Origin of the sequence: Bacillus australimaris (assembly GCF_001307105.1) — a bacterium.
GTDB lineage: Bacteria > Bacillota > Bacilli > Bacillales > Bacillaceae > Bacillus > Bacillus australimaris.
The window spans coordinates 1-57,671 of the sequence record NZ_LGYN01000028.1; the positions used below are offsets into that span (position 1 = coordinate 1).

The 57,671-nt window shown below is 42.0% G+C and carries 57 protein-coding genes, 5 tRNA genes and 2 riboswitches (1 of these 64 running past the window's edge); of the genes, 9 read left to right on the plus strand and 53 right to left on the minus strand.

Annotated features, from left to right (window positions below):
- Positions 1–34: 34 nt before the first annotated feature.
- From AKG37_RS15750 to AKG37_RS15800, 11 genes are all read right to left on the minus strand, one after another.
- A tRNA-Lys gene (locus tag AKG37_RS15750) sits at positions 35–110 on the minus strand.
- Positions 111–141: 31 nt separating this feature from the next.
- A tRNA-Gln gene (locus AKG37_RS15755) sits at positions 142–216 on the minus strand.
- Positions 217–236: 20 nt separating this feature from the next.
- Positions 237–308 (minus strand) — tRNA-Glu (locus AKG37_RS15760).
- A gap of 9 nt (positions 309–317) precedes the next feature.
- A tRNA-Ser gene (locus tag AKG37_RS15765) sits at positions 318–408 on the minus strand.
- A gap of 4 nt (positions 409–412) precedes the next feature.
- A tRNA-Asn gene (locus AKG37_RS15770) sits at positions 413–487 on the minus strand.
- A 223-nt stretch (positions 488–710) separates the two neighbouring features.
- On the minus strand, positions 711–2,558 hold the full coding sequence (locus AKG37_RS15775; RefSeq protein WP_060699677.1) for a sigma-54-dependent Fis family transcriptional regulator: 1,848 nt from the start codon (positions 2,556–2,558) through the stop codon (positions 711–713).
- A 103-nt stretch (positions 2,559–2,661) separates the two neighbouring features.
- Positions 2,662–4,041: a dihydrolipoyl dehydrogenase gene (gene lpdA, locus AKG37_RS15780; RefSeq protein ID WP_060699678.1), complete on the minus strand. Its 1,380-nt coding sequence runs from the start codon at positions 4,039–4,041 to the stop codon at positions 2,662–2,664.
- Positions 4,042–4,059: 18 nt separating this feature from the next.
- Positions 4,060–5,190, minus strand: a complete 1,131-nt coding sequence (locus tag AKG37_RS15785; RefSeq protein ID WP_060699679.1) for a dihydrolipoamide acetyltransferase family protein — start codon at positions 5,188–5,190, stop codon at positions 4,060–4,062.
- Positions 5,191–5,207: 17 nt separating this feature from the next.
- Positions 5,208–6,245, minus strand: a complete 1,038-nt coding sequence (locus AKG37_RS15790; RefSeq protein WP_060699680.1) for an alpha-ketoacid dehydrogenase subunit beta — start codon at positions 6,243–6,245, stop codon at positions 5,208–5,210.
- Positions 6,246–6,265: 20 nt separating this feature from the next.
- Positions 6,266–7,243: a thiamine pyrophosphate-dependent dehydrogenase E1 component subunit alpha gene (locus AKG37_RS15795; protein ID WP_060699681.1), complete on the minus strand. Its 978-nt coding sequence runs from the start codon at positions 7,241–7,243 to the stop codon at positions 6,266–6,268.
- Positions 7,244–7,444: 201 nt separating this feature from the next.
- On the minus strand, positions 7,445–7,918 hold the full coding sequence (locus AKG37_RS15800) for a SprT family protein (protein ID WP_060699682.1): 474 nt from the start codon (positions 7,916–7,918) through the stop codon (positions 7,445–7,447).
- A 99-nt stretch (positions 7,919–8,017) separates the two neighbouring features.
- Between AKG37_RS15800 and cmpA the strand changes: the two genes are divergently transcribed.
- Positions 8,018–8,152 carry a cortex morphogenetic protein CmpA gene (gene cmpA, locus AKG37_RS18885; protein WP_008346893.1) on the plus strand — a complete coding sequence of 45 codons (135 nt, stop codon included), beginning with the start codon at positions 8,018–8,020 and terminating at the stop codon, positions 8,150–8,152.
- Between the two features lie 19 nt (positions 8,153–8,171).
- Here the strand turns inward: cmpA and AKG37_RS15805 are convergent, their stop codons facing one another.
- From AKG37_RS15805 to acpS, 14 genes are all read right to left on the minus strand, one after another.
- Positions 8,172–10,331: a Tex family protein gene (locus tag AKG37_RS15805; RefSeq protein ID WP_060699683.1), complete on the minus strand. Its 2,160-nt coding sequence runs from the start codon at positions 10,329–10,331 to the stop codon at positions 8,172–8,174.
- Between the two features lie 76 nt (positions 10,332–10,407).
- Positions 10,408–11,007, minus strand: coding sequence for a PP2C family serine/threonine-protein phosphatase (locus AKG37_RS15810; protein WP_060699684.1), 600 nt, complete (start codon positions 11,005–11,007; stop codon positions 10,408–10,410).
- The gene (gene sigB / locus AKG37_RS15815) at positions 11,007–11,795 is read right to left on the minus strand and encodes an RNA polymerase sigma factor SigB (RefSeq protein WP_012009000.1); all 789 of its coding nucleotides are present in this window, start codon (positions 11,793–11,795) and stop codon (positions 11,007–11,009) included. The genes AKG37_RS15810 and sigB overlap by 1 nt, the downstream gene beginning before the upstream one ends.
- Positions 11,761–12,249, minus strand: coding sequence for an anti-sigma B factor RsbW (gene rsbW / locus AKG37_RS15820; protein ID WP_060699685.1), 489 nt, complete (start codon positions 12,247–12,249; stop codon positions 11,761–11,763). Before rsbW ends, sigB begins: the two co-directional genes overlap by 35 nt.
- The gene (locus tag AKG37_RS15825; RefSeq protein WP_060699686.1) at positions 12,246–12,575 is read right to left on the minus strand and encodes an anti-sigma factor antagonist; all 330 of its coding nucleotides are present in this window, start codon (positions 12,573–12,575) and stop codon (positions 12,246–12,248) included. The genes rsbW and AKG37_RS15825 overlap by 4 nt, the downstream gene beginning before the upstream one ends.
- Positions 12,576–12,634: 59 nt before the next feature.
- Positions 12,635–13,642: a PP2C family protein-serine/threonine phosphatase gene (locus AKG37_RS15830; protein ID WP_060699687.1), complete on the minus strand. Its 1,008-nt coding sequence runs from the start codon at positions 13,640–13,642 to the stop codon at positions 12,635–12,637.
- 10 nt (positions 13,643–13,652) lie between these two features.
- On the minus strand, positions 13,653–14,054 hold the full coding sequence (locus tag AKG37_RS15835; protein ID WP_060699688.1) for an anti-sigma regulatory factor: 402 nt from the start codon (positions 14,052–14,054) through the stop codon (positions 13,653–13,655).
- 2 nt (positions 14,055–14,056) lie between these two features.
- Positions 14,057–14,425, minus strand: coding sequence for an RsbT antagonist protein RsbS (gene rsbS, locus AKG37_RS15840; protein ID WP_003214235.1), 369 nt, complete (start codon positions 14,423–14,425; stop codon positions 14,057–14,059).
- 4 nt (positions 14,426–14,429) lie between these two features.
- Positions 14,430–15,260 (minus strand): RsbT co-antagonist protein RsbRA, encoded by an 831-nt coding sequence (locus AKG37_RS15845; RefSeq protein ID WP_060699689.1) that lies wholly within the window; start codon positions 15,258–15,260, stop codon positions 14,430–14,432.
- Positions 15,261–15,376: 116 nt separating this feature from the next.
- Positions 15,377–15,727: a type II toxin-antitoxin system endoribonuclease NdoA gene (gene ndoA / locus AKG37_RS15850; protein ID WP_024425388.1), complete on the minus strand. Its 351-nt coding sequence runs from the start codon at positions 15,725–15,727 to the stop codon at positions 15,377–15,379.
- Positions 15,728–15,731: 4 nt separating this feature from the next.
- Positions 15,732–16,013, minus strand: coding sequence for a hypothetical protein (locus AKG37_RS15855; protein WP_003214273.1), 282 nt, complete (start codon positions 16,011–16,013; stop codon positions 15,732–15,734).
- Positions 16,014–16,305: 292 nt separating this feature from the next.
- On the minus strand, positions 16,306–17,487 hold the full coding sequence (gene alr, locus AKG37_RS15860) for an alanine racemase (protein ID WP_060699690.1): 1,182 nt from the start codon (positions 17,485–17,487) through the stop codon (positions 16,306–16,308).
- 137 nt (positions 17,488–17,624) lie between these two features.
- Complete coding sequence (locus tag AKG37_RS15865; protein WP_149865102.1) at positions 17,625–18,641, minus strand: LolA family protein; 1,017 nt, start codon at positions 18,639–18,641, stop codon at positions 17,625–17,627.
- Between the two features lie 160 nt (positions 18,642–18,801).
- Positions 18,802–19,167 (minus strand): holo-ACP synthase, encoded by a 366-nt coding sequence (acpS, locus tag AKG37_RS15870; protein ID WP_060699692.1) that lies wholly within the window; start codon positions 19,165–19,167, stop codon positions 18,802–18,804.
- Positions 19,168–19,261: 94 nt separating this feature from the next.
- Between acpS and AKG37_RS15875 the strand changes: the two genes are divergently transcribed.
- On the plus strand, positions 19,262–19,867 hold the full coding sequence (locus AKG37_RS15875; RefSeq protein WP_060699693.1) for a rhomboid family intramembrane serine protease: 606 nt from the start codon (positions 19,262–19,264) through the stop codon (positions 19,865–19,867).
- Between the two features lie 54 nt (positions 19,868–19,921).
- Here the strand turns inward: AKG37_RS15875 and AKG37_RS15880 are convergent, their stop codons facing one another.
- The 7 genes from AKG37_RS15880 to AKG37_RS15910 all read right to left on the minus strand — a co-directional run bounded on the left by AKG37_RS15880 (position 19,922) and on the right by AKG37_RS15910 (position 27,378).
- Entirely contained in the window at positions 19,922–21,418 is a 1,497-nt protein-coding gene (locus AKG37_RS15880; protein WP_060699694.1) for a PH domain-containing protein, read from the minus strand.
- A complete protein-coding gene (locus tag AKG37_RS15885) occupies positions 21,408–21,887 on the minus strand; it encodes a PH domain-containing protein (protein WP_060699695.1) in 480 nt (159 codons plus the stop codon). Before AKG37_RS15885 ends, AKG37_RS15880 begins: the two co-directional genes overlap by 11 nt.
- Before the next feature lie 111 nt (positions 21,888–21,998).
- Positions 21,999–23,498 (minus strand): degradosome RNA helicase CshA, encoded by a 1,500-nt coding sequence (gene cshA, locus AKG37_RS15890; protein ID WP_060699696.1) that lies wholly within the window; start codon positions 23,496–23,498, stop codon positions 21,999–22,001.
- A 165-nt stretch (positions 23,499–23,663) separates the two neighbouring features.
- On the minus strand, positions 23,664–24,002 hold the full coding sequence (locus AKG37_RS15895; protein WP_060699697.1) for an avidin-fold protein: 339 nt from the start codon (positions 24,000–24,002) through the stop codon (positions 23,664–23,666).
- Between the two features lie 127 nt (positions 24,003–24,129).
- Positions 24,130–24,822 (minus strand): alpha/beta hydrolase, encoded by a 693-nt coding sequence (locus AKG37_RS15900; protein WP_060699698.1) that lies wholly within the window; start codon positions 24,820–24,822, stop codon positions 24,130–24,132.
- A 26-nt stretch (positions 24,823–24,848) separates the two neighbouring features.
- Positions 24,849–26,213 carry a UDP-N-acetylmuramoyl-tripeptide--D-alanyl-D-alanine ligase gene (locus AKG37_RS15905; protein ID WP_060699699.1) on the minus strand — a complete coding sequence of 455 codons (1,365 nt, stop codon included), beginning with the start codon at positions 26,211–26,213 and terminating at the stop codon, positions 24,849–24,851.
- 82 nt (positions 26,214–26,295) lie between these two features.
- A complete protein-coding gene (locus tag AKG37_RS15910; protein ID WP_060699700.1) occupies positions 26,296–27,378 on the minus strand; it encodes a D-alanine--D-alanine ligase in 1,083 nt (360 codons plus the stop codon).
- 184 nt (positions 27,379–27,562) lie between these two features.
- On the opposite strand from AKG37_RS15910, the gene AKG37_RS15915 reads away from it, so the two are divergent.
- Positions 27,563–27,883: a thioredoxin family protein gene (locus AKG37_RS15915; protein WP_060699701.1), complete on the plus strand. Its 321-nt coding sequence runs from the start codon at positions 27,563–27,565 to the stop codon at positions 27,881–27,883.
- A gap of 338 nt (positions 27,884–28,221) precedes the next feature.
- On the plus strand, positions 28,222–28,371 hold the full coding sequence (gene fbpB, locus AKG37_RS18660; RefSeq protein WP_003214266.1) for a Fur-regulated basic protein FbpB: 150 nt from the start codon (positions 28,222–28,224) through the stop codon (positions 28,369–28,371).
- 98 nt (positions 28,372–28,469) lie between these two features.
- Here the strand turns inward: fbpB and AKG37_RS15920 are convergent, their stop codons facing one another.
- From AKG37_RS15920 to AKG37_RS15955, 8 genes are all read right to left on the minus strand, one after another.
- Positions 28,470–28,805, minus strand: coding sequence for a hypothetical protein (locus AKG37_RS15920; RefSeq protein ID WP_008359528.1), 336 nt, complete (start codon positions 28,803–28,805; stop codon positions 28,470–28,472).
- Positions 28,806–28,922: 117 nt separating this feature from the next.
- Positions 28,923–29,690 (minus strand): ABC transporter permease, encoded by a 768-nt coding sequence (locus tag AKG37_RS15925; protein ID WP_060699702.1) that lies wholly within the window; start codon positions 29,688–29,690, stop codon positions 28,923–28,925.
- Positions 29,668–30,594 (minus strand): ABC transporter ATP-binding protein, encoded by a 927-nt coding sequence (locus AKG37_RS15930; protein WP_060699703.1) that lies wholly within the window; start codon positions 30,592–30,594, stop codon positions 29,668–29,670. The genes AKG37_RS15925 and AKG37_RS15930 overlap by 23 nt, the downstream gene beginning before the upstream one ends.
- 114 nt (positions 30,595–30,708) lie before the next feature.
- Positions 30,709–31,950, minus strand: coding sequence for a dicarboxylate/amino acid:cation symporter (locus AKG37_RS15935; RefSeq protein ID WP_060699704.1), 1,242 nt, complete (start codon positions 31,948–31,950; stop codon positions 30,709–30,711).
- A gap of 74 nt (positions 31,951–32,024) precedes the next feature.
- A riboswitch (cyclic di-AMP (ydaO/yuaA leader) is annotated at positions 32,025–32,160 on the minus strand.
- Positions 32,161–32,223: 63 nt separating this feature from the next.
- Positions 32,224–33,246, minus strand: a complete 1,023-nt coding sequence (locus tag AKG37_RS15940; protein WP_060699705.1) for an AI-2E family transporter — start codon at positions 33,244–33,246, stop codon at positions 32,224–32,226.
- A gap of 198 nt (positions 33,247–33,444) precedes the next feature.
- The gene (gene dctP / locus AKG37_RS15945; RefSeq protein WP_060699706.1) at positions 33,445–34,713 is read right to left on the minus strand and encodes a C4-dicarboxylate transporter DctP; all 1,269 of its coding nucleotides are present in this window, start codon (positions 34,711–34,713) and stop codon (positions 33,445–33,447) included.
- Between the two features lie 124 nt (positions 34,714–34,837).
- The gene (locus AKG37_RS15950) at positions 34,838–35,521 is read right to left on the minus strand and encodes a response regulator (protein WP_060699707.1); all 684 of its coding nucleotides are present in this window, start codon (positions 35,519–35,521) and stop codon (positions 34,838–34,840) included.
- Positions 35,518–37,137: an ATP-binding protein gene (locus tag AKG37_RS15955; protein ID WP_060699795.1), complete on the minus strand. Its 1,620-nt coding sequence runs from the start codon at positions 37,135–37,137 to the stop codon at positions 35,518–35,520. The genes AKG37_RS15950 and AKG37_RS15955 overlap by 4 nt, the downstream gene beginning before the upstream one ends.
- Before the next feature lie 67 nt (positions 37,138–37,204).
- Here AKG37_RS15955 and AKG37_RS15960 point away from each other — a divergent pair, with 67 nt between their 5' ends.
- A complete protein-coding gene (locus AKG37_RS15960; protein WP_060699708.1) occupies positions 37,205–38,302 on the plus strand; it encodes a DctP family TRAP transporter solute-binding subunit in 1,098 nt (365 codons plus the stop codon).
- Between the two features lie 28 nt (positions 38,303–38,330).
- Here AKG37_RS15960 and AKG37_RS15965 read toward each other — a convergent pair whose 3' ends face one another.
- Positions 38,331–39,161: an EcsC family protein gene (locus AKG37_RS15965; protein WP_060699709.1), complete on the minus strand. Its 831-nt coding sequence runs from the start codon at positions 39,159–39,161 to the stop codon at positions 38,331–38,333.
- Positions 39,162–39,315: 154 nt separating this feature from the next.
- Between AKG37_RS15965 and AKG37_RS15970 the strand changes: the two genes are divergently transcribed.
- The 4 genes from AKG37_RS15970 (at position 39,316) to AKG37_RS15985 (ending at position 42,079) form a co-directional block, all read left to right on the plus strand.
- Positions 39,316–39,576 carry a GlsB/YeaQ/YmgE family stress response membrane protein gene (locus AKG37_RS15970; RefSeq protein ID WP_003214275.1) on the plus strand — a complete coding sequence of 87 codons (261 nt, stop codon included), beginning with the start codon at positions 39,316–39,318 and terminating at the stop codon, positions 39,574–39,576.
- 221 nt (positions 39,577–39,797) lie between these two features.
- A complete protein-coding gene (locus AKG37_RS15975; RefSeq protein WP_060699710.1) occupies positions 39,798–41,075 on the plus strand; it encodes an Nramp family divalent metal transporter in 1,278 nt (425 codons plus the stop codon).
- Positions 41,076–41,147: 72 nt separating this feature from the next.
- Positions 41,148–41,717 carry a GNAT family N-acetyltransferase gene (locus AKG37_RS15980; RefSeq protein ID WP_060699711.1) on the plus strand — a complete coding sequence of 190 codons (570 nt, stop codon included), beginning with the start codon at positions 41,148–41,150 and terminating at the stop codon, positions 41,715–41,717.
- 98 nt (positions 41,718–41,815) lie between these two features.
- Positions 41,816–42,079: a hypothetical protein gene (locus tag AKG37_RS15985; RefSeq protein ID WP_003214365.1), complete on the plus strand. Its 264-nt coding sequence runs from the start codon at positions 41,816–41,818 to the stop codon at positions 42,077–42,079.
- A gap of 40 nt (positions 42,080–42,119) precedes the next feature.
- Here the strand turns inward: AKG37_RS15985 and AKG37_RS15990 are convergent, their stop codons facing one another.
- The 12 genes from AKG37_RS15990 to AKG37_RS16040 all read right to left on the minus strand — a co-directional run.
- Positions 42,120–42,344: a hypothetical protein gene (locus AKG37_RS15990; protein WP_060699712.1), complete on the minus strand. Its 225-nt coding sequence runs from the start codon at positions 42,342–42,344 to the stop codon at positions 42,120–42,122.
- An 88-nt stretch (positions 42,345–42,432) separates the two neighbouring features.
- Positions 42,433–42,603, minus strand: a complete 171-nt coding sequence (locus tag AKG37_RS18665; protein WP_237697817.1) for a hypothetical protein — start codon at positions 42,601–42,603, stop codon at positions 42,433–42,435.
- 313 nt (positions 42,604–42,916) lie between these two features.
- Positions 42,917–43,426 (minus strand): hypothetical protein, encoded by a 510-nt coding sequence (locus AKG37_RS15995; RefSeq protein ID WP_060699713.1) that lies wholly within the window; start codon positions 43,424–43,426, stop codon positions 42,917–42,919.
- Positions 43,427–43,440: 14 nt separating this feature from the next.
- Entirely contained in the window at positions 43,441–45,036 is a 1,596-nt protein-coding gene (locus tag AKG37_RS16000) for a ribonuclease YeeF family protein (protein ID WP_273700901.1), read from the minus strand.
- A gap of 192 nt (positions 45,037–45,228) precedes the next feature.
- Positions 45,229–46,950 (minus strand): pyruvate oxidase, encoded by a 1,722-nt coding sequence (locus AKG37_RS16005; protein WP_060699715.1) that lies wholly within the window; start codon positions 46,948–46,950, stop codon positions 45,229–45,231.
- A gap of 70 nt (positions 46,951–47,020) precedes the next feature.
- On the minus strand, positions 47,021–48,847 hold the full coding sequence (locus tag AKG37_RS16010; protein WP_060699716.1) for an APC family permease: 1,827 nt from the start codon (positions 48,845–48,847) through the stop codon (positions 47,021–47,023).
- 112 nt (positions 48,848–48,959) lie between these two features.
- Positions 48,960–49,104: riboswitch (cyclic di-AMP (ydaO/yuaA leader) on the minus strand.
- Positions 49,105–49,173: 69 nt separating this feature from the next.
- The gene (locus tag AKG37_RS16015) at positions 49,174–51,261 is read right to left on the minus strand and encodes a cellulose biosynthesis cyclic di-GMP-binding regulatory protein BcsB (protein WP_060699717.1); all 2,088 of its coding nucleotides are present in this window, start codon (positions 51,259–51,261) and stop codon (positions 49,174–49,176) included.
- Between the two features lie 4 nt (positions 51,262–51,265).
- Entirely contained in the window at positions 51,266–52,489 is a 1,224-nt protein-coding gene (locus AKG37_RS16020) for a glycosyltransferase family 2 protein (RefSeq protein ID WP_237697821.1), read from the minus strand.
- A 37-nt stretch (positions 52,490–52,526) separates the two neighbouring features.
- Positions 52,527–54,242, minus strand: coding sequence for a DUF2334 domain-containing protein (locus AKG37_RS16025; RefSeq protein ID WP_060699719.1), 1,716 nt, complete (start codon positions 54,240–54,242; stop codon positions 52,527–52,529).
- Positions 54,232–55,083, minus strand: coding sequence for a GGDEF domain-containing protein (locus tag AKG37_RS16030; RefSeq protein WP_060699720.1), 852 nt, complete (start codon positions 55,081–55,083; stop codon positions 54,232–54,234). The genes AKG37_RS16025 and AKG37_RS16030 overlap by 11 nt, the downstream gene beginning before the upstream one ends.
- The gene (locus tag AKG37_RS16035) at positions 55,064–56,146 is read right to left on the minus strand and encodes a glycosyl hydrolase family 8 (RefSeq protein WP_060699721.1); all 1,083 of its coding nucleotides are present in this window, start codon (positions 56,144–56,146) and stop codon (positions 55,064–55,066) included. Before AKG37_RS16035 ends, AKG37_RS16030 begins: the two co-directional genes overlap by 20 nt.
- Before the next feature lie 196 nt (positions 56,147–56,342).
- Positions 56,343–57,671: the 3' portion of a DNA topoisomerase III gene (locus AKG37_RS16040; protein WP_060699722.1), read on the minus strand. It continues 858 nt past the right edge of the window; 1,329 of the gene's 2,187 nt are visible here — the last part of the coding sequence; its start codon lies beyond the right edge, outside the window; the stop codon is at positions 56,343–56,345.

Sequence of the window (57,671 nt, forward strand, 5' to 3'; positions counted from 1 at the left end):
CGCGTCTGCCAATTCCGCCACACCCGCGTGACAATGGTGAGCCATGAAGGACTCGAACCTTCGACCCTCTGATTAAAAGTCAGATGCTCTACCGACTGAGCTAATGGCTCATCTGCTATGCAGAAAAACATATATAAAAGATGGCTGGGCTAGCTGGATTCGAACCAACGCATGACGGAGTCAAAGTCCGTTGCCTTACCGCTTGGCTATAGCCCAACGAATCAAAAAACAAAACATGACCCGTACGGGATTCGAACCCGTGTTACCGCCGTGAAAGGGCGGTGTCTTAACCGCTTGACCAACGGGCCATACAATAATGGCGGAGAAGGAGGGATTTGAACCCTCGCGCCGCTCGCGCGACCTACACCCTTAGCAGGGGCGCCTCTTCAGCCACTTGAGTACTTCTCCATTATGGCTCCGCAGGTAGGACTCGAACCTACGACCGATCGGTTAACAGCCGATAGCTCTACCACTGAGCTACTGCGGAATAATAAGACATGTTTCATTATATCTATGCCAGAAAAATGTGTCAAGAATTTTTAAGTGTTTCATTCCTGGTCCATTTGCGACGGCTTTTATAATTTAACATATACTAATATAACAGTCAAGCCTTTCTTCCTTCCTTTTTGTTTTCTGTTTAGACATGATGTAAAGACCCCGACCTCTAATTGAAAGACCAAGGTCTCCTTGCTACTGCTCTCCCTATGAGTTCATGACAGCTTATACTTCCGCATCCACTTGTAAAACGTGCTTCTCGGCACCCCTGCTGACCTCGCTGCTTCTGACACATGACCTTTCGTTTTGTGCAGTGCTTCTATCACTGTTTGCTTTTGAATGCATTCCCTAAGCGTGAGTTCTTTTGGATTCTCGGTATACTCTCGTAGATGCAGCTTCTGCTTTTTCTGATCCATCGTCTCTAGTACCTCGGCATATTGCGATTCACCAATCCAGCCTCCTTTAGGAAACAGTACCCTTATATGTTCAAACACATTAAAAAGCTCTCGTATGTTTCCAGGCCAATGATACGCTTCTAGCTTACGAAAGAATGATTCAGGAAAGTTCGCATTCCAGTGGTGTTTCTTTTGGTAATAGCGATATAAATCAACAATGTCTTCTTTTCTTTCTCTAAGCGGCGGGATGTTGATTGGATAGACATGAAGACGGTAATACAAATCTTCTCGTATCTTCCCTTCCTTCAGCAGTTCGTTCATATTCCGGTGTGTCGCCGTTATGATTCTCATATCCAAAGGGATTTCGTGTGTCCCGCCGAGCGGTACGACCTTCCTTTCTTCAATGACTCTAAGAAGCGCCACTTGCATCGCATAAGGGATTTCACCAATTTCGTCTAGAAAGAGCGTTCCTTTATGCGCCTGTTCAAATTTCCCCTTTGCTCCATGACGTTTTGCCCCTGTAAAAGCTCCTTCGGCATAACCAAATAATTCGCTTTCTAACAGGCTTTCAGGTATGGCTCCGCAATTCACAGCAATAAACGGTCCTTTGTGCCTTTCACTAGCTAAGTGAATCGCTTGAGCGGCCAGTTCTTTCCCTGTACCTGTTTCTCCCCAAATATATACATTTGCATCTGTTTGTGCTGCTCGTTTCATTTCACTGAGCGTCCGTTGAAAGACCTTACTTGTTCCTGATTCCCCCGGAAATTGAGTAAAAGAAACGGTGATTTTTCGCTTTGCTGCTTCTTCAAGAGAAAGAGACGTCCCCAGCAGCTTTCCATCTTGTTCTGACTGAATGATCCGCTTGTCCCGTGTAACAAATATATCGTCCATGAGCACCTCAACATCCATTCCGTACCAGTCTGAAAATCGGTCTCTAATCAGCTTGCTTGCAGAAACAATCTGCCTTTTCTCATTACAGACAACATAAGGCTCGTCCGCCTCCACCTGCTGGAGACAATGACTGATCAGCTCCATCTCTTTCCTTTTTTGCTCGACCTGAATTTCTCTCTCTATAGCATAAGCAACTGTTGAAGCCATCCCAAGCATAAAAGGATGCCTGTGATCCGCCATACAGGAGATATCAATGACTCCTATGATCGTGCCGTCTGCATCACGAATAGGGGCCGCTGAACAACTCCAATGATGGGAAGCGACTGAAAAATGCTCAGTTCCGTTGATCGCCACAGCTTCCCCAATGACAAGTGCCGTTCCAATAGCGTTCGTCCCCACATCGGCTTCGGTCCAGCGCGCGCCTTCCATAAAATTTATTTTTCTTGCCTCTACCATCGTCCTTTGGCTTCCCGTCAAACTTAGCACATAACCATCTGCATCGATGAGTAAGGCCATCATGTCAGATTCTTTTAATTGCTGACTGATTTTATTTAAGTAAGGAAGAGCGGTATTTAGGAATAATGAGTACTTCTTTTTTTGAGCACTGAATAATTCCTTTTCTAAAACCGACTGTCCTTTATCTAAATACGGATTCACATTTGCCTGTTTACATCTGTGCCATGACTCCATCACTCTCTTATCCAGACGAGACCTATCAAGTAAACCTTCACGAACAAAACGTTTCCAAGTATTTAAATAACAAGGCGTCGGATTCATTCCATCCTCTCCTCTGGGGGCTTTTTATCCATTATAGATAATTATAAAAGCGCTTTCAATTATTGACTGACCCAGGAATTCATTCGGATAAAATGTTTCTCTATCAGCAGTGCACCGCTCGTCCATTTGTTTGCAGCAAGGCTTCGTGTATCGCCTCAGAAAGTGTCGGATGTGCCGCAATAAACTGCTCTAATGTATCAGCGGTCAGCTCTGTATGCATCATCACCGCTGCTTGTCCAATCAGTTCTGTTGCATTCGGTCCGATGATGGATACTCCTAAAATTTCTTGATATTGCGGTTCTACAATGACCTTCACTTGACCCGATGGTTGATTTAAAATTAATGCTTTTCCATTAGCAGAAAAGGCAAATGTCCCTATTCTAATCTCCCCATATTGTTGTCTAGCACTCTCTTCATTTAAACCGACACTAGCGATTTCTGGAGATGTGTAGATGCACCTTGGAATCACTTGTTCGTTGACCTTTACATCTTCACCTGATGCATGTGATGCCGCAATCGTTCCTTCATGAAAAGCAGCATGAGCAAGCTGAACTCCACCTGTCACATCACCGCACGCATAGATATGCGGGAGATTGGTTTGCATATGCTCATTGACGAAGATGCCGTTTCTATCAAATTCAATGCCGATCTGCTCAAGATTCAGCTCCTCCAGCCTCGGCTTTCTGCCAATTGCGACTAAACAATGATCGGCCTGGATTTCACAGCGTTCCCCATGCTCCTTCTCAACCACCACTTTTTTTGAGATTGAATCAAGCTGTTTGACTGCTGCCGATGTCAAAATGTCCACACCTGCTTTTTGAAGCTGATCGTGAAGACACTTAGCCGTATCGCGATCTTCTTCAGGTAAAATGTGTTCTGCCTGCTCAACCATGACAACATTTGATCCCATTCTGCTAAAGATGCTTGCAAATTCACAACCGATCACCCCTCCACCTATAATACAAAGCGTATCTGGTATTGAAGAAAGCGACATGGCGTCCTTACTGTCAATGATCCACTCCCTATCAAATGGCGCGAAAGGTAAAGCAGCAGGTGCTGATCCTGAAGCAATAATGATATGTTTTACTTGAATGATGTCAGATCCCCCTTCACTTTCTACCAAAATCTCATGTGTAGAAAGAAATGATGCCTTCCCATTCAACACTGTCACTTTGTTTTTAGTCATTAAATAGCGAACGCCATCAGTCAGCTGCTTGACGACTGACCGTTTCCGTTTTTGCACAGCATCCCAATGGATGATAGGCTCCTTTTCTGAAAGTTCAATTCCAAAATGCACAGCTGATTTCACATGTTCGTACATATCGGCGCTTTGCAAAAGGGCTTTGGTTGGAATACAGCCTTCATTCAGGCAGGTACCTCCTAACAGGCCTTGGTCGATTAATACAACCTCCCTGCCAAAACGGGCGGCTGTTATTGCCGCCACATATCCTGCTGGCCCTCCTCCTATAATGACAAGCGTCATGTTCATTTCACCTTCTTTCTATAAAAGAATGGATACTGGTTTTTCTAAATAGGCTTTGACAGTTGATAAGAATGCAGATGCCGGCGCCCCGTCCAGCACGCGGTGGTCAAATGTCAGACTGAGTGGCAGGATCGTCCCTTTACATAGTTCATCCCCATGATAAACAGGCATGTGATCCGTTTTTCCAACGCCAAGAATACCTGCTTCCGGCGGATTCAAAATCGGTGTGAAATGCTCCACACCATAGGCACCTAGGTTTGTAATTGTAAAGGTAGAGCCTTCAATTTCATCGTGGAGAAGTGTGCCTTCACGTGCTTTCTTACCATACGATTTGATGCTCTTCGCCAGCTCAATAAGTGAAAGCTTTTCCGCATGCCGAATAACAGGTACTGCCAGCCCGTGATCTAAAGCAGCAGCGATTCCAAGATGAACATACTCAAAAGTTTGGACTCGATCATGTTGATATTGACTGTTCATTGTAGGATGCTCTAGCAGGGAAAGAATCACTGCTTTGGCTACAAAATCGGTTATGGTTAATTTAGTGTCGTGTTGTGCTGCGGCCGTTTCGTTCAGCTGAGACTGCAATTCTGTAAGTTTCGTTACATCCGCTTTCATCGTAATTGTTAATTGTGCGCTTGTTTGCAGGCTTTCCATCATTCGCGAAGCAATGGTTTTCCGCATCATGCTGACCGGCTGATGCTTTGGTTCATTTTGTTGTTTCTCTTTTTCATTAGGAAGTGCCCGCAGCACATCCGCTTTCGTGATTCTCCCATCTGGTCCTGTTCCCACAAGTGTATGAATGTCCAAATTTGCGCTTTGAGCAATTTTACGTGCAACAGGGGATATTTTCTTTCTCTCTTTCTTTGGTTTTGGTTGCATGTCTTTTTCTTTCTTTTCCTCCACCTGTTCGTTTCCTTCACCGATATAGCAGATGACCGTGCCAGGCGGTACACCTTCTCCCTCAGACACTTTTATATCCAATATCGTCCCTTCAGCAGGTGATTCGATCTCCATTTCTATTTTTTCAGAGTGGATGCTTGCTATGCTTTCCCCTTTATTCACGGTCTCTCCAACCTCTTTATTCCAAACCGATACCATTCCTTCTTTCATCGACATGCCTAATTTCGGCATCACAACCTCGACAGCCATCTCCCTCTCTCCTTTCTTTAGTTCAAGATCTTGTCATAACGCTGGCCAACCATCTCTAAGACAGTGTTCACAACCTTATCAGGTGTCGGCAAATATATGTCTTCAAGAGGTGGTGAAAACGGAACTGGTGTATGAGGAGCCGTCACTTTTTTGATTGGAGAGTCAAGTAAATCGAATCCTTTATCCGCAACCAAAGAAGAAATATCTGCAGCAATTCCGCACCTCGGATTTGCTTCATCCACTATGACAAGTCGATTTGTTTTTTCTACTGAAGTGAGAATGGTCTCTTCATCAAGCGGTGACAAGCTTCTTGGATCAATCACCTCTGCTTCAATTCCTTGAGCAGCTAATTGCTCTGCCGCTTCGAGTGCTGTATGAACTTGTTTGCCTACTGCAAAAATGGTCACATCTGAGCCTTCTCTCTTCACATCCGCTTTACCAAGCGGCAGTGTGTAATATCCCTCTGGAACATCTCCAGTGATATTGTAAAGCGTTTTGTCTTCAAAAAAGATGACTGGGTCCTGATCCTCGATGGCTGCCAGCAGCAGACCTTTGGCGTCGTATGGTGAAGAAGGCACCACCACTTTCAACCCAGGGATGCTTGTAAATAGCGCGTACAAACTTTGTGAATGCTGGGCAGCTGCTCTAAAGCCCGCACCATGTGTCGTTCTAATGGTGATCGGCACCTCTGCTTTTCCGCCAAACATGTATCGAAATTTTGCTCCTTGATTCAGCACTTGGTCCAGACAGGTACCGATAAAATCATTAAACATGAGTTCCGCAATGGGTCTTAGACCTGTGGAAGCAGCTGCCATGGCCGCACCTACATAGCCAGCTTCACTAATCGGTGTGTCAAGAACACGCTCACGTCCAAACTCCTGAACAATTCCTTTTGTTACACCAAGAACACCGCCCCATGCTTCATCATCCTGTAAATGATCAACCTGAGCGCCTCCAGCAACATCCTCTCCCATTAAAATGACATCCTCGTCTCTTCTCATGGCAAGTTTAATCGCTTCATTTAATGCACTAGACATGCTGATTTCTCTTGTCATTTTTCTCTCCCCTTTCTGATTTATTGATACGAAACATACACGTCGGTCAATAATTCGGTTTGATCTGGATATTCACTTTCTTCACTGAATTTAACGGCTTCATTTATCGCTTCTGCTACAGCCGCTTCAATATTTGATAGCTCTCCATTCGTAAGCAGCTGCTGCTTGACCAATTCATTTTTAAAAAGAGCGATCGCATCTCTCTCTTCTTGGTGTTCTGCTTTTTCTTGATTTGTTTTGTAACGCTGGGCGTCTCCTTCAAAATGGCCATAATTGCGATATGTCAAGCATTCAATCAATGTCGGACCTTCTCCATTTTTTGCTCGTTCAATCGCTTGTTCTGCGGCTTGATAAACGGCCATCACATCTTTTCCATCTACTTGAATCCCCGGAATGCCATAACCGGCGGCTCGATCCACGATTGATTTGCAGCTTGAAGCATAGGAAAATGGTGTTGCTTCCCCGTAGCCATTGTTTTCTGCGATAAAAATGACAGGCAGTTTCCAGATGGCCGCAAGATTGATTCCTTCGTGGAAAGTCCCTTGATTGTTTGCACCATCCCCAAAAAAGCAAACGCTTACATTTTCTGTCTTTTTATATTTAGCAGTGAGCGCTGCCCCACACGCAAGAGGAAAGCCGCCTCCAACAATTCCGTTGGCTCCAAGCATTCCTTTATCAAAATCTGCAATGTGCATGGAGCCGCCTTTGCCTTTACAGAGACCTGTGGCTTTTCCATAGATTTCAGCCATCATTCCTTTTAGATCACAGCCTTTGGCTATACAATGGCCGTGGCCGCGGTGGGTACTTGTAATACTGTCTTTTTCATTCAGATGAACACAGACTCCTACGGCAACAGCTTCTTCACCAGCATAAAGATGAACAAAACCCGGCAAAATCCCTTTCGAGAAAAGCGTGTGTACTTGATCTTCAAATTGGCGGATTTCCTGCATTTTTTGATACATCCAAACGGCTTTTTCTTTCGTTAATGCCATTTCCATATGATAAAACCTCCTATCCTTTTTTACTTGCACTTATATACAAGCAAAAATCGTGCCAACATCGTGACACACGAAGCTTAGGGGGTTGGACGATTCAAACCGATGAAAAAAGAGACAAAATGAGACAAGCGTCTCTATTTGTCTCAATATGTCCACACATCTATCGGAACAAAAAAAAGCATCCCTATAGAGGAATGCTTTTTACAATGAATGAATGGTACGCTGCCACTTTAATTTCCCTTTGCAGACGCCGCAAACATAACGAGAGGTATCAAACCGTCTTTTTCTTATAAAAGACCGCCCGCATCCTGTGCAAACATATTCATGGCGTTTTTGCACACGGCGCTTATTTTGTACGGTCTTTAGCGGGGTACAAAAACGCGGGGCTCCCACTTGTTTTAATAACTCTTTAAAATCACGGTCACGATGCTGATAGCCCTTTCCTTCAAGATGCAAATGATAATGACATAGCTCATGCTTGATGATCCCGATTAATTCTTCTCGTCCATGTTCCTCTAAATATCGGCGGTTCAGTTCGATATTGTGTGTTCCAAGTAAATATCGCCCGCCTGTTGTTTTCAGCCGGTCATTAAAAACAGCCTGATGGCGGAATATCTTACCGAAGAACTGCTGGGAAATGTGCTCTGTTAACTGCTGCAACTCTCTTTCGTTCAATCAAGATCGTTCCTTTCTATAAAAACCTCGAACGGGACAATTTCCCCTTTGCATACATTGAAGGTACATCCACTGTTTCGATTAAAGGAGGAATGGGCGATGCCCAACTGGCTGAAAAATCAGATGCAGAAGGCATTTTATGAGAAAAATCATTATCAAATCAAATTGCTCAATCAATGCTGGTACTTCTATAGAAAAAAACATTCAGTCACATCAAGGCACACCCCATCCTAAGGTGCGCCTCGTTTTTTGTTTACTCTGGTTTCAGCATGGAGAGGGCAACGCGGCCTTTTGCCTGGTCAACGGAGTCCACCCATACAGTCACAATGTCACCCACTGATACCACATCAAGCGGATGCTTCACAAAACGATTGCTCAGCTTTGAAATATGGACAAGGCCATCCTGCTTGACGCCAATATCAACAAATGCGCCGAAATCTACAACGTTTCTCACCGTTCCTTGAAGCTCCATTCCTTGCTTTAAGTCCTCCAATTTCAATACATCTGTTTTGAGCAGCGGCTTTGGTACTTCATCACGCGGATCACGCTCTGGTCTTGTGAGCTGATCAATAATATCGTGAAGGGTGATTGAACCAATCTCAAGCTGCTCTGCTGCTTCGTCCAGTTTGACTTCAGCAATTTTCTCTTTTAACCGCTCTGTGCCAAGATCGTCTGGTGTCATCTTGATCATGCGTAAAAACTGTTTTGTTTCTTTATAGCTTTCCGGGTGAATGCCTGTCCGGTCAAGCGGATCTTGTCCGTCTGCAATGCGCAGGAAGCCGATACACTGTTCATATGTTTTAGCGCCTAGCCTTGGGATATCCTTTAGCTCTTTTCTGCTTGTGAATCGTCCAATCTCTTCGCGTCGTTTGATGATATTTCCTGCAACGGCTTTTGAAAGGCCTGATACATATTGCAAAAGCGCCTGTGAGGCTGTATTGACGTTTACACCGACTTGGTTAACAACTGTTTCTACAACGAAGGTTAACGAGCTGTTTAATTGCTTTTGACTCACGTCATGCTGGTATTGGCCAACCCCGACAGACTTCGGATCAATTTTCACGAGCTCTGCTAAAGGATCTTGTAATCTTCTAGCGATTGAAATGGCACTTCGTTCTTCAACTTGCAGGTCTGGAAACTCTTCTCTCGCCAGCGCAGAAGCGGAGTATACACTTGCTCCTGCTTCATTCACGATCAAATAGGACACCGGCTGATCTAGCTCTTGAATCAAGTCTGCAATGAATTGTTCTGTCTCTCTTGATGCCGTTCCATTTCCAATCGCAATGACTTCAATGTTTGATGATTGAATGATCTCTTTGACCTTTTGTTTGGCTTCTGCTTTTTTCTGCACAGGCGGATGTGGGTATATGACGCCAATATGATGGACTTTACCCGTATCATCCACGACGGCTAATTTACAGCCTGTACGAAATGCAGGATCGACTCCAAGTACACGCTTCCCTTTCATCGGCGGCTGAAGGAGCAGTTTTCTTAAGTTTTCAGCAAAAATGTGAATCGCTTGTTCCTCTGCTTTTTCTGTCAGCTCTTTTCGTATTTCTCTTTCGATGGAAGGCTGGATGAGACGTTTATATGCATCATCAATTGCCTCTTCAATCAACGGTCTTGCCGTCGTCTGCTTGCCTTTTATCACTTGTTTGTCGAGGTAGAAGCGAATATTTTCAGCAGGTGGTTCGATGGCTGCCTTTAAAATGCCTTCTTTCTCTCCACGGTTGACCGCTAGTACACGGTGAGGCACAATCTTTTTGATTGGCTCTTGATAATCGTAATACATTTCATAGACGTTTTTTTCATCGCTTTCGACGTCTTTTCCCGATGTGACCAGACTGCCCTTTTGGTATGTTTCACTGCGAATCCATTTCCGCAAATCAGGATCATCTGCGAGCTGTTCAGCAATGATGTGCTGCGCGCCCTCAAGTGCCTCTTCTACACTTGTCACTTCTTTTTCTTCGTTGATAAAAGCAGCTGCCTTCTTCTCGATTTGATCGTTTGGCAGCGTGAGTACATATTCCGCCAGCGGCTCCAGCCCTTTTGCTTTGGCTACATTCGCCTTGGTTTTACGCTTTTGTTTGAATGGACGGTATAAATCTTCGACCTCTTGTAGTTTATGCGCTTGTTCGATTTTCTGTTTTAATTCATCGGTCAGTTTGTCTTGCTCAGCAATTAAGCGAATGACTTCTTCTTTTCGGTTCGTGACATTTTGGATATATGTATAGCGCTCTGAAATGGTTTGAATTTGCACCTCGTCCAGTGAGCCTGTCTGCTCTTTCCGGTAACGGGCAATAAACGGGACGGTGTTGCCATCCTCTAATAGCTTAATAACACTTTCAATTTGTTTCGTTGAAAGCTTTAATTCTGTCGCAATTTGTTTTAATAAAAAGTCAGATGTCTTCATTCTTTGCATCCTCTCACTGTGTCTTCTCTTTTAGTGTATCAAAAAAACCGGCAAAACAGAAAAATGGTCAGCTATTTTACATAAGCTGACCAAGTACATAGGTGAGATCGTCTTTTTTGTCTTGTGTGTATGTTTCAAGCTGTTTGGCTATGTCTTCAACTGATGTTCCGTGCTTTAAGCACATTCTCATGTTTGGCACATTCAGTCCGTCTGAATACATAATGAATGTCGATCCTTTTTCGTAGGAATAGGTGTATGTTTTATATTTTCTAGGTTTGCCTGATAAGTAACCGGAAGTTGGAAGTGGATAAATATAATCGCCAGAAGGTGCATTCAAGATAAATCGAATATTACCAACCGAACAATAGGTAAATTGCTGCTGGGAAAAATTCACCTTTAAAATCGCCGCGGTAGCCCCGCGTTTATTTTTCATGGCTTGATTGCATCTATCAATGAGGGTCGTCACATCCTCATGTCCATATTCATCGACAATTTCGCTGACTAAAGAAGATGATTCATTGGCGAACTGGCCGCTGCCTAATCCGTCTGCTACAGCACAAATTAGTTCTTCATCATCTGCTTTAATAAAAAAACTGTCCCCGCAGCATGATTTTCCTTCTTTATTCGATTGATAGATAATGGCATTCACATGTTCATGCTGTTCAAACTGCTTCATTACCCTAACTCCATAGACGCATCTTCTGATAATGCATCTCGCAGTTTTTTGACTGCCTTCCGCTGCAGTCTCGATACATGCATTTGGGATATGCCTAGTAAATCGCCGGTTTCTTTCTGACTCTTATTTTGCAAATAAGTCAGGTTGATAATCTCTTTTTCTCTATCCGTCAGCACATGAAGCACACTCTCAAGCATCATTTTTTGGTTTACACGTTCGTAGCCCTCTTCCTGTGAGCCGACAACGTCTAAAATTGTGACAGTACTTCCTTCAGAATCAGCCTCTACGCCTTGGTCAACAGACAGTGCTTGATAGCTTTTGCCCATCTCCATTGTTTCCAGTACTTCTTCTTCTGTTACATCTAGGTATTCTGCAATTTCTTGGACTTTAGGTGACTTCTGCGTCTCCGTTGTCAAATGATCGACTGCCATTTTGATTCTTGGTCCAAGTTCTTTGATCCGCCTTGGTACATGGACACTCCATGTCTTATCTCGTAAAAAGCGTTTGATTTCCCCGATGATGGTTGGGATGGCAAAGGCTTCAAATGATTTACCGACGAGCGGGTCGTATCGTTTTATTGCGCCAAGTAAACCAATCATTCCAACTTGTCTGAGGTCCTCATGAAAGCTTTTTCCTTTAGAATATTTTTTCGCCAGCATATCAACCAAGTTTGTATAGCATTCGACAAGCGTGAGCTGTGCCTGCTCGTCTTGATTGGATTGATAGCTTTGGATAAGGCGATCTACTTCATCTTTAGTTAGTTTCATAGTTTTGGATGGTTGTGTCATGGTCAACTCGCTCCCTGTTTAAAAACTTTGTCATCGCCACGGTAACTCCGGAGTTTGCTTGCACCTCGACTTCATCCATCAATGTTTGCATTAAGTATAAACCAAGACCTCCTTCTGCCAATTGATCCACCGTATGAGCAGATGTGTACGGTCCCAGGTCTTCCTGCTTTTGCTTAAAGTCAAAGCTGCCGCCCTTATCAGCGACAACGATCTCTAGACGATCCTCGTAGACTAGAAAGCGAACAGCTACCTCTCCATCTTCTCCGTCTTCACCTTTGTAGGCATGCTGAACTGCATTTGTGCAGGCTTCACTGACGGCAATTTTCAAGTCCTCAATCTCTTCGTAGGCATAGCCCATTCGGCTCGCTACGCCTGAAAGAGTCAGACGAATGATGCCTACGTATTCTGGTTTCGCTGGTATTTTCATCTCGATTAGATCTACTGATTCGTTCATTGTACCCCACCCTCTGACTTTGCAGAAATGTCAATGATGTCCTTTAATCCAGTGATTTCAAACAACCTTACAAGCCGTTCTGACAAGTTCTCAAGCTTTAATGTTCCACCTGCTTTTTGAGCCGCTTTAAACAGCCCAACGAATACACCTAAACCTGTACTATCCATGTACGTAACATCCTTCAGACAGATGTCAAGATGCTCTCCCGCCTCTGCTTTGGGCATAAGCGTTTCTCGCAGCTGAGGAGCGGAGTACACATCGATTTCTCCGCTGACACTGATTTTCGTTTTATGATCTATTTGATGCTCTTTTACAGACATATTCATTATGCATTCACCTCGAAATTCTTGTTTCCTAAAGTTTTATATACCCGCATATTCACTTTCTAAACCTTTCTTTTGAGGACAAGTAAAGTAAAGTCATCGTGCAGCTGAAAATCCTGCAGTTTGAGTAAGCTGGCGTAGATGGCATCGACCATTTCCTGAGCCGAATAGGATAGGTGCTCTGATATGAGCGCTTTGATATCCTCCCGCTCTAAGAAACCGTCCTCTGACTTAGATTCTGTGACACCATCAGAGAATAAGATCACCATGTCTCCTACGTCCAAGTGCTTCTCATACTGTCTGTAGTCAAAGTCTGGTGCGATCCCAAGGACAAGTCCTTTGGCGTCTAAATCGTAAAATGTATTCTCTTTTTTGCAATAGAAAAAGCCCGGCTCATGACCAGCCGATGCGTACTTAAATTCATGTGTTCCTGTATTATAGCTGCCATAGAACATCGTAATAAACATGCTTGGATCTACGTTTTGCTCGACCACTCGATTTAAGGTTTTCAGCACCTTTGTGGGGCCGCTCCCTGACTCAGGCAAGGAGTCCATCGCATATTTGATCATCGACATACAGAGCGCAGCTGGAATTCCCTTTCCAATGACATCTGCGATCGCGATATTAATCGTATCGTGATCAGTGACAAAATGGTAATAATCTCCACTCATCTGTTTTGCCGGTACACTAATTGCACCAATATCAAAGGTATCTCCTTCTGGAATTTTCGTTTCCAGAAGGGTTTGCTGAACATTTGCAGCAATTTCAATTTCGGATTTAATTTCTTGCTGAATGCCTCTTAGTGTTAAATGTTCCTGGTAGGCAAGTCCGTACCCAATCATGACTTCAATTAAGAAGTCGAGTGAATGAAAAACATCTTCCGGCAAATCAGGGTAAAGCTCCTGAATCACTTTTCGGTGAACACTCACTATTTCTTCAGGAGGTATTTGATGCTCAATGGTTTTACGGCTAAATTTTTGAGCTTGATAAAGCGATGTTTCAGTTAAATCACTGATATAACGACTGAGCAGCTGATGATACCGCTGCTCCATTACCTCCTTAAAATCCATGGTTTCCCTCCTAGCGAAGCCACTTAACAGCTTGTATCTCCGTTCCTTGTTCTGGTGCAGAATCTAATTTAAATTCATCCATCAGCCTTCTGACGCCCGGAAGACCTGCTCCGAGTCCGCCTGATGTTGAAAATCCGTCTTCCATTACTTTACGTATATCCGTGATACCTGGTCCCTCATCGGCTGCGATGACTTTAAGTCCACGCTTTCCGCGCTCCATCACTTCTTCTATACAAATTTGACCTTTACCAGCATATAAATAAATGTTTCGAGCTAATTCTGAAATGGCCGTCGTAATTCTTGCTTGGTCAACTGTTCCAAAGCCAAGTTCTTTTGCAACATTGCGCCCCAATTGTCTTGCTGCGACTATGTCCCATTCCGTCAATATTTTTACACAGGATTGGTCTTTCATATCTATTCCCCCAATTCCCGCTTCAGTGTCTCAAGCCCTTGTTCAAGATCTAGTGCTGTCTGAATTTCTTCAAGCGATATACCAAGTTCAATGAGCGTCACAGCGACTGCTGGCTGTATTCCTGTTAATACAACTTTTGCCCCCATGAGCTTGGACATCGTGATGACATCACCTAATACCTTGGCGATAAAAGAATCAATCATATCGACGGATGTTAGGTCAATGACAACACCGTTTGCTCCTGTTTCATGAATTTTATTTAGTAAGTCTTCTTGAAAGTGGAGAGCTGTTTGGTCATCAAGCTCCCACTGTATCGAAATCAGAAGACAGTTATATAATTTTAAGATTGGAATCTTCGGGTGATTTCTCACTGGTTTATCCCTCCAATGAAACAATTTTTCGATTTGTCATTTCCAAAGCAGTTTGAATTCCTTTTTGAAGGGTATTCTTTGTTGTAACTTGAGATAAATCAATTCCAAGGTTCACAATGGTTTGGGCTATTTCTGGACGAATACCGACAAGCAAGCACTTCGCACCTACTAATCTCACAGCCTCTGATGCTTGAATGATATGATGCGCTACCATTGTATCAACGACAGGGACACCCGTTATATCAATCAAGACGACCTGTGAACGATGTTTTACGACACCATTCAGCAAGTTCTCCATAATTTTTTTCGCACGTTCTGTGTCAATTGTTCCAACAAGCGGCATGACGGTGATATGCTCAAATACCGGAATGAGCGGGGCAGAAAGTTCCTGCAGCGCGATTTTTTGAAGGTTGACTGTTTTCTCCCATGAGATGGAGTACTGGTTTAAAATTTCGTTATGAATAGGTGTGATGAACCGGTCGATTTGCCAGATGAGGTCATGACTTTCTTCTGTTGTATCTTTGTCGTCGTTCATTTTTTGGTATAAATGTGTACGGATTTCCGTTAGACCATTTGCCAGTAACTTAAGTGATATACCCATTTGAACGATTTTTAAAGCAAAAGTTTGCACTTTTTCTTCAAAATCTTCAGCATATCCTTCTGAAAGAGATGTAATAATCAATTGAACATATTCCGAACAGATGGTTTCATACATTTTGTCGTTCAGCATCATGTCCGTTTCTTTTTCTCCGAGTCGTCTAAAAATGTCCGTCCACTCTTTTTGTAATTCCTCTCGATGCTCCCTTGCGAAAGCTAACACGATATGATTCGACATGTTTTACCCCCTACGTACATAAACAGCACTTCTTTTAATCTTTCTTCATTATAACGTTAAAAAAAATTGAACACAAAAAAAAGTTGCTCCCAAGAGAGCAACCAAATGTCACCATATTAAAAATCAATAAGAGCCAAACTAACTTGTAAGGCTTCATCAACCTTCTCCATCATCTCATCATCAAGATGTGTGATTTTATCTGTCAATCTTTGTTTATCGATTGTACGAATCTGCTCTAAAAGAATGACAGAATCTCGTTCAAAGCCGTAGCGCTTTGCATCAATTTCGACGTGAGTCGGTAATTTCGCTTTTTGTATTTGGGCTGTTATGGCTGCAACGATAGCAGTCGGGCTGAAGCGATTTCCAATGTCATTTTGAATCACCAATACTGGGCGAACCCCGCCCTGCTCGGAGCCAACAACAGGAGATAAATCAGCAAAGTAAACATCACCGCGTTTAACAATCAAATGTTTAACCCCCGCTGACTAATCGCTCAACTGTATTCTCAGCCTCAAATTCTGCGTATTGTGCCTCTGAAGAGATATTCAGATTAATTTTCGCCATCTCCATGTAGCCGCGTCTCATCGATTCACGATTTTGTCGAATATTACGTTCACGAATATACGTTTTTGTCGCTCGGTAGATCAATTCATTTCTTGTTACCTTATCCTGCTCTGCTACTCGTTCGATTTCAGACATCAAAGCCTCCGGTAGTCGAATCTTCATTTCGTTTGTTGCGCTGGATTCAGACAAAAAACATACACCTCCACAAAACTTACGGATACCGTATCGATCCATTCCAAGACTAATCATACCATTATTCAATGCACAAGCAAAGCTGTTTTTTCATGATTTCTTATTAGAACATGAAGCGGCTCGCCACCCGTAAATCAAGATGATAATGGAGTTCCTCTTTCCCATTATACGCTTTTTTCCGAAAATCATACGGTATTTCCAAAATCTCTAAAAAAGGGAGAATGTTTACCTCTTCTTTGTAGAATAAAAAAGAACGATGTCAGTTTGACCACCGTTCCTGTAAAAGCTGTTAGAAAAAGCTTGCCCCGCCTTGAAGCAGCGGATTCCGTACATGCACCCTTTTGCCATCCTCTAGATACACTCTTGGGACGCGGTAGCCAATCGAGCAAGTGACCTCATAGTTAATGGTTTCAAGCCTTTTTGCAATTTCATCGACCGATACCATTTCTTCACCTTGTCCACCAATCAAAACGACTGGTTCTCCTACTGGGAGATTCTCTTTCAGTTCAACCATAAATTGATCCATACATACCCTTCCGGCAATCTTCCGGCGCTTTCCACCCACAAGCACTTCCGCTCCTGCCAGCTTCCTGATCCACCCGTCTGCATAGCCGACTGGAACTGTACCGATCCACATATCATGATTGGCTGTATACGTCGCTCCGTAGCTGACACTCTCACCCTTTTGAATGAGCTTCACATGGGCTAGCTTAGTATGAAGAGACATGGCTTCTTCCAGCTTGAAAGGCAGTTCATCTTTGATTTCCTCAGACGGCGACAGCCCGTACATACTAATGCCGAAGCGAACCATATTAAACAACACTTCTTTAAACCTTAAACCCGCTGCACTGTTGGCGCAATGAACGAGCAGTTTGTCCGTTTGAAACGGCTGAAGCAGTGTTTGAAAGGTGTCGACCTGCCGTTCAAAGTAGTCTTCATCCTTTTCATCTGCTGTCGCAAAGTGAGTAAATACACCTTCCAGCTGTAAATAAGAATGCTCGCTGACAAGCTTCTTTACTTCGCTGACTTGCTCTAACGTTTTCACACCTAAACGGTTCATTCCGCTGTCTATTTTCAAATGAAAACGAATGGGTTGTCCCATTTGCCCTTTCATTATGCTGGCGACTTCTCTCAGCCACTCGATGGAGTAAGCGGTCATGATGACGTTGTATCGAACAGCGGTTTTGACATACTCTGGCGGTACTGCGCCGAGTATAAGAATCGGTGCTTTGATGCCTTTATTTCTTAAAGAAATGGCCTCGTCTAAAAAGGCGACGGCTAACAAATCTGCTCCTGCTTTAAGGGCAGTTCTTGCCACTTCTATATCTCCATGTCCATATGCATTGGCTTTCACAACGGCCATTAGCTGCACTTTTTGACCGATATGATCTTTCATATGTGAAACATTATTTTTGATTGCTGTTAAATTAATTTCTGCCCATGTGTCTCTATAAAAGGCATTTGTGTCCATCAGTCACACTTCCCTATTGAATAATTCAATACCCTCATATGATACTAAAAATCAAGAATAATGTGAAACAAATCAAAGAAAATCAGCCCTTGCACAGGGCTGATGCTTCATCTTTAAGGCTTTCGCCTGAGATCCATTTATTTAGCTGACTGGCCTTCTACACTTTTTGCAACCATCAAAAGCTCTTCCTTCGTTAGATCACTTGAGGAAATTAAGTAGTCAACTCCATCAGATGTCCATGAGAGGGATTGATCTGTGAGAACCCCTACTGTCATGCCAAGATCGACTGGCTCACCGTTCATCGTCACAGGCGTAGATGCTTCAGCCACTCTCGCTTTTTCCTGAATGAGTGTGAAGGATTTCTTTCCACCGTATGTCATCACATAACGCTTCCCAGCATCTGTCGTCATTTCTTTCTCTTCCATCTTCTTCACGCCTTCTGGCATATCAACTGGTGTTTTCACCGCAAAGCTGTCAGATGGGTCTGCACTTGTGGCAACATCCATTTGAGAGAGTGTCATGTTTTTCTTCTCATCAAATGCATCTTTATCAAAGGATTTATTGAATTCAAAGTGAGAGAATTCTACTTTCACCATTGGCTTTTTATCGCTATCCAGCACTTTCACACTGGCAGGCGCCATTGTTTTTTTATGAAAGATAATCTCTTGGGTAGGCAGCATTTGGTTGTGCTGATAATTGGTTTTGGTTTCAAACACATACTTTGACTCTTTCGCTTTGAACTGAGCTGCACTGTCATTTTTAATGTCCTTCACGAGTGATTCAAATAAATAGACCTGACTGCTATTATTCGGCCAATCACTATGGAAACGGAAGCTCTTGTTCAATGAAGGTGTCAGTACAAACACACCATTGCCATTTCTTAAAATGACTTGACTCTGATCCTTTTTCGGATTTTCTAAATAGACACGGTAAAGTTCCGGCTTCTTGTACCAAATTTCTACCTGATACTCCTGCGGGTCATTTCCTGTCTCAATGGTCATTTTTGCTTTGGCTTTGTATGATGTCATTTCCTCTGCCTTTTTGTTTAAATCTCCAACGATATCCTGCTGAGATTTTTGACCGCATGCGGAGAGAATCAGTACAAAAAGGATTCCCGTTACAAGCAAAACAAAGCTTTTTCTCACCCTTTTCAACCCCTTCATAAATTGTGTTAAAAGGAAGAAACCGCTTGTTTGACTTTAACAGTACGCCTCAAGAGTTAACTGCGTACCGCGAACCATCAAAGCCTGTTAGCAACTCGCCCTTCCTTATCGCACTACCCAATATATGAAGGGGGGACAAACAATATGCAGACTAGCTTGACAACCTTTCAATTAAAACTTGTGCAGCAGCATATTCCTTTGTATGGGTAATGGACACATGAACCTGATCTCCCTCCGCTTTCTCACTTTTGATGAAGGGTTTTCCGTTATCGTCTTTTTGGATGTCAATGTCGTGAAAGCTTAAATGCTGACCGATTCCCGTTCCGTATGCCTTAGCGAAAGCTTCCTTTGCCGCAAAACGTCCTGCTAAATATTCCAGCTGTCTTTTTTCACTGAGTGCACCAAAGATATTTTGTTCACGTACAGTCAAAATTCGTTCTGGTAAACGGGGCTGTCTGCTGAGCACTCGTGAGAGCCGGTCCATTTCTACAATATCAATGCCTATTCCTTTAATCATGAGGTACCTCCTATGATACTCGTACTAATTTGAGTGTTCGCTTCATAAACGTGTTACTATAAACTTACCAATATCTAGTCAAAAGGGGTTTGTTATGTTTATTCGAACGGAGAACTTTCAACAATTTATTCGATCGTATCCAATCGTCACAGCGATCCTCGCTTTACAAATCGGTCTGTGGCTGATATTTGCGATTCCTATCCCTATTATACAGCTTGGACAGGATCACCTCGTCGGTTTCAATTATGGTGTAGCCGTTGGAGAATGGTGGCGGCTCGTCACACCTATTTTTCTTCACGGAAGTCTAACGCATATTTTATTCAATTCCATGTCCCTTTTCTTATTCGCCCCAGCGCTTGAACATTTGCTTGGGAAGGTTCGATTTCTGATCATTTATTTAGGTGCAGGGTTCATTGGCAATCTCGGAACCTATTGGGTGGAGCCTTTAGAGTATGTACACGTTGGCGCTTCTGGTGCAATTTTCGGTTTGTTTGGAGTTTATCTATACCTTGTCCTGTTTAAACCGCACATGATGGACCGCGGCAATTCTCAAGTCATTTTAACGATTCTTGCTGTTTCTGTCATCATGACGTTCGTTAACTCGAACATCAATATCATGGCGCACTTATTTGGATTGATCGGCGGCATGATCCTAGCACCGATCACGCTATTCTTTCATACGAAAAAAAGACACTATTAATCTCATAAAAAATGTCGATCGCTCCTTAAGTGGAAGCGGATCGACATTTTTTGTTTAAGACGATTCATTTTTTTCATACGAATACCAATCAAATACACGTGCAGCATCTTCTTCCTCAAGGTGATGCACACCAAAGGAATCGAGCAGTGCAGAGGATTTCACAAAGGTGTGAATACTTGCGACTCGGCCTTTCTTTTGAAAAAAAGATTGCGTCATCGTATAGTTTTGCATGCGTTTTCTCAAAACAATACCTGTCGTCTTGCCAATTCCTCTTGATGTCATTTGAATCAATGGATCTTTGATCGTATATCCTGATTGTTTATAAGCTAAATAGCCAAAGAATAGAGCAAGCGGCAACGGGATAAGTGCCAAATACCCCCACGGCGGAATGCGCACAGACAGGATCACACCTACTAGTAATGGAACAAAGCCGTAAGAAATCAAGTAGCGTTTAAGTGAACGCTTTGGTACCTTTTTCAGCTCAGTTTCTGGTGCTACATGATAGTGATCGGTGAATTGTGACAGCAATTCATTGATTTTCTTCTTCCGAATGAGCGGAAATAAGACGGAAGAGGTTTCTTTTTCTGTAATAGAACCTCCTGCACTAACGAGCATCACCGTCGCAAAACCAAAAGGTTCACGGAGAATATTTTCTTTGATTTTCACTGCTTGAATTCTCGCAAGTGGAATGGTCATCTGATGCCTTTCGATGAGTCCTCTTGTGATGATGATGTCCTTCCCTTTTCGTTTTGCAGCAAAATTCGCATACTGAAGTGCTGTGACGCCGACACTCAGGATCCACGCGATCAATACGGCAAGAAATATCAAAATCGCATAGATTTCAACGCTCGCATGGCTTAAAAAAGAGAATTGCTTGAAGAACCCGTCCATTGGAAGAATTTCATCTATTTGTGTGTAGATGGCGAGACACCCGGATATAATGACTCCGATACCGCTTGAAGTGGTCGCAGCCAGAAGCAGCTCTGGCACACCCATACGATAAGAGACATTGATTTCTTCCTGTACAGGTTTTTGCGCAGCGATATGGTCATGCAGATCACCTGCTTCATCAGTCATTTCCTCTTGCTGCAAGCTTTTCTTCCGGTTGAAAATCGACTGCTTTAACTGTTCCGCTTCTGCTTTTGTAATTGCGGTCAGGCTGACTTCTGGCCCATCCGTACCGCCTGCCGTTTCGATTTGGACCCGCACCAAACCGAAAATTCGTTGGAAAATGCCTTCACTTGTATTGACCGTTTGAATTCGTTCCAACGAGATATATTTTTTCTTTTTCGTGATCACACCCGATTCCACACGAAATTCATCGTCTTCCATCCGATAGGTGAATCGTCTCCATTCTAAAATAGTAAAAACAGCTTTCCATAAAAGAAGCACACCAAGAATGATAAATGCATAAAAACGAATACTCGAATTCGAGTTCACAAAAATCAACACGAAAAAAGGGATAATGAAGTTTTTGATCATGGATACGGCATCTGATATAAAATCAATGAACATCGAGATTGGATGTACACGTTTTGGTTCAGACATCATCTTCTGTCACCCTCGCTAAACGGGATATGTAGTCACGAAGCTCATCTGCCTCTTCTAATTCCAGCGCTGGTATATCATGCACTGTGGCAGCAGTCGAAATTTGAACAGATGCCAAACGGTAGCGCCTTAATAGCGGTCCCTGTGATGTATCAACATGCTGAACACGCACCATCGGCACAATCACACGTGTGACGCGAAAGAGTCCATGCTGTATTTCAATTTCATTTTCGAAAACTTCGTAGCGCCAGATGTGATGGCGGATTTTTGGTATGAGCCAAATGCCAAAAATCACCTGTAAGACCCATAAACCAGAAAGGATGGCCCCAATCCAATATGGCCATTGAAGATAATAACTAGTAACAAATACCCCAATGATAATGAGTAAGAAAATCAATGAGATAATTCCATTTTGAAGGCGCCATACCTTTAAACCGTTTAAACTAATTTGACGTTGCGGCTGTTTTCTCACATTCTTCCCCCATTCTCTTACTTTTCTATCAATATATTACGAAACAAAGCCTAAAAAGTTTCAATCAGCTGTTAAAAAAAGCGAACCCTGCAAAGGATTCGCTCTTGTATATTAGTTGTTATAAGATTTCTTTTGACGACGATCGTTAGAAGAACGATTGCGGTCATTTGAAGAACGCTTTTTATCACCATAAGATGAACGAGTGCTCTTGCCTTTTCCACGGTAGCCTCCGCCACCGCCGCCTTCTCTACGTTTAGAAGAGCTACGGTTGTTACGATGACGTTTTGAAATCATTGGTGCTTCATCTGTCAAACGAACAGGCGTTGCATCCGGCTCTTTTGTCATCATTTTGATGGCAGCTGCAACCACTGTCACAGAATCATGATCTTCTAGCAATTCAGCAGCAGCTGTCATGTAGAAGTTCAAGTTGTTTTCACTGATGATTGTGCGTAGACGGTCAACTGTTACTTGCTGTTGTCCTTCAATCGCCTCATCTAGTGTAGGTTCTTTCATACGATCCATTTTACGTTTAGTCGTTTGCTCAATCGCACGAAGCATATCTTTTTCACGTGGTGTGATGAAAGTCATCGCCATACCTGTACGTCCTGCACGACCTGTACGTCCAATACGGTGTACGTAGCTCTCTGGATCTTGCGGCACGTCAAAGTTATACACGTGTGTAACGCCTGAGATATCAAGTCCACGTGCTGCAACGTCTGTTGCGACAAGCACATCGATTGAACCTTCTTTGAATTTACGAAGCGCAACCATACGTTTCGCTTGAGTCAAGTCACCATGAATACCTTCAGCTGTATAACCTCTAAGGTTAAGTGCTTCAGTCAATTCGTCAACACGGCGTTTTGTACGGCCGAAGACAATTGAAAGCTCAGGTGATTGAATGTCAAGAAGACGAGTCAGCGTGTCAAACTTCTTACGTTCGTGAATATCCAAGTAGAACTGTTGGATGTTAGATACAGTCATTTCTTTTGCTTTTACTTTTACGTGTTCTGGGTTTGTCATGAAACGCTCTGCAATGCGCTTAATTGGTGCAGGCATTGTCGCAGAGAATAAAAGTGTTTGGTGTTCACTTGGTACATTTGAAAGGATCGCTTCAATGTCTTCGATGAAACCCATGTTTAGCATTTCGTCTGCTTCATCTAGCACGACTGTTTCAACATTTTGAAGACGCATTGTACGACGGTTAATGTGATCGAGTAAACGTCCTGGAGTCCCTACGATGATATGAGGATTTTTCTTGAGCGAACGGATTTGACGGCCGATATCTTGTCCACCGTAAATAGGAAGTACGCGTGCACGCTTGTCTTGTCCAATTTTATATAGCTCTTCAGATACTTGAATCGCTAATTCTCTTGTTGGCGCAATGATAATCGCTTGGATATTTGGAGACGCTGGGTCGATTTTTTCAACCAGAGGAATACCAAACGCTGCAGTTTTTCCTGTTCCTGTTTGTGCTTGTCCGATGACATCTTTATTTTGAAGACCGAGAGGAATCGTTTCTGCTTGAATCGGTGTTGCTTCTTCAAATCCCATGCGGTTAATAGCTTTCATGAGACTTTCGCTTAATTGAAAATCTTGAAACGTTATAGTCAATTTATTCAAACTCCTTCTAATTGCTGTTTCAGTAATCTCGTGAATGATCATTAAAAACTGCCCTTTTCTAAAAGGACAGGTCCATTATATACAAAGCCCGAATTACCCTACCTTATATCTTACCATTACACTATTTGTTTTTCAACAAGACAGAAATGGATATATCTACTGCTCTACAATGACAGATTCACCTTCACTTTGATCTCCGTCCATCCATTTCCACTTTTCGAACAGTTGAATTTTCCCGTTACCCAGCTGCTTTGGAGTGGAATTGCAAGAGCCGCTTCTCATGCTGCCGTCCTTGCTTACGTGGTGGTATCTAAAATGAAGTGTTCCATCCTCATTCACAGTTCCTACAAGTACGCCAGATACAATACTGCCGCCTTGGTATGTGCCCGTTAATATATTTCCGTCCTGACGATATTGAAATTTAGTTCCTGCCGACACTTCTCCGTTACTCGAATTAGACTGCGGGATAAAGGTTTTTCCGTCATATTGAAACAACCGAATCAACCACCTTTTCTTTCCTATTGTAACATAGGCCTGTCACTCATTCGACAAAAATGATGCAAATTTTAACAAGTGGGATTCAATTTATATTAGTTTAGCCACATTTTAGCTTTTCTATATATTAAATTGCTTTTTTTAGAAAATGTTCTACTTTCTCAAACAATTGCTGGGCACATGGCTCATGACAAACATGATGTTTACAATCAGGCAAATAAAACATTTCTTTCTGGTGGGACGGAACCTTATGATAAATAAATTCTGCACTAGAAGCAGGCACAATCCCGTCGCTTTCACCTTGAACAATTAACACAGGAAGATGGAGCTTCTCAAGCGAACGCTTCGTTTGCTTCACCAGCTTCATAAATTCCACTGCAGCTGAGAGCGGCGTGCTGGACAGCTTATGACGATACCGGTCATACAAAGGATTCGCATGAATTATGCCAGACAGAGACTCCTTTACCATCTGCCTTGTGTCTTGCATCATTTGTTTCGGATTCACATATTTTGCCGCAGCACTTAAAAGAACGAGACGGGCAACTGGATACTTCGCTGCTAAGTAAGATGCAATCATTCCGCCCATCGAAAAGCCGATCAAATAAATGGTGTCACAGGTTCGGGAAAGGGATAAGAGTTCTAGTTCAGCAGTGGCAATCCATTCTTGATAGAGAATGCCTTTTAACCGAAGCTTCTCTCCATGCCCTGGAAGCGTGACAGACTGCACGTTCCAATCTGCCGCCTGTTTTAAATATTGTGCCAGCGGTTCTACTTCATAAGGAGCACCAGTAAAACCGTGGATACATAAACAGCCAATCATTCTGTCACCTTCTTTGCCGCTTCCTTTTATAGTGCAGTAATGACTTCTTCCAATCTCATTCCGCGTGAGGCTTTGACAAGCACAACATCGTCAGGCCCTGCCACTTCAGCTAACTTTTTCTTCAGATCCTCTTTATCCGTAAAGGAGAACACGTGCTCAGCCCCGAATGATTTCTTCGCTCCTTCAGCAATGAATGCACCTAGGCGCCCATACGTTAAGACATGATCAATAAATTCGGGCTTGATGTAACGGCCCAGCTCATAGTGATACGTTTCTTCTTCGCTGCCCATTTCAAGCATGTCTCCAAGTACAAGAATACGATTTGCAAAGCCGTCCATATCCCCTACAAGATCAATTGCAGCTTTCATAGAAGTTGGACTTGCATTATACGCATCATTGATGACAGTAATTCCGTTTTCTGTTTTAAACAGCTCAAGACGCATCCCTGTCAACTTGGTTTGCATCAGTCCTTGGGCGATTTGTCTTTCATTCAGCCCAAAATGCTGACCTATCGCAATAGCGGCAAGTGCATTCTTCACATTATGTTTCCCTAATACAGGAATGAGAAACCCTTGAGCATACCCTTCGACTTGAAATTCTGTTCCTTCTGCAAGCTGGTTGATGTGTGTCACCTTGATATCACAGTCGTCTGCTTCTCCGAAGGTTTTCACACGCAGCGAAAGTGAATTTGCTCTTTCTCGGAGCAAAGGCTCATCTCCTAAGTAATAAAAGATGCCATCTTCTTTTAACCCTTTTGTAATCTCATATTTTGCATCAGCAATGGCTTCTCTTGATCCTAAATCCTGCATATGAGATTCCCCGATATTTGTGATCACTGCTGCATCCGGCTCAGCAAGGTTTGATAAAAATTCAATTTCGCCTTTTGCACTCATACCCATCTCTAATACAGCGATATCTGTCTCTTCTGGCATCGCAAGAATGGTAAGCGGAAGACCGATATGATTATTAAAATTACCGTCTGTTTTATGAACTTTGTACGCCGTTTGCAGAACGGAATGAATCATGTCTTTCGTTGTGGTTTTCCCATTACTTCCTGTAATACCAACAACACGAGGGTTTTCTTCTTTTAAGTATGATTTCGCCAGCTGTTGAAGTGCAGTCAGTGTGTCCTCAACAAGAATAACTGGAATGCCTTCCGGTGGATTGGCTTCTTTTTGATTCCAAAGAACAGCAGCTGCTCCCAGCTCCACTGCTTTTGAAGCAAATGTGTGACCATTAAAATGTTCTCCAATAAGCGGAATAAACAGTGCGCCTTTTGATACTTTTCTTGTATCTGTTGTCACTCCGTGAATCTGCTCTTCGCCAAAAGCTTGATTAGATAGTGTTCCACCAGCCATTTGGGTGATTTGTTTCACTGTACGTTTGATCATGATTTTTCGCCTCTCTTTCTCATTTCACGTTTGAAGGAAAAGAGACACTACCTATAAGGATAGTGTCTGCTTGCTGCTTACATTAAAAAGTGGTTTTAATGGTTTGTTTTTCTTGATGGCGTTCAATTGCAAGTGACACCAGCTTTTCAATCAACTCTGGATACTCTACACCAGTTTGCTTCCAAAGCAGAGGGAACATACTAAATGGTGTGAATCCAGGCATTGTATTCACTTCATTGATCAACACTTCGCCTTTTTCTGTAAGGAAGAAGTCTGCACGTACAAGACCAGAGCCATCGAGGGCTTTAAATGCCTTAATCGCCATATCATGAATCGTCTTGTACTCATCCTCTGACACACTCGCAGGAATGATCAAATCTGTATCGCCATCTTCATATTTTGCTTTGTAGTCATAAAAATCTGTTTTAGGTGCAATTTCACCAACGACAGAGCATTTTGGCTCGTCATTGCCCAATACACCAATTTCGATTTCTCTTCCAACGACGCCTTCTTCTACGACTACACGACGATCATATTGAAAAGCGAGGTCGAATGCGGTCTGCAGTTCTTCTTTGTTGCGGCATTTACTAATTCCAACACTTGACCCCATGTTGGCAGGCTTCACAAAGCATGGATAGCCAAGTACTTTTTCGACTTGTTCTAAGCTGTCTGGTGTCGCTTTTTCATAGTCTTTTTTATTGAAGGAAAGGTGCTTTGCTTGTGCAAGTCCTGCTTGTGCAAACACATCTTTCATCATGACTTTATCCATACCCGCAGCAGAAGCGAGAACGCCGTTGCCGACATACGGGATATTTAACAGTTCAAGTAATCCTTGCATGGTTCCATCTTCACCATTTGGTCCATGCAGCAATGGGAAGACAACATCAATTTTTTCATCAGCTGATGCAGGCTGTGGAAACATGCTTTCATTTAAAGAAGTTGGTAAAAACGTCTTTGCGTTCTGTTCAAATTGAAGCATTTTGACGTTTGATACTGGTTCAGTGAGTTTTTCTCCTCTTAGCCATTCACCCTCTTCTGTAATATAAATTGGATGTATATCGAACTTCTCAGTGTTAAGTGCTTTTGTAACTGCAAGGGCTGTTTGCAGTGATACATTATGTTCGGCTGACTTTCCGCCGTAAATTAATCCTAAACTTATTTTCAATGGATACTCCCCCCACTAAAATTCATCTTTACTATCTTATCACTTTCAAGTAAAAATGCTCTAATTAATTTTTGTTGTTACGAAATTGAAATGATTTGTAAAGGTTGTAAGCGCCTCCTGAGCATTTGTATGTCATTCGCCTTTATTTTATATTAAAATGACATTGAAAAGGAGTTGTGACAAATTGAAAAAAATCACAAGTACTGAACAATTTAATGAAATTATTCAATCAGACAAAGAAGTCATCGTTAAATTCTTTGCAACATGGTGTCCTGACTGCACAAGAATGGACATGTTCATCCCAGAAATCCTAGAAGCTTATGCTCACCATGAATGGTTTGAAATAAACAAAGATGATTTCCCTGAATTAGCGGAAACGTATCAGGTAATGGGTATTCCAAGCCTGTTAATTTTCAAAAATGGTGAAAAAACAGGTCATTTACACAGTGCAAACGCAAAATCGCCTGAAGAAGTGACAGAGTTTCTTCAAGAGCACGTTTCTTAATTACTTGAATAAAGGACATCAGCAAACTTTTGCTGGTGTCTTTTTTATTTCTCCGCAACCTATAACTTCAAATCTCTACATAAGACGAGATATGCGGACAAAACGTTTCACGAACTTAAGATGTCCCGATCACGACAAGAATTGACAGGAATTATTTCCTGGGAAAGAATTCGCCGTCGACGCCGCTGGGAATATGTCGTTTACGTGAATTTTCTGAATTGAACCTTTACTTCTGACATTTGTCTTTGTATAATGGAGTTGCTAATTGAAAATGATTATCAATTTCATCTGTGTGAAATCATATAGACATCTATTCTGATAAAGGAGCGATGAGTCACATGTCTAAAAAGAAGATCAAAACCTATCAGCAATTGATTGAAGAGAACAAAAAGGCCATCATGCGCGATCCTAAAATGATGGAAAGTATATACGAAACCATCGACAAAAAACACCAGAAGCAGCTTGCAGCTGCTGGGCGTGAATCATAAGTACAAGAAGAGCAGTCATAGCTGGCTGCTCTTTTGTCTGCTTCAACACAAATAAAAAAGCCGATAAAATCTGTTATTCGATTTTATCGGCTTTTGTTTTAATGTGATTTCGCTACACGGTCCTGCTTCATTCCTAAATAAATGAGCATATATGTGAGATAACCCATTGTCATCGTTAAACCACCGAAGAAGAATTGAGAAAAAACTGGTTCCTCAAATGTTGTGACGGCAGCAAGAATGATCCAGCTCGCATATAAATAGACCATGAACCATTTCATGTTTCTTTTAAGTGTATACAGAAAGAAAAGACCCGCTAACGAAAAGATCCCCAGCGCTAGTCTGAAATAAACAAGATGATCAAACTGGAAGGCAAAAGACACGAACGAAAACGACAGCAGCAACAGAATTGGTAAAGCCGTAATGAAATTTTTCACGATAGTGCCACCTCCATGACTCCTTCTTATTATAAGACAAAATCAGCTGGGTATCGTGAATTACCGACTCGTTTTCACAAAGATGTCACGAATTTTTCTTGTTATTTGACACAATTTTTACACATTTACATCTCGTTTCCAAAAAAGGACCCAAGCCGCACCAACAAAGAAAACAAAATGCGCCCCCACTATCAATAGAGAAAACAATGGACTCATCCCTTGAAAGGGCGGCGGTCCTTGAAAACTGTACTGAGTAAAATCTGTATTAGCAAAAAGCAGGATTTTCCCCCACTGATTTTCTAAAAGAGACATGATGGGCACAAGTGATTTCGCCGCATATAAAACAAAGAACGAGATCACTAGTGCAACGAGACTGTTCCTAAATAAGCTGGAGCACATAAAAGCAAAGCTCGCCATCATGATCACTTCCACCCACTGCGATCCGATTACGGCAAACGTATGCTGAAATAACCGTCCCGTCGTTTCATCAAATTCAGTACCAAAGAAAATAAGACCAAATAAGAAAGCTAGTACATAATAAAAAACAAATAAGTAAATGACCGTCAGCACAAGTGTGATGTATTTTGACAGAAAGATGTGCAGTCTTGTTTTTGGCCGGATCAATAAAAACTTAATCGTCCTTTTTTGAAACTCTGTTGAGATGAGGGTGGCGCCAATAACGACAGCGAGCACCTGTAAAATAAACACGACATTCGTAGAATAAGCAAAATAGTTTGCGACTGTGTCTTGTCCCCCAAAACTGGATATCACTCGTTTCAACGTTAGAGCCATTGCCAGTTGAAAAACAACGATCAAGCCAAGGGCAATAAATGTGATCTTTTTCCTCACAATTTTCTTATGCTCATTCTTGATGAGTTGAAGCATCTGTCGTCCCGCCTTCCGTCCATTTCATAAACGCCTCTTCAATCGATTGCTTTTGAGGCATCATTTCAAGCACATCAAATCCCGCCAGTACAAGCTGTTTGTTCAGCTCTGGCACACGTTCCTTGTTCAGTTGAAGCAATAGGCGCTCCCCATTTCGTTCATATGTATACTCGTGTGCATCAAGCCACGAAACTGCTTTTTCGACTGGCTGAATATTCATCAGCACCTGTTCTTTCCCCTCCATATCTTGGAGATATGCACTAGCTTTGATCTGTCCCTTTTGAATGATGATCATGCGGTCACACAATTCCTCTACCTCATGCAATAAATGCGTAGCAAATAACACCGAGGTTCCTTCTTCTTGTACGAGCATTCGCAAGTGCTCCCGGAATTCTTTCATTCCTGCAGGATCAAGTCCATTTGTCGGTTCGTCTAAAATCAGCAGGTTCGGCTGATGCAAAATGGCTTGTGCAATCCCCAGCCTTTGCTTCATCCCTAGTGAATACGTCTTGACCTTCTGATGAATGGCGTGCTCTAGACGAACTCTTTCCACCACTTCCTGAATGCGTTCCTCCGTCACACCATCGTGCATGGCTGCATACATTTCAAGGTTTTCAAAGCCTGTTAAATACGAATAAAATTCAGGATTTTCTATGATCGCACCAACGGATGACATCGCCTTTAGAAAATCCTCATCTTGTGAATATCCATTGATCAAAATACGGCCATTGTTTTTTTTCATTAAACCAACGATCAAGCGGATCAAGGTTGTTTTTCCAGATCCATTGGGACCAAGTAATCCGACAATTTCTCCTCGCCCAATGTCTATAGATATATCCTGCAAGATCATTTTCCGGCCAATTTGTTTATCGACTTTCTCTACTTTAAGAACAGCAGACTGCAAAGTGGTTCCTCCTTCTAATGTAAAGCCTATGGCGGCTCATTCTGTTAAAAGTATATCATGCAAGACAAGGACTCCATGAAAAAAAGGGCTGAAGCCATCAGCCCTTTTTGAACATTACATCGATAGGTGAGGTGATGAAGTTTCTTTCTCGTGTTTTTTCTCAGTTTCTGTCACGATCACCGCACATGCGGCGTCACCTGTAATATTGACAACGGTTCTTGCCATATCTAATAAGCGGTCTATGCCTAGGATCAGCGCAATGCCTTCAACAGGCAGATTGACAGAATTTAATACCATGGCGAGCATGATGAGACCTACACCTGGCACACCTGCTGTGCCGATACTTGCTAATACTGCCGTTAAAACAACAGTCAGCATTTGAACAAGCGTCAGTTCAACTCCATATACTTGTGCGATAAAAATGGTCGCGACCCCTTGCATAATCGCTGTGCCATCCATATTTATGGTTGCACCCAGCGGCTGCACAAAGCTTGAAATCGGCTCTGGCACCTTTAACCGCTTTTGCGCTGTTTCCATTGATACCGGCAGCACTGCGTTACTGCTTGAAGTACTAAATGCAACAACCATCGCTGGAGAAAATCCTTTAAAGAATGCCATTGGATTTCGTTTAGCTAAGATAGCAATGGTTGATCCATATGTCAGGAAGAAATGCAAGATGAGCGCAATGAACACGACCGAGAAGTAGAGTCCCATCGCTTTCATCGCATCTAGCCCCTGACTGCCGATCGCGGTTGCAATCAAACCGAATGTTCCGTACGGTGCGAATTTCATCACAACACCGACAAGATACATCATTAATTCATTTCCTTGTTCAAACAGCTTCAATAAGCCCTCCGTTTTTTTACCGAGCATGGCAATGCCGAGACCTAAGAATAAACAGAAAACGATGATTTGAAGCATATCTCCTTCAACTAAAGATTGGACTGGATTGGTTGGGATAATGTTGAGTAGTGTTTCTGCCATTGATGGGGCTTCCTCTGCGGAATAATCAGCCGTTTTCGTATCAAAATTTCCGAACGCGCCCGGCTTGATGAGTAAGGCCAATGAAATGCCAATAATGATGGCAAAAGTCGTAGTGAGTAGAAAGTAAGTAATGGTTTTTGCGCCAATTCTGCCTAGCTTTTTCGGATCACCGAGGCCTGCTACACCGAGCGTGATCGAAAAAAATACAATTGGCACAACGAGCATTTTAATCAGGTTTAAGAAGATTTGACCTAGAGGCGTAAATAGATAAGGGTCTAACACTTTGAATACATTTGGAGCAAAAATGTTGAGCAGCAGTCCTGTGATTGCACCTACAAACAAGGCAATAATAATTTTCGTCGCTAGCTTCAATAAAATCTCCCCTTCCTCGTCAAAAAGCCCACGAGAGAGTCTTCTCGTGGGCCTGTGTGTCCATAAGTGTACCACTGTTCACTCTCTTCACGCCGATGAGGTTAGCTGACGGGTTAGGACGAAGAGATGTCCTTTTTTCTCATGAAAGAAAAATTCACCCCAAAAACATGGGTCCCCCATTCCTTTAGAAGGATTAAGCGTGTGGTAATATGATATTTTCATACCATTTATACCTTATTTTCGGAAAATTGTAAACAGGTTCATATGAACTTTTTAATTACTTTCTTCCTTATTTGTGACCTCTAAAATATCTAAAAGAAACACAAAGATTGGGATACCGATAATAAGACCCCAAATGCCAATGTAGTGTTCAGAGAAGATCAGCACAATAAATGTGAAGAAAATAGGCAGCTCTGTTTTAGCTGACATGAGCTTGGGATTTAAGAAGTAAGCTTCAATTGCATGGATGATCACAATGACCAGCACTATATAAAAGACGTACATCCCGCCTCCAAGTGTATACGCAATGATGCTGAGCGGAATAAGAGAGATGACCGCACCCGCTACTGGAATTAAGCCTAGTAAAAAGACCATGACCGCTAATCCAAATAACTGCGGGAAACCCATAATGCCTAGCGCGATTGACGTTAGCACACAGTTAACAGTTGCAATAATAAATTGTGCTTCAAGCACCTTTCCAAACGTTCGGGTAAATTTACGTCCAAAGAAGGCGATTTCATGATAGAACACAGCGATTTTACTCGTTTTGAACTTGTTCATGAATTGAATGAGGCGTTCTTTTTCAAGCAGGAAGAACAGGCTTAATATTAAAGACATCATGACCTGGATACTGAACGTGCTGAAATCTGTTAAGTATGTATAGAGGAAATTAAAGCCTTTTTCAAAGAAAGCTGATATTTTGAAATCTCCGAATACGTTCGTGATGACATCAAAGAAGGGTAAATCTTGCGGATGATCTGCAATTTTCTTTCCTAAATGAAATAACTGCTCCACCTGTTTGGCAATGATTGGCACAAAAACGAATCCGCCAAACGTCAATCCACCAGCTAGGAGAATATACAAAATGGTAATGACCGATTTCTGTCCTATTTTCAGGAAGCGATTTAAAAAGCCTCTAATGACTTCCTCTAATCGATTCATCAAAAAGGTGAAAATGAAGGTCAAAAGAATTAAATTCATCATTCCTCTTAATAGATATAATGCTGTGGCTAATACTACAAATACTAAAAACCGCTTAACACCGGGTTTTTCAAACAATTTTAAAAATGCCGCCATTACGTTACACACCTGCCAGGACTAAAGTCTATTTTTCATCGTATCTGATATACATTATATCGGATCTTTCTGTAAATTATATAATAAAAGGTTTATGAGATCTTACGTTTCGTCGTAATTTTATTGATTTTTCTTTTTACATAAGAAAAAACCGAACCCATGTAGAACATAAGGTTTCGGTTTTTGGTTGTTTTTATACTAAACAGCCTGCTTCATATTCCTCATTTCTTGAAGCGCTGTTTTGCTCTTTGTTTCGTCAAATTCACCTTCACTCTTCGCAACAACAATTGTTGCGATACCATTTCCAATCAGGTTTGTAATCGCTCTTCCTTCACTCATGAATCGGTCAACACCAAGCAGCAGTGCAAGCCCTTCAAGCGGAATGACCTGAAGTGCAGCAAGTGTAGATGCGAGCACGATAAATCCGCTTCCTGTCACCCCAGCAGCTCCCTTTGATGTCAGCATGAGAACAAGGATAATGGTGATTTGCTGACCGATGGATAGGTCAACACCAAACACTTGCGCCAAGAAGACCACGGCCATTGATAAATAGATAGAAGTTCCGTCTAGGTTAAAGGAATAACCCGTTGGAATGACTAAACCAACAACAGACTTAGAACACCCGTAACGTTCCATTTTATCCATCATTCTTGGCAGCACAGATTCCGAAGAGCTTGTGCCAAGAACAATCAAAATTTCATCCTTGATGAATCGCAGATAACTGAACAGGCTAAAACCATACATTCTACAAATGATGTTCAGCACAACAAAGATGAATATGAACATTGTCATATAAACGGAGAGCATCAGACTCGCGAGCGGTTTAATCGATGCCAGCCCAAAGTGTCCGATCGTATAGGCCATTGCCCCAAATGCACCGAGCGGCGCAGCACGCATGATATATCCAATGATTTTAAAGAAAACGAGTGACAGCTTATCAAGCCATTCGATGATGCCTTTCCCCTTCTCGCCAAGTGCAGCGAGCGCAACACCGAATAAAATAGAGAAGAATAAGACCTGTAAAATATCACCCTTTGCAAAAGCATCTACCATGTTAGATGGTACGATGTGTGTAACAAATTCCATCCAGTCGATACCCTGTCCTCCATTTTGGGTATACTGCGAGACATCCCCTTTTTCGAGCTTACTATAGTCAAGACCCGCTCCCGGCTTCATTATATTGACAACAAACAGCCCGATGACAAGCGCAAGCGTCGTCACAACTTCAAAATAGATAAATGCTTTTCCCCCAACTTTTCCAACCTTTTTCATATCGCCCATCTTGGCAATCCCAAGAACAATGGTTAAGAAAATAATTGGCGCGATGACCATTTTAACGGCATTGATAAAGGTATCACCAAGCGGCTTCATTTCTTTTCCGACATTTGGCCAAACCATCCCGACAATGATCCCGATGATGACAGCTGCAACCACTTGGAATGTCAGGTTTTTCAAAAGCCTCTTCATAAAAAATCAACTCCCTCACCCTTTTATGTAAACGCTTAACTATTATCTGTAGGTAAATGATAGCGATTTCATCAAAGGCTGTGAAGCTTATGGACATATCGTACATTTTGGTCTTTTTGGTCTCTTAGTCTGAATGTACGATATATTTATTCACTGGCCGTCCCACTCCGCCATATTGCATATCTAATTTCAGCTGGCCTTCTTTTACTAGGAAGTCTAGATACCGGCGGGCCGTGACACGGGCAATGCCGAGTGCATTGGCAACTTCCTCGGCAGACTGCGCACCTTCCTGCAAGCCCATATAGGCTTTAATTTCGTTCATCGTATGCACATTCAGCCCTTTAGGGAGCCAGGTATCTTCAAGCTTAACGGCAGGCTTTCGTATGATATCATCGAGCATCTCCTGAGAAAATTCTGCCGCGGTTCGAATTTTCGATTTAAACGCCTTATAGCTTTCAAGTGATTCTTTCATTCGTTCAAATTTAAACGGTTTAATAATATAATCCCGCGCACCATTTTGAAGCATAACACCGATGGTCTCTTTGTCCTTCGCTGCAGAAATGACAATCACATCCACCTTCATCTTTTGTTTTCTGATGTCTTGCAGCGTTTTGACGCCATCTTTTTTTGGCATATACACATCAAGTACCACGAGGTCTGGACGAATTTCTTTGATCAGCTGGATGCCCTGCTCCCCATTTCCAGCGACAGCTGCTACTTGAAAGCCAGGAACACTCTTAATGAATTCCTTATTCACTTCTTGCACCATCGGATCATCTTCGATTAACAGCACCTTAATCTGAGTCATCTGTCTCTCTCCTCTAATATCATTGGGAATTCGATTGAGAAGGTGGTACCAATGCCGATGCTTGATGTGACTTCTACATTTCCCATCCCTTTGTCAATAATCGTTTTTACAATATACAGACCATAGCCTGTTCCGCCCTCTTTGCCATGTGTGAAACCTTTATCGAAAATAGAAGGAATCATGCCCTCTTCGATCCCGGAGCCATTGTCTTCAATTAAAATTGCGAGGACTTCCTCCGTTTGATCAATACTAATGGAAATAAGTTTTGTGTCTCTTTCTACAGTATCATAAGAGGCAAAGGCGTTCTCGATCAAATTGCCAAGCAGCTTCGTCATATCATGCTGATCGAGCCGCTCAGGAAAATGACGCAGACAGCTATATTCATCTACTTCCACCCTGATACCAAGCTCCTTGCCCCTTCTGATTTTGCTCATCAATAATCCTGCGACGGCATCATGCTGAATGACGCGGTGAAGAAAATCAGTCACATGCTCCTGCTCCTCTGTCGTTTGAAAGGCTAAATCGAGCGCCTGATCGGCTTTACCAAGCTGAATCAGCCCGGCAATCGTATGAAGCTTATTCATATGCTCATGGTTTTGCACCCGCAAACCGTCAACAAAGTTTTTGACCCCTGTTAGCTCCTCAGCCAATTTTGCGGCTTCTGTATGGTCCTGAAAAATAGCGACCGCTCCAATGATCCTCTTCTTCATCACAATCGGAATCCGGCTGCTCATAATCCGCTTTCCGCTCATATGAATTTCTTCATTGTAGACGGGTTCTGCGCGATCAATGATCTCAGGCAGCCTTGTGTCAGACAGCACATCCCAAATATTCCGGCCTACGACGTCACCTGTCACGCCAAAAATTTGCTTCGCCTTTTCATTAAAAATGGTGATCATGTGCTGATTATCAATAGCAATGACCCCTTCATTAATAGAGTGAAAGGTTGCAGTGCGTTCCTCTAGCATTCTGACAATCTCATGCGGCTCCAGCTTAAACATTTGCTGTTTAATATGGCGGGCGAGCAAAAATGAACCCACAAGCCCAAAGCTGAGCGTCAGCAGGAGGATCATGAGAATATCCTGCTTCATTTCTCCTAATATATCTGCCATACTTGGCAGCGTTCTTCCTACAAGGACAACCCCTGTTTGATTAAATTGATCATCCTTTACTGGATAAAAAGCTCTGATGGCTGTTCCAAGCTCTCCTTCTGCTTCTGAGAAATAAATATGCTCTGCAAAAGCCGGTTCTTCATCTGTTCCTTCTGAACGCTGGCCAATTCTTGTTTTCACTGGATGCGTTAATCTCACATGATCCATATCCATCACGACAATGTAGTCAGCGTCTTGAATAATCCGAATCTCTTCGATTGCATGCTGTAATCGATCACGTTCCTTTGTTTGATCAGCTAACGCCTGCTTCACCTCATTCATCTCAGCCACGGTTCTCGCCGTATTCATGAGTCTTTTTCGAAGCTCCCGTTCCTCTGTTTGCTGAATTCCCCCGACAAGGACTATTCCTCCAATTAAAAGGGCGAAAATGACAACGAAATATGTGAGGATGGTGAGCTTCCATCTAATAGATAATTGTTGTAATTTCAATCGCTTTCTCATCATTTTTTCACCTGTATCTTTACGAATTCTTCCTCTGTCAAGTATGCTTGACATAAGGGGGATCTGACGCATGAAGAATTTACTCGCATATACGCTATTGCTCATGATTGGTTTTGTAACCGCTTTATACTTTGGTTTTTATCATATGATGCCAAAATCAGCGACCACCTTTGATGATGAACAGACAGGGCTTAAGGATCAGCTTGTGTTCAAATTCAGCCATGTTGTGGCAGACAATACACCAAAAGGACTTGCTGCAAAGAAATTTGCTGAACTCGTTCACGAAAAATCTGATGGCAAGATTAGCATTCAAATTTTCTCCAACGGGAGCCTTTATTCTGATATCGAAGAAATCAATGCACTCAAAGAGAATCAAGTTCAATTTATCGCTCCGTCTACCTCGAAGCTTGGCATGCTGTCACCTGAATGGCTGGCTCTTGATCTTCCCTTTGCTTTTTCAAATTACGACGCGGTTCAGGAAGGCCTGCACGGTGCAATTGGCCAAAGATTGTTTGGCACGCTGCAAAAAGACGGGTTAAAGGGAATGGCTTATTGGACAAATGGCTTTAAGCAGATTACCTCTAATAAAGGGCCAATCAAACAGCCTAGTGATTTAAAAAACCAATCTCTCCGCATTATGCAAAGCGACATGATTGAAAAACAATTCAAGCTTCTTGGCGCAAAGCCCTATCAGGAATCGTTTAATTCAACGTTTCAGCTATTAGAAACAAAAAAAGTAGACGGTGAAGAAAATACCATTTCAAACATTTATTCAAAAAAATTCTATCATATACAAGACTATATGACGATCAGTAATCACGGGTATTTAGGCTATGTGGTCTTAACAGATCAATCCTTCTTTGACCGCCAGACACCTGAAACAAAGCGCATTTTACTTGAAGCCATGGAAGAAACAACGGCTTGGAATGAAAAACATGCAGAGCAAATGAACAAAGATCAGCTTGAGGATATCAAACGGGAATCTCCTATAGCCATTCATGAATTAACGCCAGCAGAAAGGCTAAAATGGATGCAAGCCCTTGATCCTTTGTATGATGAAGCTGAAAAAACCATTGGCTCCACTTTCATCAAACAGATCCGCGAACTGCGTGCACGTTATGAACACGCACCTATCCATGCTTTTCAAGAAAAGGATGGAATCAAATAAAAGAATCCCTTTGAGAAAAGGGATTCTTTTATGCGCCGGACCCACTCTGTTCTTGCTGTGTGAGCTTTTCTAATCTTGTTAAAATTCTTCGCTTTCGGTATTGCATCATGCCTGTTTCGGCGATTCCTTTTAATTGTGAGCGATTGGAGGCTGCGCCAAACAAAATCCCTGCGATGGGAACAAGCTGAAACAGTTTCTTCCAGCCAAATGAATCTCGGTAATTGTAGACTACCTCTCGCCACCCTTGAATTTGCGAAATCATGTTTTCGTGCTTTCCTTCAGATGCATGATAGCTCTTCAGCTCTTTTAGAATCGACTTCTTTCCAACTACATCAGCAGAGTTCAGCTGCAAGCATTTAATAATGAAGACCCGCTCCTCCTTGTTTTTAGGATCATAGCCATAGGTCACGGCAATATCCTGTAATGTTTTAAGGGAGAGACCCAAGACCGCAGGAATATCTGCTGCCAGCGTAAACATACCGCCTACACCAGTTGTCGCACCTTGTACCGTAGCGAGATTCGTTCTGTTTTTTCCCATCTGTTCACTAATGGCATCCATGATGTCGATTGGGGCTTTTTCAATATCCTCTATGCGCTGAATGGATTCGTCGGCACATTTCTTTTGAAATTGATGAATGATGCCTTTTTCTGAGGTCAAATAGGCACCGCCAGATTGAATGTAATGCCCCATTTCATCTAACAGCACACCGATTTTTTTCTGTATAAAGGCAGGCGTCAGCTTGTCCAGCATTTGAAAGGGGAGCCGGCTGAGCTTCTCCCAAAACCATACCTTCTGCTGATCTTTCTCCCACTTCTCAATCTCCTTTAATTGTGCTTTTAACCACTCTCTTTCCTCCATGTTATTGCCTCCTTAGATGCCGTTCATTATTTGTCTGTTATTATACACAATCCTTGTCCATCATACGTATAGAACATTGAAGCGGTTCCAAAAGGTTTTAATCTTTTTCAAAACGGTTATTGCTTAATAAACAAACAAAAGAGGAGTGATCAACATGTTAGGATTTCTCATTTCATTAGTTGTGGCGATTGTCATCGGTCTCATTGGCAGTGCACTCGCTGGAGGCAGTGTACCAGGAGGGTGGATCGGTTCAATGATTGCCGGGCTTGCAGGCGCTTGGATTGGTCATGGATTACTTGGAACGTGGGGTCCTAGTCTGGCTGGCTTCGCGATCATTCCAGCGATCTTAGGAGCAGCAATCTTTGTCATTATTTTAAGCCTGATCTTCCGCAGTGTGGGATCAAGGGTTTCTTAAAAAATAAAAAACAGAGGAAGCAGTAGAGACACCGTCTAATAGGCGGTGTTTTTTATGTTATTGGTTGACAAGGTATCTATTTTTTTCACTTACATAAGATAAACAAACCTATTAGTTCAGATAGTTGACTTTTCATGAAGATGGGCATATGATGATTAAAAATTGCATCAAGGAAACTTTTTGTGCCGAAGCAAAACTTTGCAGAATCTAGGTGATGACATATGACAAACAAATACATCGAGGCACAGGCACACATGTCAGTGGCAGCTGAGCGTGCACTTGAAGGAAAGGTCAAAGGATTTAGAAGGCTCCTTCCTTTTCTAGGCCCTGCTTTTATTGCAGCGATTGCCTATATTGATCCAGGAAATTTTGCCACCAACATTGCGGCTGGCTCCAAATACGGATATCTCCTTCTATGGGTCATTCTCATATCAAATCTTATGGCTTTGCTCATCCAATCCTTGTCCGCAAAGCTTGGTATAGCGACAGGTAAAAACTTACCTGAGATCGCGCGTGAAGAGTTTCCAAAACCGGTCTCCATCGGTTTATGGATTCAGGGCGAGCTCGTCATTATTGCCACAGATTTAGCCGAGTTTATCGGGGCGGCACTTGGTTTATACTTGCTCTTTCGGATCCCGCTGCTTGAAGCATCGATTATTGCAGCCGTCGGATCATTTGCGATTTTAGAGCTGCAAAGACGAGGATATCGAGCATTAGAAGCCGGCATCACTGGCATGCTGTTCGTTGTCGTGATCGCTTTCGCTGTGCAAACCTTTGTCGCCAAGCCAGATATCGCAAGTGTCGCCGGAGGACTTTTCATTCCTAAATTTGAAGGCGCAGATAGTGTGCTTCTTGCAGCTGGAATTTTAGGCGCCACAGTCATGCCACACGCCATCTATTTACATTCAGCTTTAACTCAAAGAAGAGTTGTCGGCAGAACAGAAAAAGAGAAAAAACAGATTTTCCGCTTTGAATTTTTAGATATCCTCATTGCGATGTTAGTCGCTGGGGCCATCAATGCCAGCATGCTGATTGTCGCAGCCGCTTTATTTTATAAAAATGGTCTTTTTGTTGAAGATCTGGATGTTGCGTTTCAGCATTTTAGCACAATCGCAGGTCCTGTATCAGCCATTTTATTTGGTGTAGGCCTGCTTGTAGCCGGACTATCCAGCTCTTCTGTCGGTACATTGTCAGGTGATATCATTATGCAGGGCTTTATTCAATACCGGATCCCGCTGTACCTACGCCGGCTGATCACCATCATTCCCCCTATTGTGATCATTGCATCTGGGGTGAATCCGACATCTGCTCTTGTGATGAGTCAGGTGGTCTTATCTTTTGGTATTGCCTTTGCTTTAATCCCACTCATTTTATTTACGAGTAAAAAACGAATTATGGGTGAATTGACGAATGCCCGCTGGGTGACAGGAATATCTTGGGTGATAGCAGCTCTTGTTGTAGCACTTAATCTCTTTTTAATTGTGAATACGTTTATGTAAAAGACAGTGAGGATGCTGTCTTTTTCTTTCCATTTGGTTATGGTAAAATTCCCCTTGAGAGGATGTGGGCACATGTTTTTTTATCAGGATCAAGAGATATCCATGCGGCTGCTTGAGCCAAGAGACGCAAGAAGTCTTTATTTGCTCATCCAGCGGTCAAGAGAGCATTTACGTGAATGGATGCTTTGGGTGGATTCAACACAGACAGAGGAAGATAGCTTGGCGTTCATTCAAGGTGCCATGCAGCAAGCCTTACAGAACAACGGTTTCCAAGCAGGCATCTGGTCACATGGAGAGCTCGTCGGCATCATAGGCACCCACCAAATTCATTGGATCAACAGAACTGTTTCTATTGGCTATTGGCTCGGAGAAGGCTATCAAGGAAAAGGCATCATGACCAAAGCGTGTAAAGCCGTCATTCAGTATTTATTTGAAGAGTGCGGACTGCACCGAATTGAAATTAGAGCTGCTGTTGATAACCAGAAGAGCAGACGCATTGCAGAGCGATTATCCTTTTCGCTTGAAGGCATTTTGAAACAATGTGAATGGCTGGGCGATCGCTTTGCCGATCATTGTGTATACGCCCTTTTGCAGCCTGAATATATGAAACAAAAATCGCATTCCATGAATCAGCCCACTTAATTGTGTCGATTGCATGAATTATTTTACAAAGTGAAGCTTTGTAGTATCCGTTGTGATCGGCATCTGATAAAATAGAAGGAAAAATCGAGGTATGAAGTATGTCTCTTATTATTTTATTTTACTTATGGATTGTCCCTTTATTATTTGGCATTTTCTTCTCATTCTTAACAAAGAAAGCCACCTACAAACGCCGCTTTGTCCCATCCTATAGCATGATAGGACTCAGCATCGTTTTTCTCATTCTGGCACTGGTCTTTTCAGCCAGCCATTTTCTATTCATTTGCGGTATGTTCCTATTTGCCACAACCCTTGTCGGCACAGGCATCCCTTTATTCTTAGCCTTTGGGAAAACACCATCATAAACAAAAACCACCTTTTCGCGATGGAAAGGTGGTTTCTTTTTTATTGATTTGGCATTCTGTAAGTCACAGTGGCATCTTGATTGGCTTCGATTGCTTTCACTATGTCTTGGAGAATCTCTGACGCTCGATCATTTGAGTCATACTTGCCGAGCGTCTTGACCCAAGTATCGCTTCCTGCGATCATCCCTTCAATCTTTTTGCCGGCTACTGTGATTTCGTGGACATTAACGAAACTTTGCTGGTTTTGTGTGAAAATCCATAGCATGGTTTATTCTCCTTTACGATTTAAAATCTTTTTATCTGCTTTCTTCTCATTTTAAGCTTCTTTAACTAAAAATTCATTTGAACATTGATTAATCATTGAACTTTTCAGCATAAATGAGATCTGATTCACTAGGTTCTTTTTTAAGCTCTTTTACATTACCTTCTTTATCATATTTTATATAAGTCATCTCTCGACCAGCAATACACTCACATTCATACTTTTTATTTCCATTCTCAAAAAAACTCAACTTGATATCCATCCACAGCGTTCTTCCTCATATACCCTATTTTTTTCACAAAGCCATTTGGATAAAATTCCAGATACTTCCCCTGTTTAATACCTTTCTCTACATAGTTATCAACCCCATTTTTAAAAATGGAACCCATTGTATTTCTTTTAATCATTTTTGTCTTAACTCTCTTACGGTTTTTAGAGATTATAGGATTCACTTAATGCTATTTACTGTATCACCCAGAATCAATAGCATAAGGTTTTAAACCCACTTTTCCCCTGAAACACAAAAACCTCGAAAGGTTTCTAGCCATCAAGGTTTTTGTGTATTTCATAATACTCTAATTCAATGCATCTTCTAATGTTTTCTTTTCATGTTCTAACATACCGCTTATGATAATGCCACATACTACTTCATCTTTGTCCAAAACAAATCCTACTGTATCGTTTTGTAAAATAGACACGATATCATTTTCTGAAAATGATATTAAGACCTTGTCTAACCCTATATATACGTCTAATTTACCTTTCTCATCTATATAGGTCTTATCATTATGTTCTTCTACTTGAAAATTTGGTACTCCTCTAATGACATTTATATTTGTCGTATCCAATTTAAAATTTTCAATTTTGTGTACATTTTCACTTAATGTTAGTGTAATTGAACGAAGGCTGCCTGTATATTTCCCTATCCCTATTTCAATTAAAGATTTCTTGAAATCTCCAGTTCTCCAATATATCGTTGGCTCTTTTGATATATTCCAGCTACCAAATTCTATATTAATCGGTGTATAAAGATCATATTCAATATTTATAGACTGACTGTCTTTGTATTCTGTTACTTTTAACATCATCATGTCTCCTTCTAAGGCATATACACAGCATGCTTTATTACAGGTAGTAATCCGTCTCCACGGGGTTTACTAAATATTAATTCCCAATTTCCTATCTTCATAATTTCTTCATATTTAATTCCTTGCTTAGCAGCATTGTTAACAGAGCTTTGGAAACTTGACAATAAAGTTTGGCTATTTATCGGCATACCATGTGTAGTTGCATCTCTTGTTATATACTCAACCATATGTTTTGTTCCATTCGGATGTACCCAAAATTTCCCATTTGATGTTGCTAATTCAAATGATTTTGGGATTTTTGTACCTTCATAATGTGGTTGAGTAATTTTAATATTTCTCCACACTGTACCATTATCTCCATTTTTAACAGCACTCTTAACTCCCATCTTCCCATGAAACCCTTTCGCCCCAAACGGCAAAAGCATCCCCAGCGCCGCGTTCATACTTGCTTCCTGCTGTTCTTTCGAGACCTTATTCCCAAACATGTCTCGGCCTGTAATCGCTTCGCTGAAGCCATTGGTTGCGGTGAGGCCATATAAACCTTTTTGAGATGTTTTTAGGGCGTCAAAGGACTTTTGGGATGTCTTGTAAACGTCAACTGCCTTGATTGCCGCTGATGTAGCTTGGGTCGTTTTGTAGACGGCTTTTCCCCCTTTGAAAATGCGGCCTGCCCAGCCGACGATAGGGATATAACCCGCTGCTGCCATGCTGCCTGCGGCGACTCGCTGTCCTGTGGTGAGTTCTTCACCTGTGATTGGGTCGACGCCTGTTGCGGCGCGTTTTGCATCGTTTACACCTGTCAGCTCATTGACAATATTTCCGCCATAATCGAGTGCTTTTTCATACCAAGGACGATTGGCGAGGGCTTCTTGTTCCTTTGCGATCTCGCGGGCTTCTTCTTGTTCTTTTTTGATTTTTAGATATTCAGAAGTTTGCTTTTCAATATCGCTTTTTGCCTTGTAGATTTCGCTATTTTGATACGCTTTCTTGTCAAAATTCATAGGCGAAATTGCTTTTCCATCATTTGTCGCATTCATCATTTCAGCGTACAATGCCATTGTAGCCTGCTGCTCCGTCTCTGACAAAGCATATTCATCTTTTAAATTTTGGTCGAGTTCTATTAAGTCTTTTATCGTTTTTTTTCGTTCATCTTCGGCATCGGCTATCTTATCTTCAAAGGTTTGGCTATCAAATACCTCTAGAGAAATGATGTCATCAATGTCTTGAAAAATCGTTTTGAGTGCCTTTTTTTGATCCTTTACAATGCTTTTGGCATTGTTGATGCCCATATGTACTGCGTTGTCTAAAAAGTGCTCTTCTACAAAGGTATCGCCGCCAAAGTTTGTATCATCAAGTGTCCCAGAAACACCTTCATGAAAGGCTTTTTGCTTATCAATAAAGCTGATAAACATGTCTACATTTCCAGCTAGCTCTTTATAAAAGCTTTTAATATTATCGGCGCCTTTTCCAGTGAAATCATCACCAAGGTTTGCCACACCTTGTAATGCTTTTTTTAAATCTATCATATGTTCGCGGAGTTCCTGATAGTGTTTTGCCCTTGTATCCATGGCACTTGTTAGTGCTTTTGCATCAAGTATCTTACCCAGAAGAAGTCACTCCCTCCATTATTGATCATGAAGTCTATTTTACCTTTCTCACCGCATTGGAAAAATAGTCTTTAAGTTACAAAAATACCTTCCATATATCTTTAGAGGGGATAAAACAAGTGACAATTGAAATAATTTTCCCTTTCATCACAAAAAAGTCAGTCCTCTTTTAGAGAACCGACTACATTTTGTTTAGAAAAACCGTTTTAAACTTTTCTTGAGTGGAGGAATATCCAACTCACCTTTTTCAAAGAATTTTTTCAGTAAGTACTTACTAAATCCTGCTGCTTGTGTGTACGTAATTTTACCAGGTAACGGCGGTTCATTTGTGACTGCAACATCAATAATGACGGGTTTATCTGATTGAAGTGCTGTATCAAAAGCTGGAGCTAGTTCTTCATGTGACGACACTGAGATTCCTTTTCCGCCACATGCTTCTGCAAACTTAGCAAAATCAATACCTTCTAGCTCTATGCCATAATTGATGTTTCCTTTCACCTGTTGTTCATATTCAATCATTCCAAGGTTGTTGTTATTTAAGATCACAACAACGATCGGCAGCTTATATTTTACCGCTGTCACAAAATCTTGCATGACCATTGTGAAGCCTCCATCACCACAGACAGCAATCGCTTGGCGATTCGGTTCATTTAATTTAGCAGAGATCGCTCCAGGCAAGCCGCAGCCCATCGTGGCAAGCCAGCTGGAGATAATGAAATCCTGCTGCTTCATTTCGAAATGACGGGCCATCCAAACGGTCACATTCCCTACATCAACAGAAAGAATAGCGTCATCTTCGACTGCTTCTTCTAATCTAGCAATGACTTGCTGCGGTTTAAGCGGCGATGTGGCAACGGATTTTTCCTTATCCATTTCCTCTCGCCATTTCATCATATGTTCAGTACAAGCTTCTAGAAAACCACGCTGCTCTTTATGTTCAATGTAGGAGGTCAGTTCATGTAAGCCACTCTTGCTGTCACTCACGATTCCCACGTCTACGGGATATCTTTTACCGATTTGATCCGGTTTAATATCCAGTTGAATGGCTGGTGTATCCTCCGGTAAGTAGTCTCTATATGGAAAGGAGGTTCCCAGCATGATTAAGAGATCACACTCTTCCATCGCTTCATATGCCGGCTTCGTTCCAATTTGGCCTAGGTTTCCTAAAAAGTATGGATGCCTGTCTGGCACAACCCCTTTTGCAGGAAGTGTGATGACGATAGGTGCAGCGGCCTTTTCTGCAAACATAAGAAGCTCTTCCTTAGCATTTCTTAATCCTTTACCTGCTAAGATGACTGGCTTCTTCGCATTGTTAATCAGCTGAGCCGCCTTTAGCAGTTGATCTTTCTTTGGCCGTACTTCTCCCTCAACATAAAGAGGAGAAGTATAAACAGGATTACGTTTAATTTTTTGAGAAAATAAGTCATCCGATACGGTGAGAACTGCCACACCTTTGTGAGTATAAGCTGCTTTAATGGCTTGATTCAATAAATCAGGCAGAGCTTCTGCTGTTTGTATCTGCTGATTAAAAACAGCGACGTCGTCAAACATCCGCTCTAATTTGATTTCTTGAAAGGCGTCTCTCCCTACTTCAGTCGATGCAACCTGACCCGCAATCGCTAAAACGGGTGCACCATCGGCTTTTGCATCGTATAGTCCATTTAATAAGTGGACAGCACCAGGTCCAGCGATTGATAAGCAAACACCGAGTTTACCTGTTAGTTTGGCATCAGCCGCCGCTGAAAGTGCCGCCACTTCTTCATGTCTTGTTTGTATAAATTGGATTTTGCTTGATTCATGCCTAAGCTCTTCAATCAATTCGTTTATGCTGTCGCCGGGCATTCCATAAATATGTTTCACGCCCCACTCTTCCAGTAGCGCTGTTACTTCTTTTCCTGCGGTTCTTTGCGGCATGTGAGAAAACTCCTTTTTTCTTACTCCATACCACCGCACCCTTTTGATCAAACGTTTCAACTTGCTTTGGCTACTTTTTAAAATGATATGGAAGGGTGGCGACCACAATATCCCGCTTCCATAATAGACGGAATCTTAATAAAAAGGCGGATTGATTATGCAAGATGGTGTGCCATCTTTTTTTCGGAATAAATTGAGGCACGAGCACCATCACTTTATATTGATGCGCATTTGCTTTTGCCTCAACTGTTTCAAGAAATTTATCCAGCGGGTGAATGAGACTTCGATAGGATGAATGCAGCATCACAAGCCGCACACCGCTATTTAGTTTTTCCCAATCCTCTTCAATTTTCTTATCTTTTTCTTTATCAAAGGATACATGAACTGCTATGACTTGCTCTGATAAGGATTTAGCATATTGAACAGATTGTTCAACGACACGTGTTACACCTGCTATCGGCACGATGACCACATTTCCTTTAATCTCAACAGGCTCTGATTCATTCAATAAACGCAGTTGTTCTCCAACAGACAGATAATGCTTTTTAATGGAATGAAAAATCAGTAGAACAATTGGCATAAAAACAAATACTGGCCATACAAGATGGAACTTGGTCAAAATGAGAATGACAAGAACCGTGAAGGAAATCAGTGCCCCGACTATATTGATTGGCATTTTCGTTTTCCAACCCTGCGGTTTTTCACGAATCCATTTCACACACATACCGGTCTGTGACAAGGTAAATGGAATAAATACACCGACAGCATATAGCGGAATAAGGTGTTCCGTTTTCCCATCAAACAACCAGATAAGCAGCATGGAAGCTACACCTAAAAAGATAATGCCGTTAGAATAGCCAAGTCGATCCCCTCTTACGGTAAACATACGCGGCATATATTTATCCTTTGCAAGGTTGACCGCCAATAAAGGAAAGGCGGAAAAGCCGGTATTTGCTGCTAATATCAAAATTAAAGCTGTGACAGCCTGAATGACGTAATAGAAAAATGTACGTCCAAATGTATCTGTTGCAATTTGTGATACAACTGTTTCTTCTGGCTTTGGTGAAATGCCAAAACCAAACGCAAGCAATGTCACACCCACAAATAAAACGGCTAGTAATCCACCCATCATTAATAATGTTCTTGCTGCATTTTGTGCAGCTGGTTTTTTAAAGGATGGAATGGTATTTGAAATGGCTTCTACTCCAGTCAGAGCAGAACAGCCAGACGAAAAAGCTTTTAATAACAGAAATAAGGTAATGCCTGATACGTGTGTACCGATCGCTGTATGTTCAGGTGCTGGCGGTACGCCTCCTGTTAATAATTTAAAGCCCCCAACTCCAATTAATATAAGAAGTGAAAATACAAACAAGTATACGGGATATGCTAAAATCGATGCCGATTCTGTCAATCCGCGAAGGTTGAGCACCATGATCAAGATGACCAATACAATTGAAATCAACACATGATATGGATATAGTGCTGGGAAAGCCGATGTGATGGCATCGGTACCTGCTGATATGCTCACTGCTACAGTCAAAATATAATCTACAAGCAATGATCCACCAGCGATCAACCCTGGTTTTTCACCTAAGTTTCTGCTAGAGACGACATATGCTCCGCCGCCTTCTGGATAAGCATAAATAATCTGGCGGTAAGATAAAATTAACGCCATTAACAGAATTAATACACAACCTGCAATCGGGAGTGAGTACCAAAATGCTGCTGCACTAACGACTGAAAGAACAATTAAGATTTGTTCTGTACCGTATGCAACTGATGACAATGCGTCTGATGATAATAACGCCAACGCTTTGATTTTTGATAGTTTTTGTTCTCCTGCTGCCTGTGATTTTAATGGTTTCCCAATTAAAATACGCTTCATCAAACTGTACATGTGATGCCCGCTCCTTTAATGTCAAACGAATTAAGTTACAAAAGATGGATCGCCAAAAAGACACAGAGGCAATAGAATGCCCCTGTGCCTATTCTTTAGATCACAGGTTGGTCTTTGCTCTCTTTAACGCTTACGAGGTTAGCTGACGGATTCGGGCGCATGAGACTTTGCCCTACCTAAAAAGGATTCACCCCATGTGGTGTCTTGCACCACTAATGGTTCCCCCGCTCATCGAAATGATTCAGCGATTGGTCTTTTATAAAAGAGATCATACTCCCGTTTGACACCAAAGTAAAGACATTTTTTCACGGTCTTTTGATCGTTTATCAATCAGTCTTTTTGCGGTTTTTTCGTACAAAATAAACAATCATCACAGCCACAAAAATGATCAACACAGCGATACATGCAAAGTAAATCCAAGAATCTCCGAGGCCTTGCTTTTCACTTTTTCCGGAATCATTTTTTGTGCTGTTGACCGTTTGATGATTGGTGAACATGTCTTTGTTTTTGCTCTCTATTGCAACTGTTGCCGTCTCCGTATTTGTTTGCAGGAAATGAATCACTTCCTTTGAAAGATCAGCTTCAGCTGCATTCATGCCTGAAAAGACGGTCATTGGCTGTTCTTTATTCCATACAGATGGCTGCGTCCATACAAGACGAGCAGTCGTTTCGTTAATCATGCCAAAGGAAGATACATCATATTGATCCTTTTTCGCTGGCACGATGAGGTCGTCTGCTTTTTCCTTTAAAAGAGAGAACGTTTGGATTCCCCCAATGAAAATGAGAGAGTGATTTTTCAATTGTTCATCTGTCACATTTGATGCTTTAATCAATTGATATTGAGCAGCTTCTGGCTCACTAAATGATTCTGTCAGCATGGCCATTTGATTGATTGTTTCTTGTTTGATTTGATCTGGCATGATGATCAATGTTTTTCCTTGGTTCGTTTTTGATGTGAAAGGAAGCGGCCATGCAGATAAATCCGGTGTATCACTAGTCGTTCCTTCTGGTATTTGAAGAGAGCTGTTCTTATCAATGTAAATCCAGCCTTCTTCATCCGTATGTCTGCAGGATTCCATGTTTTTAAAACCCGTTGTGACAAATTGTAAATCAATATATTCGTTCTTTTGAAGTACTTGTGAATCTACTGGAATTGACACATGATAGAATCCATTCTCATCTTTGTTTCCTAGTTTTGTTAACGGTACGTCGTGTGGTTCGTTATTGATCATGACTGTTAAGCGTTCAGCTTTGTCTGCTGTATCAGATTTTTTAAATGTTAGATTTAATTTTGCACCTGATTTTTGGTTAGCAATCAATGCTTTCGGATAATAGAAATGATCAGATGCTGTCTTTTTGGTTCCAACTGTGACATCATCTCCACCAAAATCTTTTAAGCGAATATGATGAGATGGTTTAGATGCTGTAGCTGTAACCTTTTGAAGCAGCAAATCCGTCCCAGTGAGTTGACCCGTCAGTTCTGGTTGAGTTAGGACATTGATTTTTTCAGCAATGGTCTTTGGCTGTTCAGCAGTAATAAATAGAATAGGCTGTTCTTTTTTCTTTGCTGTCAAGGTTCTCAATGCTAACGTGAGATGATTGCTTTCTGTTTTAACTCCCGCAGCCTGCTCGATCGATTTTACTCGTCCATCCCAGTTTCCTTTTGCTCCCACAGCAATGGTTGGATGTGCAATTTGCTTGAGGTCCTTTTCTTGGACGAGTTTGAGGTCCGCTTGAGGGTCTTTATTTTTCAACGTACGGTATACTTTCATAGCCGCTTCTAATTCAGCTGCTTCCGGTGAATTTGGAATTACGATATCTGTTTGTTCCTTCTGATCACCTGTTTGAATGAAAGGTGAAGGGAAGCTGTCTAACGTCACGTCTTTCGTTTGAGCTCCTTTGAATGCCAGTTCACTTTCAGGATATACTTTCAGCCAATTGGCAGGTGTCTCTTGGTTGATACACACACCTTCTTTTAGCACACCATAAAATGCGAGCTGAATTTGATGAGATCCTTTTTTCAATTGCGCTTTGGTCAATTTGATCTGCATCGATTTCTTTTGATTTTTTCCTGATACGAGAATGGTCTTTACAATCTCTCCATCAATCATGACTGTGAATGACGATGGAGAAATGAGTAATGGTGAAGCCTCTATATTCAATGTCAGGGTGCTGGACTCTACTTTTTCTTTCTCTATCTGATAGGAAAATTCAGTACGGTCTTCTTGTCCATACAAGGTCACCACATCTTCTGATAAATGCTGCGTTTCGGTTTGACTTCCTTTTGATGAGCGAATCCAATCGTCCTTCACTTGTACACGATTTGATTGCGCCATTGCTTGACCTGCCATGAAAAAAGGCTGAATGGCAAGGGATATCGTCAATATAAAAATCATCCATTTTACCGATTTCAATTTGTCACCCGCTTTTCTTTTGTTGTTGATCGTAACGCTCGGTTTTGTACCATTTTACTTCTTGTTTCAATAAACGGCTCTTTGCCTCTACACATAAGGAGTACACGACAAGCGCAATCCACACTTGAGAATAGGTAAAGTACATGAGGACCACAATGAGAATATTTTGTTTGGTGAGCTCTGTTTTCTCAATACTCAATGTAATCATCACTTCTGTTAGAAAGAGGAAGAAGGCCAATCCCCACAGGATTAGCGCAACCGCTCCTACAGATAAGTGAAGGTCAACAAATAGGTTGACGATAAAGATCCCATTTGAGAGCAAAACACCGAAGAAAAATAAGAAATACGTAAAGAAGAAATAAAACAAATCGAAAATCATTCGTTTTCGTTTCAGCTTCATAAACTGCCTTAGAAATTTGAGAACAACGTATTGGTTGCCTCGAGCCCAGCGTGTTCTTTGCCGCCACCAGACCTTCCACGTCTCAGGCTCTTGTTCCCATGTGATAGCAGCCGGGAAAAATCGAATGACATAGCCAAGGTTATAGACACGAATCGTTAATTCGGTGTCCTCAGCCAACGCATGGGCATCCCAGCCGCCAAGCTCTTCTAAAATGTGCCGGCGGATGGCAAAGTTGGTGCCTGGTATGGTCGCAATGCCAAACCACTTCCATCTTCCGCCCTGAGCCATCCATTGGAAGCAGATGGTCTCAATATTAATAAATTTGGTCAGTAGGTTTTTAGCTGCATTGATCACTCTGAATTTCCCGACAACCGCTCCTGCCTTTGGGTCATTCAATAACCCAAGAACCAAATGATAGACGGCCTTTTGTTCAGGCATGTTATCTGCATCGTATACGCAGATGACCTCTCCTGTTGAAGCCTTCAAGCCTTCATTCAATGCAGTGGATTTTCCCTTCCCTGCAAAAGGCGGCTTCGTTTCAATCATATGGACATAATCATATTGCTCACTGAATGATTGCACGATGTCTCCTGTGCCATCAGAGGAATTGTCATTAATCACAATGATTTCAAGGAGGTGTTTCGGATAGGATAGCTGGACCATCGCTTTTAGTGTTTGCCGTATGACGACTTCTTCATTATGAGCAGGAATCAGTATACTGACGGTCGGTAGCTCTTTCCCTTGTTTTGTCCATTTAGGCAGCACTTTTTCGTAGGTCAGATAGTGCTGAAAGCCGCCCTGCATGAGAAACATGTGGTATAGGAGCATGATCCAAATCAGTATTAATGAAAGATAAAATAAGACATCAGCCACCTAATTTTCTCTCCTTAAAAATTCGTTTTTTCATTGTTAGTCTTAAATACAATGTGTAAAAAGCAAATGCCGCAATAAATAGCATCACCACAACTGTGAGAATTCGCAGCATCTTTTCCATGCCGCTTCGTTTGACTGTTTTGGTTTCTGCTAGATTGGATTCTTGTACTTGAATATGTCCATTCCCTGATGTTTTGATCTGTACATGTGATGTTTGGACCATCTGTTTTGTTTTCTTTAAATCCAGCCATTCACTAGAAGGAATCGCCTCCATCTGTGTTATCAGGTCCTGTAATCCGGCTATTCCTGATTCCACATTATAGGACAGCCCGATTGCCGCTGATTGAAGATGCTGGCTGGATTGAATCGTCTGTTCTGTTAACACATTTGAACCTGCTTGGTCAGACGCTGGCGCTACTGATTGCTGAGGATATAAGGTCATGCCATGAAGCATAGCAGGTGTCGTCACCAGTGGCGGTGCACCAACTGCTTTCCAAGTATGGTTCGACAGCTGCACCTGCCCAAAAAGACTGGACATATGCCTTGAAATCACTTCATAGCCTTGTTGAGATATCGCATCATGCGGCACCTCAAATGCAAGAGGATATAGACCTTGCTGCGCAAGAAGCTCAATGCCCTTTGTCAGTTTTTCTTCTGTATAAATGATTTCTTGCTGCTGATTCGATTTGATATAAGTGTTGAAGTCCTTTTCATTTGAAAAATAGCTTTTAATTAGCTGTTTCTCAGAATTTTTAGGGTCATTTGACGTAATGGGCTGATCATTTTTTACATCCCAGAACTCAAAGTCCTGTCCAGATTCCTCTGTTCGATATGTCCGGCTAAATCCATGCAGTATGATGCTGGCTCCATCCCTTTGCAATTGTTTTAACACTTTTACGAGCTGCGGGCGGTCACTCAGCGTGACTTCATTACCTGTTGCTTGATCAACCCAAACAGGGGTTACCGCGATTTGAAACGGAATATGCTGAGTGGATACGTATTGTCCAAGTTCAAGCAGTTTCTTTTCGTCAGTGGCAGGACTAATGTTCTCAAGCTTTAAGTACTTTGTGGTCAATTGATTAGAAGAAGGCAGATATTTTTCAAGCACTTCTGCAAGAAGCTTGTTTTGCTGCACAATATCTAAGATTCCAATATAGGCCGCGCCTTCTTTAGTTTGAACCACAAATGGAAGTGTAGCCTCATGCTTCTTCAATAAAAATTCACTTTGCAGGTCTGCCCCTTGAACCGTTAACGCACGGAGACTTTCCTCTAGCTGACGGTAAGTCTGATCATGCGCACGCTTGATTTGACTGGTGTGATCTTGTTTGTGAAAAGTAAGCTTGGAGAATGGGCCAAACTGTTCGGCATTGTATCCAATGACTATTACGTGCTGCGACTCGTTCAACGCACGAATGGTTTGTTTAGGTAAGGCTTTCTTTGTCTCACCTAGATAAATGACTTGTTGAAATTCACTGATTCTCTTTTTAGCCATATATTCATCGGATACAATCGTTGTCTGTTTGGAAAAGTGTCCAGCGATTAGATCCAGCATATGGACAGCTGGAGTCTCTTCCCCCGATTCTGTCGAATAAACGATCAGGGTATTTGGCTGCGAAACAAGAGCATCGGCTGAAGCAACCGATTTAAACGAAAGAATAGAAAAAAGAGCGATCATCAACGAGCATTTCATCAAAAAATTAAAGTTCATTCATCATCATCTCATTTTCTAGTTCTTCTAAAAATTGCTCTGGCGTACGATAATCCGAACTGCTTGTTAAATGGCAGACATGAAATGTCAAGGTGACTTCACGACCGTTTAACAGCACATGCTTTTGTAATGTATCCTTTAGCTTATCAAGAACGACAGAGACGTTCTCTTCTGGTGTGTGCGTAAGCAGCAGGCCCATTCGTTCTTCGGATAATCGAAATTTCTTATCTGTTTCTCTGACGCTTTCGCGGATTTTGATACTTAATTGCTGAAACAGGTGCTGCATTTCTTTTTCTCCATATAACGATTTGAATTCCGCTGCATAGTGCATATGAAGAAGGATAAAAACGAATGGCTGTTTGTAGCGTTCTGCCCGTTTCATTTCCTCGGACAATTCCAGCCTCATCCGCTCGGCATTATCAAATCCTGTCGTCGAGTCAATCGCCACAAATTGTTTGATTGCCTGCTTTTGTTGTTCAATGGTGTGTCGCATCGTCTTCATCCGCTCATGCAGGCTTCCTGCTGAAATCGCGAAAAAGAGGAGTGCTACGCCCCAAATCACCACATCCTGCAAGGTTTGATGGGAAAAGAGGGGATTGATGTGACCAAGCTCTGTAAAGAACATGGCGCTTCCTATAAAGAACAAGATCAGCAAGGTGAAAATTAAAGCTGGTAAAATGCCAAATAAAACCCCGCACCCTAATACGACAAATGTCAGTGCGATGATCATAAAGCTCTCCGCATCGTGGACGCTGAGGTAGCCCATAAACAAAATAAGACCTGCAAACGTGAGGAGCAGAGAATAATACAAGCGATACGTGCTACTGAATAACCGATTCATTAAAAAGCTCCCTTTCTGCAATTAGAGGCAATAAGTTGTCAAATGAGTGTGTGTCATTTTCGTTCATGTATCCTCCGTAATAAGCCTTAAGAGGATCTTGAATTTGTAATTCTTTCATGCGGTCATACACATTTTTTGCGAATCCCGGCTCATTTTTTTTAAGAGCATACAAGATGACGAGCGCATATACCGAAGGCGATTCATACGTCACAGATGGCTGCAAAGTGCTCAGCTTATATCTCCCGTACAGTTTTCCATCTTCTTTAAAACTCGTTTTAAGCCATTTTATGATCGCGGATGTATTCACCTTTGCACGATCGGCATGTAGAGCCGTATAGAGTTGATCAATCATATTGATTTCTTGATCAAATGAATAGGCTTTTTTCTTTATGTCATAGGATTTAGGAAAGAATCCTTTTTTTCTCGGTGCTTTTTTTAGAATGGCCAATTGGTTACTCGTCATTTGTTTCGTGAATATTTTGAGGGATTCCAATTCTTTGATTGCTTTTGGGTCTATATATGAGAGTGTGATTGTGTGTGAAGTTCGATTTGTTGATGCATCATAATAATCGGACAAGATGCCTCTATACATATTCTTGTCTTTTAACGCTTGTGCGATTTCTTTTGCTGTGGTTTGATACGCTGAATTCTTCCATAAACGATCTGCCTTTTGAAGTGCCGCCACTACCCGTAAATCATCAACTAAAGCATTGGCCTTACTTTTTTGATCAGATTCGATTTGCCAGCTGAGAAGGTGATCGTCTAATAAAAATTGATCTTGCAGGACACCAAATTGTTGATCAAAAGAATTTTGATCATTTTTTCGAACTAGATAATCCATCCAAAGTCCAAGTGATTCAGATAAGTAGATGTGCTGCTCTGCAAAAGAGGTGCGGATCATGCCTTGATCTGTCATTAAGTGGTGCGTAATAAAATATTCTCCAGGCAATACAGGCTGTGCTGACTGTGGATCAGCTGATTCTTTCTGCTGTTTCCAGGTACATCCGCCTAGTAGAATGACAATGAGTAAAACAATAGCCGTGCGATGTATGGCTGTAATCATTCGTGTCCCCTTTCAACTCCCGTTCTCTTAGCATCCAACGATTTATTATAGAGTGTTTTTGTTAAAATTTAAATAAATATTTTATACCAAATTACGAGTCTTTTCGCACACATATTCCCATTTTCAGAAAAACAATATGCCGATATACTTGATTCAACTGAAAAACCCATGCATTTACGCATGGGTTTTTATAATACTATTGATCTAATTTTAGTTTCTTCAATTGTTCAGCCAATGCGTTATTGATTGGTTCTTCCACTTTCTTTTGTTTCTTCATATATTTAGACACATCGTGCTTACTGGCTTTCTTTTGATTGGATTGTGATTTGCGTTTTTCGAAAACCGACAGCTTTTCTCTATGACCGCACACACAAGCAAAGATTTTGCCATCGCCTTCTCCGCGCAGTTCGAGCTTTTTATGACAGTTCGGGCAGCGTGCATTTGTTTTCTTCGCCACATTTTTACGGTGCCCGCATTCCCGGTCCTGACACACAAGCATTGTGCCATGTTTTCCATTCACTTTCAGCATGAGTTTTCCGCAGTCAGGGCAATGGGTGCCAGTGACATTGTCATGCTTAAAGGTTTGGTTCGTCTGTTTGATTTCAGTTACGGCTTGCTTTGCATACGACTTCATTTCACTCATGAATTGAGAAGCCTTCAGCTGTCCTTTTGCGATTTTAGAAAGCTTTTGTTCCCATTCTGCTGTTAACGCAGGAGACTTTAAGTCTTCAGGCACTAGGGAGAGCAGCTGCTTCCCTTTTGATGTGATGAAAATGTCTTTGCCTTTTTTCTCGATTAAGAAGCTATTGAACAGCTTTTCAATAATATCGGCTCTTGTCGCTACTGTTCCTAAACCACCTGTTTCACCAAGGGTTTTCACTAAGTCCTTTTCTTGGTTCTGCATAAATGCGGCTGGGTTCTCCATAGCAGATAGTAAGGTCGCTTCATTGAAACGGGCAGGAGGTTTCGTTTCTCCCTTTGTTTCTTTCAGCTGTCTTACGTCAAGTGACTGTCCTTCTGAGAGTAGAGGGAGATGCTGATCTGCTTCGGCTGATTCCTCGTCTTCATAGGAATCATCGTACACGGCCTTCCAGCCTGCTGCTTGCACGGTTTTCCCTTTTGCTGTGAACGTTTCACTGCCTATCTTGGCGATAACCGTTGTTTCCTCGTATTCAAAAGGATTCATGAGGACAGCAAGGAAACGTTTGGCAATGAGGTCATATAATTTACGCTCTTTATCACTTAATGCACCAGGATACAGCTCTTCCTCGGTTGGAATGATCGCATGGTGATCTGACACTTTCGCATCGTTGACGAAGCCTTTGTGGGCTTTCACTCCTGATTGTAAAATACGGTTCACATGCTGTGCGTATGGTCTGACGTTCATTCCTTTTAAACGATCTTTTAATGTAGGAACGATATCCGCTGAAATAAAACGTGAATCTGTTCGTGGATATGTGACGAGCTTATGCTGCTCATACAATCGCTGAAGCGTAGACAATGTTTCTTTCGCCGAGAATCCATA

Excerpts from the sequence above, each read along its gene's own strand:
- AKG37_RS15775 (WP_060699677.1), bottom strand. The coding sequence starts at position 2,558 with ATGAATCCGACGCCTTGTTATTTAAATACTTGGAAACGTTTTGTTCGT.
- lpdA (WP_060699678.1), bottom strand. The coding sequence starts at position 4,041 with ATGACGCTTGTCATTATAGGAGGAGGGCCAGCAGGATATGTGGCGGCA.
- AKG37_RS15785 (WP_060699679.1), bottom strand. The coding sequence starts at position 5,190 with ATGGCTGTCGAGGTTGTGATGCCGAAATTAGGCATGTCGATGAAAGAA.
- AKG37_RS15790 (WP_060699680.1), bottom strand. The coding sequence starts at position 6,245 with ATGACAAGAGAAATCAGCATGTCTAGTGCATTAAATGAAGCGATTAAA.
- AKG37_RS15795 (WP_060699681.1), bottom strand. The coding sequence starts at position 7,243 with ATGGAAATGGCATTAACGAAAGAAAAAGCCGTTTGGATGTATCAAAAA.
- cmpA (WP_008346893.1), top strand. The coding sequence starts at position 8,018 with ATGCCCAACTGGCTGAAAAATCAGATGCAGAAGGCATTTTATGAGAAA.
- AKG37_RS15805 (WP_060699683.1), bottom strand. The coding sequence starts at position 10,331 with ATGAAGACATCTGACTTTTTATTAAAACAAATTGCGACAGAATTAAAG.
- AKG37_RS15810 (WP_060699684.1), bottom strand. The coding sequence starts at position 11,007 with ATGAAGCAGTTTGAACAGCATGAACATGTGAATGCCATTATCTATCAA.
- sigB (WP_012009000.1), bottom strand. The coding sequence starts at position 11,795 with ATGACACAACCATCCAAAACTATGAAACTAACTAAAGATGAAGTAGAT.
- rsbW (WP_060699685.1), bottom strand. The coding sequence starts at position 12,249 with ATGAACGAATCAGTAGATCTAATCGAGATGAAAATACCAGCGAAACCA.
- AKG37_RS15825 (WP_060699686.1), bottom strand. The coding sequence starts at position 12,575 with ATGAATATGTCTGTAAAAGAGCATCAAATAGATCATAAAACGAAAATC.
- AKG37_RS15830 (WP_060699687.1), bottom strand. The coding sequence starts at position 13,642 with ATGGATTTTAAGGAGGTAATGGAGCAGCGGTATCATCAGCTGCTCAGT.
- AKG37_RS15835 (WP_060699688.1), bottom strand. The coding sequence starts at position 14,054 with ATGAAAGACCAATCCTGTGTAAAAATATTGACGGAATGGGACATAGTC.
- AKG37_RS15845 (WP_060699689.1), bottom strand. The coding sequence starts at position 15,260 with ATGTCGAATCATATCGTGTTAGCTTTCGCAAGGGAGCATCGAGAGGAA.
- alr (WP_060699690.1), bottom strand. The coding sequence starts at position 17,487 with ATGGACACAAATGCCTTTTATAGAGACACATGGGCAGAAATTAATTTA.
- acpS (WP_060699692.1), bottom strand. The coding sequence starts at position 19,167 with ATGATTAAAGGAATAGGCATTGATATTGTAGAAATGGACCGGCTCTCA.
- AKG37_RS15875 (WP_060699693.1), top strand. The coding sequence starts at position 19,262 with ATGTTTATTCGAACGGAGAACTTTCAACAATTTATTCGATCGTATCCA.
- AKG37_RS15880 (WP_060699694.1), bottom strand. The coding sequence starts at position 21,418 with ATGATGTCTGAACCAAAACGTGTACATCCAATCTCGATGTTCATTGAT.
- AKG37_RS15900 (WP_060699698.1), bottom strand. The coding sequence starts at position 24,822 with ATGATTGGCTGTTTATGTATCCACGGTTTTACTGGTGCTCCTTATGAA.
- AKG37_RS15905 (WP_060699699.1), bottom strand. The coding sequence starts at position 26,213 with ATGATCAAACGTACAGTGAAACAAATCACCCAAATGGCTGGTGGAACA.
- fbpB (WP_003214266.1), top strand. The coding sequence starts at position 28,222 with ATGTCTAAAAAGAAGATCAAAACCTATCAGCAATTGATTGAAGAGAAC.
- AKG37_RS15925 (WP_060699702.1), bottom strand. The coding sequence starts at position 29,690 with ATGCTTCAACTCATCAAGAATGAGCATAAGAAAATTGTGAGGAAAAAG.
- AKG37_RS15940 (WP_060699705.1), bottom strand. The coding sequence starts at position 33,246 with ATGGCGGCATTTTTAAAATTGTTTGAAAAACCCGGTGTTAAGCGGTTT.
- dctP (WP_060699706.1), bottom strand. The coding sequence starts at position 34,713 with ATGAAGAGGCTTTTGAAAAACCTGACATTCCAAGTGGTTGCAGCTGTC.
- AKG37_RS15950 (WP_060699707.1), bottom strand. The coding sequence starts at position 35,521 with ATGACTCAGATTAAGGTGCTGTTAATCGAAGATGATCCGATGGTGCAA.
- AKG37_RS15955 (WP_060699795.1), bottom strand. The coding sequence starts at position 37,137 with ATGATGAGAAAGCGATTGAAATTACAACAATTATCTATTAGATGGAAG.
- AKG37_RS15960 (WP_060699708.1), top strand. The coding sequence starts at position 37,205 with ATGAAGAATTTACTCGCATATACGCTATTGCTCATGATTGGTTTTGTA.
- AKG37_RS15965 (WP_060699709.1), bottom strand. The coding sequence starts at position 39,161 with ATGGAGGAAAGAGAGTGGTTAAAAGCACAATTAAAGGAGATTGAGAAG.
- AKG37_RS15970 (WP_003214275.1), top strand. The coding sequence starts at position 39,316 with ATGTTAGGATTTCTCATTTCATTAGTTGTGGCGATTGTCATCGGTCTC.
- AKG37_RS15975 (WP_060699710.1), top strand. The coding sequence starts at position 39,798 with ATGACAAACAAATACATCGAGGCACAGGCACACATGTCAGTGGCAGCT.
- AKG37_RS15980 (WP_060699711.1), top strand. The coding sequence starts at position 41,148 with ATGTTTTTTTATCAGGATCAAGAGATATCCATGCGGCTGCTTGAGCCA.
- AKG37_RS15985 (WP_003214365.1), top strand. The coding sequence starts at position 41,816 with ATGTCTCTTATTATTTTATTTTACTTATGGATTGTCCCTTTATTATTT.
- AKG37_RS15990 (WP_060699712.1), bottom strand. The coding sequence starts at position 42,344 with ATGCTATGGATTTTCACACAAAACCAGCAAAGTTTCGTTAATGTCCAC.
- AKG37_RS18665 (WP_237697817.1), bottom strand. The coding sequence starts at position 42,603 with ATGGATATCAAGTTGAGTTTTTTTGAGAATGGAAATAAAAAGTATGAA.
- AKG37_RS15995 (WP_060699713.1), bottom strand. The coding sequence starts at position 43,426 with ATGTTAAAAGTAACAGAATACAAAGACAGTCAGTCTATAAATATTGAA.
- AKG37_RS16005 (WP_060699715.1), bottom strand. The coding sequence starts at position 46,950 with ATGCCGCAAAGAACCGCAGGAAAAGAAGTAACAGCGCTACTGGAAGAG.
- AKG37_RS16010 (WP_060699716.1), bottom strand. The coding sequence starts at position 48,847 with ATGTACAGTTTGATGAAGCGTATTTTAATTGGGAAACCATTAAAATCA.
- AKG37_RS16020 (WP_237697821.1), bottom strand. The coding sequence starts at position 52,489 with ATGCTCCTATACCACATGTTTCTCATGCAGGGCGGCTTTCAGCACTAT.
- AKG37_RS16025 (WP_060699719.1), bottom strand. The coding sequence starts at position 54,242 with ATGAACTTTAATTTTTTGATGAAATGCTCGTTGATGATCGCTCTTTTT.
- AKG37_RS16030 (WP_060699720.1), bottom strand. The coding sequence starts at position 55,083 with ATGAATCGGTTATTCAGTAGCACGTATCGCTTGTATTATTCTCTGCTC.
- AKG37_RS16035 (WP_060699721.1), bottom strand. The coding sequence starts at position 56,146 with ATGATTACAGCCATACATCGCACGGCTATTGTTTTACTCATTGTCATT.